Here is a 57,671-nt window from a genome sequence, read left to right as displayed (position 1 = left end):
AACAACAAGGGTAATTAATTATGGCTATTCTACAAATTGGTGCAGGCGGCGTTGGTTGGGTTGTTGCACACAAAGCAGCACAAAATAACGAAGTACTGGGTGATATCACAATCGCTTCTCGCACAATCGCGAAGTGTGAAAAAATCATCGAATCTATCAAGGGCAAAAACAACCTTAAAGATTCAACTAAGAAACTAGAAGCACGTTCAGTAGACGCTGATGATGTTGATGCGCTTGTTGCTTTGATTAAAGAAGTTCAGCCGGATCTAGTGATCAACGCTGGTCCTCCTTGGGTAAACATGGCAATCATGGAAGCATGTTACCAATCTAAAGTTTCTTATTTAGATACATCGGTAGCGGTTGACCTATGTTCTGAAGGCCAACAAGTACCACAAGCTTACGATTGGCAGTGGGGCTACCGTGAGAAGTTCGCTGAAGCAGGCATCACAGGTATTCTTGGTGCTGGTTTCGATCCAGGTGTGGTATCAATCTTTGCTGCATACGCGGTTAAGCACTTGTTCGATGAGATTGACTCAATTGATGTAATGGATGTGAATGCTGGTGACCACGGCAAGAAGTTTGCGACAAACTTTGACCCAGAAACCAACATGCTTGAGATCCAAGGCGATTCTTTCTACTGGGAAAATGAAGAGTGGAAACAAGTACCTTGTCACTCTCGTATGCTTGAGTTTGAATTCCCGAACTGTGGTTCTCACAAAGTTTACTCAATGGCGCACGATGAAGTTCGTTCAATGAAAGAGTTCATCCCAGCTAAGCGTATCGAATTTTGGATGGGCTTTGGTGATGCATACTTGAACTACTTCAAGTGCATGCGTGATATCGGTCTTCTTAGCCCAGATCCGCTAACACTGCACGATGGTACTGTGGTTCAGCCTCTGCATGTTCTTAAAGCACTACTACCGGATCCAACATCTCTAGCTCCGGGTTACACTGGTTTAACGTGTATCGGTACTTGGGTTCAAGGTAAGAAAGATGGTAAAGAGCGTAGCGTATTCATCTACAATAACGCAGACCACGAAGTGGCTTACGAAGACGTAGAGCACCAAGCGATCTCTTACACAACTGGTGTTCCAGCGATTACCGCTGCACTTCAGTTCTTCCGTGGCGAATGGGCTGATAAAGGCGTGTTCAACATGGAACAGCTAAATCCAGATCCGTTCCTAGCAACTATGCCGGAAATTGGTCTAGATTGGCATGTTCAAGAGCTTGAAGCAGGCCAAGGTCTTCCAGTGATTCATGAGCTGAAAAAATAAGAACTGATTTCTTGTTTTGATTGCTAATTAAAGGGGACATGGATTGTTCCCTTTTCGATGATGATAGCCTTGAAGCTTTGGTATCATTTATTTTGATTTTGTAACTCACTGCGCTCGGACAGGACAAAATCAAAATAAATCACACCAAAATTGTTAATTTACCTTTCCATCTATAGATGCTGCTTGAGTGTTTACAAAAATGACGTTTAAGAAAGAAGAACTAAAAACCCCATATTTCATGATCAACGAAGACAAGTTGATTGCGAACTTAGAAAAAGCCAAGCAACTGAAAGAGATTTCAGGTGTGAAATTGGTACTTGCGCTTAAGTGCTTCTCGACTTGGGGCGTGTTTGACATCATCAAACCGTACCTAGACGGTACTACTAGTTCTGGCCCTTATGAAGTGAAATTAGGTCACGAAACTTTTGGCGGTGAAACTCATGCTTACAGTGTAGGCTACAGTGAAGATGACGTGAGAGAGGTTGCTGACATCTGCGACAAGATGATCTTCAACTCTCAAAGCCAACTTGCTGCTTACCGTCATATTGTTGAAGGTAAAGCTTCACTGGGTTTACGTTTAAATCCGGGCGTGAGCTACGCAGGGCAAGACTTGGCGAATCCAGCACGTCAATTCTCGCGTTTGGGCGTGCAAGCTGACCACATCAAACCAGAAATTTTCGATGAGATTAATGGTGTGATGTTCCACATGAACTGTGAGAACAAAGACGTTGATGCCTTTATCGGCCTACTTGATTCAATCTCAAAACAGTTTGGCGAGCACTTAGATAATTTGGATTGGGTGAGCATGGGCGGTGGTGTGTTCTTTACATGGCCTGGCTATGACATCGAAAAGCTTGGTCTTGCGCTGAAAGCCTTCTCTGAGAAACACGGCGTGCAGATGTACCTTGAGCCGGGTGAAGCGATCATCACTAAAACAACCGACCTAGTTGTGACAGTGGTCGATATTGTTGAGAACGTGAAGAAAACAGCGATTGTGGATTCAGCGACTGAGGCGCACCGCCTTGACACGCTTATCTACAATGAGCCCGCATCAGTATTGGAAGCATCAGAAACAGGCAGCCATGACTACGTGATTGGTTCGTGTTCATGTCTTGCGGGCGATCAGTTCTGCGAAGCGAGCTTTGATGAGCCACTTAAGATTGGTCAAAAGCTGCATCTGTTAGACAGCGCGGGTTACACCATGGTGAAATTGAACTGGTTCAATGGCCTTAAAATGCCTTCAATCTACTGTGAACGTAGCAGTGGTGAAGTTCAGAAGCTAAATGAATTCGGCTATGAAGACTTCAAACGCTCATTATCACAATGGTCAGTTAAGTAACTGAATCACAAGTTCAGAGCAATACAAAGAGCAGCTAATGAGCTGCTCTTTTTTGTTCTTTAATTTTGTTTATTTAGCTTTCAATCATCACACGAGTATCTTCACTGAGCGTTTCGAGTTCATTAACTACGTCGTCGATCTGTACTTCGATTGGCAGCTTAACGGCGATTTTTGATGTGAATAGACTTGAGCTAACACCGCCGCCACCAGCGATAAAGACGCGGTGACAATCCATATCGAGAATACTGATTCCTTGTCTATCCAATACATGAGTCACTTCGTTGACGATACCTGCTCGGTCGTTAGAGTCGAGTCTCAAGTGATGGACCGTGTCTTGAACATTGTGTGTATGATCGGAATCGACAAACTGCACGATGAGATCTGGATTGGCGCTGAACGCTTCTTTTACAATCGATTCGTTGATGGCTGGAAGTTGAACCTTTAGTACGCCTGCGACTTGGTCTTCAATAAAGTTCACTTTACTGATGAGCCATTTGCCGTCGTTTTCGTGAGTAACCGCAGCAAGCTGTTTGATTGTTGCTGGTGATGCTTTTCCGATAAAGTTTACGATAAATGTACTGTTCATATCAGCCCCCAAGGTTTCAATTATTCTTTGCTAATTAAATGTTTGATATCACGCGATAAAGTTCTTTAATTTCAGTGTAGAAGGTTACATCGAACAATGTTTGACCTAGGTCAATTTTTGAAACTAAGCTTCGATGCAAAAAAAGAGAATGAAGAGTAGGGCACAAAAAAAGCGGCTAGAGAGCCGCTTTTTAGAAGAGTTGTCACTGTGATTGATGATTCAGCAACTTATATTCAATAACTTATATTGAGTAGTACTAGAGACGAATTAGAACGTTACTTTGAAGTTCATACCAACAAACTGAGAGTCGTATGGTGCGCCAGCATCGTAAGCAAAACGTGCAGCGTCTTGGTTATCCCACCAAGGGTTAGTATTCAGGTTAACTTCTGCATCACCGCCCCATGCGTCACTTACCCAGTAGTGAATGTGTCCAACAGGGTTAAGGAAGAATAGCGACACATCACCCATGGTTTGAGAGCCCATCACTTCGCCACCTGAAGCAATGATATCCTGCTCTGCTTCTAGCATCATTTCACCGACAACCGCACCGAAGAAAGGTGTGATGAAGAGATCTTGCCATGAAGGTACTTCTGCAAACGCTTCTACGCCGTATTCCCAGAAGAACGTCGACATAGTCCAAGAGTATAAGAATGACTCAAACTCGTCGTAACCTGCGTGTCGAGCTGCGGTGTAGTAAACACCACCGAAATATGGGTGCATTACGTAGTTTAGGAAGTGTTCGTCACGGTCCCATGTTGGACCAGCAGAAACGTTATCTTTCCACTTTTTACCTAATGAGCTGATATCACGTTGGTCATCATCCCACTTAGTAATACTTTCAGGGAGCAGAGTCATTAGACCCACTGTCGCGACACTCAAGCCAAGAATGGTGTAGGTTTGACCCATTAGGTAATCCCAATCTTTCTCCTGACTCACCAACATGTGTTTTGGTTGTTGGATTGAGAAGTCGTACTCATCACTCGATTCGCTCAGTGCGTAATTGGTACTAGGCTTGTAGGTGTACAAGTTGTCATTAAAACAGTAATCTTGAGCACATTCATCCGAGTAAGAAAGGTTGATTGGCTGGTCGAAGTCGTATTGGCTTGCAACCGAGTTAACTGACATTAGCATTGAAAATGCGGCAGTAACCTTTGCTAGTAACGGTGATTTGGACACAAGGGTCTCCATGAGAAAGTTTGGAATTGATCAGGGTCACAATTATCTATTAAATGCCTGATTTAGGGAACTAATAATTTATAGCTTTTCCTAAGAAAACCTTAGGTTTAACATTATTAATATTAGTGAAAAGGCGAATTGCTCCAAATTCAACCATAGACCAGTTTGTAAATAATGCAGTGTCTTTTTATGACAACAAGGGATAGAAATATGACGAAAATCGCAATGTTAAGCACAGGTGAAGAAGTTCTTCATGGAGACATTGTAGATACAAACGCAGCTTGGATGTCTGCTGAGTTTTATCAGCATGGTTTTGCGCTTGCTAAGCGCTCAACTGTGGGTGATCAAATGAATGCTCTTGTTGAAGAACTGCTGATGCTGAGCTTTAACTATGATGTGGTTATCGTTAATGGTGGTTTAGGCCCGACAACCGATGATATGAGTGCTGCCGCCGCTGCAGCTGCTTCCGAGCAGAAACTCGTCATGTTCCCTGAATGGCTTGATCGTATGGAAGAGATGTTCTCTGGACGTGGCATGCCAATGCCAGACAGCAACCTTAAACAAGCTTTGTTACCTGCGAGTTCAGAGATTGTCGATAACCCTGTAGGGACGGCTTGTGGCTTCAAACTGAAAATTAACGATGCGACTTTCTATTTCACGCCGGGTGTACCAAGTGAATTCAAGCGCATGGTGACGTTTGAGATTCTTCCTGACTTGTCGTGTACCTACCCTCAAGTGGTTGCCTCTGAATGCAGTCGACTGTTTACGTTTGGTTTGTCTGAGTCCGGTATCTCTGATGTTTTGGATCAACTAAAGCTGCCAGAAGGTTATGAACTTGGTTATCGCTCTTATCTGCCGTTCATTGAGGTCAAACTGTTTGGTCCTAAGGCAGACTTAGAAACTCGCGTTAAGCTTCTGCAGATGGTTTACAAGCTGCTAGAGAGTAATGTCGTTAGTGTTGATGAGCCGATGATTGACCATATTGGACACATCATGGCGGAAAAAAAGAAGACGTTATCTGTGTCTGAAGTGTCGACCAAAGGTTCACTGTCAGCGTGGCTGCAATTGAATGAGCAGATAGAAGATTGCTTCGGACACTCATGGGTGATGGCTGAGCCAAAAGAGAGCGAACTTGAAAAGAGCGATCCATTAGCCGCGACCTTTGCGCTGGCTGGAGCAACAAGAGATAAGTGCGGAACTGAATTGGCTTTGGTGACTGGTAAGCTGGAAGGCAACACATTCAGCGTTGCATTGTCGACTGAAGCAGGCGAGTGGGGGCAGGTACTTGAGTTTTATCGTCAGTACTCGCGTGAAGACCAACGCAACGTGATTAAGACCGTTGCCACCGATATGCTGAGAAGGCATTTAGATAACAAACCGATGTTTGGTACTTATTCTTCGGTTAAGCGATTAAAAGACATGTTTATTCCAGCGGCTATCATTAAGTAGCTATGTAAGCTAACGATGTAAGCGAACTCGCTAAGTCTGTATTAAAAACGCTAGAAAAAACGAAATAAAAAGGCCCAACATCTAAATAGGTGTTGGGCCTTTTGTTTATCTAGCCTTCTAGATAACCAAACAAGCAGCGATGTTTACACGCAACTCATGTCTGTAAGAACTCGATTACAAACCGCTTGTCATATGTAGGCTGTAGAACAAACCACGGCCGATTAACTCTGAAGCCAAGAACAATACTAGTGCTAAGCCAAGGTTAACTGGGTTCACTTTTGCTTTGTTCAGCATAGGTAGAATCCAAATCAACAAGCTTGCCATTAGCAGTGCCACTTGAAGAATCACATAGCTGCCTAAACCATCGACTAACTCAGACGCTTTTGCCGCTGAAGTTTGGATGTCTCCGATTAGGTTCAGTTTTCCTACTGTCACAAGCAAGCTGATAGCAACAGCGATAACAGCCAACATGGTGATGTTACGGTCAACCGTAAAGCGGCTGTCGTTTGCGAATACAATCACGAACTGAGATAACAGCAAGCCACCCACAACCATCGTCATGATGAAGCTCAGTGGTGTGTAGATGTTGTCCCACGTCGGTACTGTGTTGATCATGTATACGTTGATCATCGCGTACATGAAGATAACACCCAGTACCATCGCGCCAACCATCAGTGCTTTCTGGATAGCAACGCCACCTTTCTTGACTACCGACAGTAACCATTGCAGGCCACCGACAGCGAAGAATGCCGCACCGAAGAACACTTCGTTAGACAACCAAGCCGAACCTAGCTGATTAAAAGCGTTAAACGCGCGCAGTGGAGAGCCAAGGTGCGTTGTCGAGAACATGAAGCCAAGACCCATCAGTACCCATAGGATAAACATTGGAACCTTGTAGCTGTTCAGCTTCTCTTCGTCATGACCAAGTACCAGTGCACGTGCGGCAATCAGTAAGTAACCACCAACCGCAGTTTGCGCCAGCACCGTAAAGAAGATTAAAGACCACTCATGAAAAATCATCTTACACCTCCTTCGGGTTTGCTAGGTGACCGCTGGTATCGCCAGTCGGCTTCGCGTTTTTGTTCAGCTTAATCACGATGTTTGGTAGCGTTTCTGTTGAAGATGGCAGTGGAGCCACATCCGCACCAGAGCCGTACTTCTCACGAAGTGTATTGATTTCACCAAACTCCAATGCACGAAGTGGGCAAGACTCAACACAGATAGGCTGTTTGCCTTCAGAAACACGTTGGTAACAACCATCGCATTTCGTCATATGACCTTTCTTAGCATTGTATTGTGGTGCGCCGTAAGGACACGCATTGCTACAGTGCTGACAACCAATACATACGCTCTCATCAACCACAACCAAACCGTCTTCATCACGTTTGTGCATTGCGCCCGAAGGACACACTTTCACACACGCTGGGTTAGTACAGTGGTTACAAGCGATAGATAGGTAGTAAGAAAAGACATCTTTCTGAATCCAGGTATCACCATCTTGAGTGAAGCCACCACCGGCATATTCGTATACGCGACGGTAGTTCGTTTTGATGTCTAGATCGTTATAATCTTTACAAGCAAGCTGACAGGTTTTACAACCCGTGCATTTACTTGAATCAATGTAAAAGCCGTATTGTTTCATTCCAACCTACCTTATGCTTTCTTTAGCGCTTTGATTTGAACTAGGTTTGTATGCTGAGGGTTACCCTTAGCAAGTGGGCTCGGGCGCTGAGTCGTCAGCACGTTGATAGAGCCTGCATGGTCGATCTTCTGACCATCTGGTGCGTACCATGCACCTTCGCCTAGTGCGACAACTCGAGGAAGAATCCTAGGTGTCACTTTCGCTGGAATATGTACTTCGCCACGGTCGTTGAAAATACTCACCATGTCGCCGCTTTCAATACCACGTTCTTTTGCATCGATTGGGTTGATCCACAACTCTTGCGGTGCTGCTGCTTTGATTTCTGCAACGTTGCCGTAAGTCGAGTGAGTACGAGCCTTGTAGTGGAAACCGGTTAGCTGAAGTGGGTACTTCTCTGCTAGTGGGTCGTTATGACCTTCGAAAGAGTCCGCGTAAATCGGAAGTGGGTGAATCACTTCGTCTTCTTTCAGCTTCCAAGTCTTCGCGATATCAGCCAGTTGCTCTGAGTAGATCTCGATCTTGCCACTTGGTGTGGTCAGTGGGTTCGCTTCAGGATCTTTACGGAAATCTTCATAAGCGATGTAGTGGTGGTCGTAGCTACGTTTGTAGATACCCAGCTCTTTCATCTCTTCGAAGGTTGGCAGTGTTGGATCGTTCTTACGAGTTTCTGCGTAAAGGTGCTCAATCCATTGCTCTTGAGTACGGCCTTCGGTGAACTCTTTTTCTACGCCCATTCGTTTCGCAAGCTGAGTACACATCTCGTAGATAGATTTCGCTTCAAACTGAGGCTCAATCGCTTTCTGCGCGTAGATGAAGTAAGGCATGTTCGCCGCTTTACCGTCCATACACCAGTCGTCTTGCTCAGACGTTGTTAAGTCTGGCAGGATGATATCGGCGTACTTCGCTGAAGACGTCATATGGTTATCAACCACGACAATCATTTCACACGCACTTTCATCTTGAAGAATCGCGTGAGTCTTGTTGATGTCTGAGTGTTGGTTAATGATGCAGTTACCTGCGTAGTTCCAGATCATCTTGATTGGGTTCTTAAGGCGCTCTGCACCGCGAACACCATCAGTGATGTCGGTCATTTCATGGTGACGGTAAATCGCGTCTGTCCACATGAACATTGAAATAGACGTTTCAACTGGGTTTGGCACAGTAGGGAAGCGGACAAATGGAATGTTGATGTCGCTTTCACGAGCGCCTGTTGAACCGCCTGATACGCCCACAGAGCCAGTGAGCAGTGACAGCATCGCGATTGCACGACACGCTAGTTCACCGTTCGCAGTGCGTTGTAAGCCCCAACCTTGGTGAATCGCACATGGTTTCGCTGTGCCCATTTCACGGCCAAGCTTAACGATGGTGTCAACTGGAATACCCGTGATCTTAGAAGCCCATTCTGGTGTCTTCTCTACGCCATCTTCACCTAAACCTAGGATGTAAGATTTGTAGTCGCTGTTTTTAGGCGCTGATGCAGGAAGGGTCTTCTCATCGTAACCGACACAGTATTTGTCTAGGAACGGTTGGTCGACAAGGTCTTCAGTGATCATCACGTGTGCAAGACCCGCTACCAATGCCGCATCTGTAGAAGGACGAATTGGGATCCATTGATCTTCACGGCCACCGGCAGTATCGGTGTAGCGAGGGTCGATGATGATCGTTCTTGCGTTTGATTTGTTTTTGCTTTCAACGTAGTGGTGGATCTGGCCGCCACCAGACATACGCGTCTCAGCAGGGTTGTTACCAAACTGAATGTTAAGTTTAGTGTTCTCTAAATCAGAGAAAGAGTTGTTGTTTGCCCAACCGCCGTAGGTGTAGCTCAAGCCTTTCGTGATTTGCGCTGTTGAGTAGTCACCGTAATGGTTTAAGTAACCACCACTTAGGTTCATTAGACGAGCAATCAGCGTTTGAGCTGGTGGCCAAGATTTAGTAACCGTGCCGCCCAGCGTACCTGTACCGTAGTTTAGGTAGATAGTGTCGTTACCGTAGTCTTTGATAAGGCGTTGCATGGTGCCAGCGACTTCATCATAAGCCTCTTCCCAGCTAATACGCTTAAACTTACCTTCACCACGTTTACCCACACGTTTCATTGGGTACTTTAGGCGATCTGGGTTATAAACACGGCGGCGCATCGAGCGACCACGTAGACACGCACGAACTTGGTGATGACCGTATTCGTCAGTGCCTGTGTTGTCTGTTTCTACGTATTTGATTTCACCGTTTTGTACATGCATACGCAGTGGGCAGCGAGAGCCACAGTTTACTGTACATGCACTCCATACGATTTTCTCATCCACATTTTCAGCAACTGCAGCCGCTACTGGTTTGGATTTGAAAGGTAATGCAATACCGCCCGCAAGTGCAGCTGTACTACCTACTGCAGAGGAAGCTTTCATGAAGCCTCTTCGAGTAAGATTCATTACCCCAGATTCTTTCTTATTCGTCATTCTAAGATGCCTTTTGCTATTGATAGCTAGCACTTTATAGGTAGTTTGTTCTTTATGTATTTATTTCGAATTATTGATTGATTGGCATCAAATAAGTGTGGAATTTAAAGTTTATGAATTGAATGTATAAAATAGATCAAAGAATGAAATGAGTTAATTAATATAATTATCTTTAAACCTATAACGGTATAAATAATAATGATTATCGATACGCATAAATTGTTGGGTTCGCTATTTTATCAAGCGACAAGTAAAGAACAGTTAATCACCATTGTCGAAGCTTTGGTTGAGAGCGAAGTACTCTCTGAAGAATGCTTGCAGGCATTAAGAAGCGAAGACGAAGATGCGCTCGCAGCAGAGTTCAGCCGCCTGTTTGAAGGCGTTGGAGACATGCCAGCTCCGCCTTGGGGTTCTGTGTACCTAGATAAAGACCGCGTTGTGTTTGGTGCTTCTACGGTTGAGTATCGCCAGTTTTTAGAATTGAATCAGATTGAATTAGACACTGGGTTAAGAGAGCCGGAAGATCAATTTGGTTTAATGTTATTCGCTCATGCGTATTTGTTAGAAAATAATAATATTAATTCAGCCGGTGAATTACTTGAGGGTCACTTATTAACTTGGTCTTCTGTTTATTTAGAAAAACTAAATAAAGCATCAGAGTTATCTTTTTATAAAAAGCTATCGGTTGATGTAATAGATTGGTTTAAGTACTTAATATCTGAATATAATTTAAACGTTGCTACTAATAAGTTATATATCGACTAATGTCTGAACAAATAAATTCAAATAGACGCGGTTTCTTAACTCGACTTTCTAAACCGGTTAAAGCAGCCGCGAATTATGAAGAGATATCACAGCGCTTGCATGCAAGACCGCCAAGAGCGGTCGATGAGGTGCTGTTTGAGCGTCTTTGCGACGGTTGTGGATTGTGTGAACAATCGTGTCCAAATAGCGTTATTGAGATGCTAGAGGGCAGTGCGCTGCTGAATTTGGATTACAACAGTTGTTCTATGTGTAACAAATGCACTGAAGTGTGTCCGACCGGCGCACTTCATCCAACGGTCACGCCTTATATCGACCTCAAGCCGAGCTTTGCGGATAGCTGCAATAATTACATGCAAATGGACTGTTCAGCATGCCAAACGGCGTGTTCAGCTGGTGCAATACACATCGAAGTAGGAGAGTTGCCTACAGTGGACAAAGATAAGTGTAACGGCTGTGGAGAGTGCCGAAGCGCTTGTTATATTGGCTCTGTGACTCTTAACCTGACTCAGCAATAAACGTTTGGCTTTGTATGACACAAGCCAACAGGAAGATTTGGTTGAGTGATAGACGAGTCGCTTTAGATACCTAAAGACATAAATAGAAAAGGGTCCGCATTCCTAAAGGAAGCGGACCCTTTTTTGATTCTTATTGACGATATTCGAACAAAGTGACCTAAAGCCAGCTGGCTTATGCGCGTTTTTGCTTGTTTCTATGAATAACGTTACTCAGCGATAGCTCAGTCTTTGCTTTACAGATACAAGGCAATATCTCATTACCTTGCGTGTAAGCCATAGCAAAACCAACGTACTCGACCTCACCAGAATCCAACGTGCAGCGGCAAGCGCCACAGTGACCATCTCGGCAGTTGTATTCTGGCTCTAACCCAGCTTGTTCCATTGTTTCCAACAGAGTGTTTGAAGGGTTAGATTCAATTGAAGTCAGTTTGTTGATTTTGATTGTTGGCATTACAGCTCAAATCCTTCAAAGTCGTCAGCTTTTACTTCGTTGTCGATTTGGCCAACTAGGTAAGAACTGATTTCTGCTTCTTGTGGAGCAACTTGAACGTTATCTGAAGACAACCAAGCGTTGATCCATGGAATTGGGTTCGACGTTGCTGCTGGGTAAGCCGTACCTAGGCCAACAGCCTGCATACGGATGTTGGTAATGTACTCAACGTATTGGCAAAGAATGTCTTTGTTCAGACCAATCATAGAGCCATCTTTGAATAGGTATTCTGCCCACTCTTTCTCTTGCTCAGCCGCTTCTTTGAATAGGTCGAAACACTCTTGCTTACACTCTTCAGCGATCTGCATGAATTCAAAATCATCTTGACCATTGCGTAGCAAGTTGATCATGTGCTGTGTACCAGTAAGGTGAAGGGCTTCATCACGAGCGATTAGCTTGATGATCTTCGCGTTACCTTCCATTAGCTCACGCTCAGCGAATGCAAATGAACATGCGAAACTTACGTAGAAACGAATCGCTTCTAGTGCGTTTACAGACATTAGACATAGGTAAAGTTTCTTCTTCAGGTCGTGAAGTGAAATCTTGACGTCTTCGCCGTTGATGCTGTGGTTGCCTTCACCGTAGCGGTGGTAGTCAGCCGTTAGCTTGATTAGGTCGTCGTAGTAGAAAGCGATGTCTTTAGCACGCTTCAGAATCTCTTCATTTTCAACGATGTCGTCGAATACTACGCCTGGATCATTCACGATGTTACGGATGATGTGCGTGTAAGAACGAGAGTGAATCGTTTCAGAGAAAGACCAAGTTTCAATCCAAGTTTCAACTTCTGGTAGAGATACCAATGGAAGTAGGGCAACGTTAGGGCTGCGGCCTTGGATTGAATCTAGAAGCGTTTGGTACTTCAAGTTAGAGATGAAGATGTGCTTTTCATGCTCAGGAAGCTTGTTGTAGTCGATACGGTCGCTAGACACGTCTACTTCTTCTGGACGCCAGAAGAAAGAAAGCTGCTTCTCGATAAGCTTTTCGAAGATTTCGAATTTTTGTTGGTCGTAACGTGCAACGTTTACCGACTGACCCAAGAACATTGGTTCTTTTAGTTGGTCATTTTTTTGCTGAGAAAAAGTACTGTAAGCCATAAATGCCTCAAATCCTTTAAAGACCCGTAATAAAACGGACCCTGTTAATGCTTTAAACCCAGAGAAGATAACTCTTCTCTGGGGTCTTAATGTTTATTGCGGTTTAGATCTTACAACCGCCGCCTTCACAATCTTCTTCCGGCACTTGAACTGCATCTCCTTGGTCGTCTTTAGCACCATCACGAGTGTTATGGTAGTAAAGCGTCTTAACACCGTACTTGTACGCTGTTAGTAGGTCTTGAAGCAGCTTCTTCATTGGTACTTTACCGCTGTCGTAAACACTTGGGTCATAGTTAGTGTTTGCAGAGATAGCTTGGTCAACGAATTTTTGCATGATACCCACTAGGTGTAGGTAACCGTCGTTAGAACCAATGTTCCAAAGTAGCTCGTAGTTCTCTTTAAGATTTAGGAAATCTGGAACCACTTGCTTAAGGATGCCGTCTTTCGATGCTTTCACTGATACGTAACCACGTGGTGGCTCGATACCGTTAGTCGCGTTCGAGATTTGAGACGATGTCTCAGAAGGCATAAGCGCTGTTAGCGTAGAGTTACGCAGACCGTGCTCCATGATCTCTTCACGTAGAGAATCCCAATCGTAGTGCAGTGGCTCTTCACATACTAAGTCGATATCTTTTTTGTAAGTATCGATTGGCAGTAGGCCTTTCGCGTAGTTGGTCTCGTGGAAAGATGGGCAACGGCCTTTCTCTTTCGCTAGTTCAACAGATGCTTTTAGCAAGTGGTATTGAATTGCTTCAAAAGTACGGTGAGTCAGGCCATTCGCGCTGCCATCAGAGTACTTAACACCATTCTTCGCTAGGTAGTATGCGTAGTTGATTACACCTACACCTAAAGTACGACGGTTCATTGTCGACTTGTATGCAGCTGGAAGCGGGTAGTCTTGGTAATCAAGCAGTGCATCTAGAGCACGAACAACCAGCTCAGAAAGCTCTGCTAGGTCGTCCAGTTCATTGATTGCGCCAAGGTTGAATGCTGAAAGCGTACATAGTGCAATTTCGCCTTCGTCATCTTCTACGTTAGAAAGTGGCTTAGTAGGAAGCGCGATTTCTAGACATAGGTTCGATTGACGAACAGGTGCTACTTCAGAATCAAACGGGCTGTGTGTATTACAGTGGTCAACGTTCTGAATGTAGATACGACCAGTAGAAGCACGCTCTTGCATTAGCAGAGAGAAAAGCTCAACGGCTTTAACCGTTTCACGCTTCACTGAAGGATCGTTTTCGTACTTAACGTATAGCTCTTCAAAACGGTCTTGGTTTTCGAAGAACGCATCGTAAAGGCCAGGTACGTCTGAAGGTGAGAACAGGCTGATGTTGCCACCCTGAACTAGGCGAGAGTACATAAGCTTGTTCAGCTGTACGCCGTAATCCATGTGACGAACTCGGTTCTCTTCAACGCCGCGGTTGTTTTTCAGTACTAATAGAGACTGAACTTCACCGTGCCATAGTGGGTAGAATACAGTTGCTGCACCGCCACGAACACCACCTTGAGAACAACATTTTACTGCTGTTTGGAAGTATTTGTAGAAAGGGATACAGCCCGTGTGGAACGCTTCACCATTACGGATTTCAGAACCAAGCGCACGGATACGACCTGCGTTGATACCAATACCAGCACGTTGAGATACGTAACGAACAATTGAGCTTGCTGTCGCGTTGATAGAATCAAGGCTGTCACCACACTCGATCAGTACACAAGAACTGAATTGACGAGTAGGCGTACGTACACCAGACATGATCGGTGTAGGTAGAGAAATCTTAAACGTAGACGATGCGTCGTAAAAACGTTTGATGTAGTCAAGACGAGTCGATTTCGGGTATTTAGCGAATAGACACGCAGCAACTAAAATGTAAAGGAACTGAGCACTCTCGTAGATTTCTTTCGTTACACGGTTTTGCACGAAGTATTTACCTTCGAGCTGCTTAACCGCTGCGTAAGAGAAGTCTAAGTCACGTTTGTGGTCGATGTACTCGTCAAGCTCTTCGAATTCAGCTTTCGTGTAATCTTCCATAAGGTGGCTATCGTATTTACCCATATCAACCAGTTTTGCAACGTGGTCATACAGTGCAGGCGGCTCGTATTCGCCGTACGCTTTTTTACGTAGGTGGAATACAGACAGACGTGCTGCTAGATATTGGTAATCAGGAGTCTCTTCAGAGATTAAATCCGCTGCTGACTTGATGATAGTTTCATGAATGTCAGTAGTGGTGATGCCATCGTAAAACTGAATGTGAGCTTTCAATTCTACTTGTGATACAGAAACATTGTGCAAGCCTTCAGCTGCCCATGTAATCACGCGATGGATCTTCTCTAGATCGATCGTTTCTTTGCGCCCGTTACGCTTGGTAACAGTAAGTTGTTGGTTCATTCTGCTTAATTTCCCTAACAAAACTGAACAAGGCCGTGTTTTTGTGTATTTCTGTGTAATTTTTGTAAATTACGTTTCGGCTTTGTGATCTTGGTCTACCCATACATTGTAGTTCAAACACAACATATAGGGGTCATTTGTTTGTTGGGTTACAAGATAGTGCTACAACTGATATTTTTCAAGGTAAAGAAATGGGGTTGCTTGTGGATAAGTGGTGGATTGAAAAAAAACTGTAAGTGACCACTAACTGATGAGGTTATATGTGACTTGATTGTATAAAAGTCGGCTTTTAATGATGCTTTATTTTTGCACACCCATAAAAAAAAATTCCTTGATCTTTGGCCAAAATGGGCGATTGATTTTAGGCGATTAAATTTAAATCGAGGTGGTCAAAATGGAAGCTAGCGCACGAAATTTAGACTGAAAAAAGTCGCAAAGTTATGGTAATTGCAACTCTTTTCATTCGTCTTTTTTACAAAAGGTTTTACGGTAGGGCTACCGATATTTTTTAGCCAAAGTTTTGCGTGTGGACGATGTAGTTTACGTCTACATTTGTGCCTAAACGATAAGTGTCCGTAAGAGGATTGTAGTGCAGCCCTGTAATCCCTAGTTCTTGCAGCGGAGTGTTATCGACCATCTTGATAAGTTCAGCAGGGCGAATGAACTTCTCGTGTTCATGAGTGCCCTCAGGAACAATCTTAAGTAGCTTTTCTGCACCAACAATAGCGAACAGGTAAGATTTGAAGTTACGGTTCAAGGTAGAGAAGAACACGTGACCACCCGGTTTCACTAATTTTGAACATGCACTAATCACAGATTGTGGATCAGGAACGTGCTCTAGCATTTCCATGCACGTTACCACATCGTACGTCTGTGGGTTCTGTTCTGCGTGGTCTTCGATAGTGCTCTGGATGTAATCGAGCTTGGTGCCAGTTTCCAATGCGTGAAGACGTGCCACTTCTAGCGGTTCTTTACCCATATCTAGGCCAGTGACTACTGCACCCTCAACAGCCATGCTTTCAGCCAAAATGCCGCCACCGCAGCCAACATCGAGGACTTTCTTACCAAATAAACCTTCGGTCTTTTCTAGCACGTAATTTAGGCGCAGTGGGTTGATTTGATGTAGAGGCTTAAACTCGCCTTCCAGATCCCACCAGCGCGACGCCATGTCTTCGAATTTTTTGATTTCTGCTGGGTCTACGTTCTGTGATTTAGTCATAATCGGCATTTCCAAGTTAAATAATGCATCCATGAAATTGCAGGCATTATAACTTGCCTTTTCGCTCTGACCAGAAGATCTACAATTTTGCTAGTTTATTGGATGTAAAGTGACCATGTTTCAGCAAGATATGATGCGGAGGTGCAATTTCTCATCAATTGATTGGCTACAAGGGTCACAAGATGGTAAAAGGAGAGGGAAAGTGATGCCTCCGTAGGTAAATTTGTGTTATATTTTTCGGTCTTATACGTATTCAAAAATACGATCTGACTATAGAGGGAAAATGGCTCTATGAGCGATCTAGCGAAAGAGATCACGCCCGTAAATATTGAAGATGAGCTTAGAGGTTCATACCTAGACTACGCGATGTCCGTCATCGTTGGTCGTGCCCTTCCAGATGTGCGTGATGGCCTAAAACCTGTACACCGCCGCGTTTTGTTCGCGATGAATGTACTAGGTAATGATTGGAACAAACCATATAAAAAGTCTGCTCGTGTAGTAGGTGATGTAATCGGTAAATACCACCCACATGGTGATAGTGCTGTATACGATACTATTGTTCGTATGGCGCAACCGTTCTCACTGCGTTACATGCTAGTTGATGGCCAAGGTAACTTTGGTTCTATCGATGGCGACTCCGCGGCTGCAATGCGTTATACCGAAGTTCGTATGGCGAAAATTGCTCACGAGCTCCTGGCTGACCTTGATAAGGAAACTGTGGATTACGTACCGAACTACGATGGTACAGAACAAATTCCAGCAGTACTTCCTACAAAAATTCCTAACCTATTGGTAAACGGTGCTTCTGGTATCGCAGTAGGTATGGCTACCAACATCCCACCACATAACCTTGGTGAAGTTGTTGATGGCTGTTTAGCATTTATCAATAATGAAGATATCACTATTGATGAGCTAATGGACTATATCCCTGGTCCTGACTTCCCAACAGCAGCACTTATCAGTGGTCGTAAAGGCATCGTAGATGCTTACAAGACTGGCCGCGGTAAGGTTTACATGCGTTCAAAAGCGGATATCGAAGTAGAGAAGAATGGTAAAGAAACCATTATCGTTACTGAGATCCCTTACCAAGTAAACAAAGCTCGTTTGATCGAGAAGATTGCTGAACTGGTTAAAGATAAGAAAGTAGAAGGCATCAGTGCACTGCGTGACGAGTCTGATAAAGACGGTATGCGTATTGTTATTGAATGTAAGCGTGATGCAGTAGGCGAAGTGGTTCTTAACAACCTATACGCTCAAACTCAACTGCAAACGACTTTCGGTATCAACATGGTTGCGTTGAATAACGGTCAACCACAGTTGTTCAACATCAAAGACATGCTTAAGTGCTTCGTAGACCACCGTCGCGAAGTTGTGACTCGTCGTACTATCTTCGAATTGAAGAAAGCACGCGACCGTGCACACATCCTTGAAGCATTGTCTCTAGCACTTGCTAACATTGATGAAATCATTGAACTGATCAAGAGCGCGCCAACACCAGCAGAAGCTAAAGTTGGTTTAGTGTCTCGTGGTTGGGATCTTGGTAACGTTGCTTCAATGCTTGAGCGTGCAGGTACTGACGCAGCTCGTCCTGATTGGTTAGAAGACCAATACGGCATCCGCGATGGTCAATACTTCCTAACGGAAACACAAGCACAAGCAATTCTAGAACTTCGTCTTCACCGCCTAACAGGCCTTGAGCACGAGAAGATTCTAGACGAGTACAAAGCCCTTCTAGAAGAAATCGCTGAGCTAATGCACATTCTTGCAAGCACTGAGCGTTTGATGGAAGTTATCCGTGAAGAACTTGAAGCAGTACGTGAAATCTATGGCGACGAGCGTCGTACAGAAATCACAGCGGCAGTTCATGACATCGACATGGAAGAGCTGATTGCTCAAGAAGACGTTGTAGTAACGCTTTCTAACGCAGGTTACGTTAAGTACCAAATCCTAAGCGACTACGAAGCTCAGCGTCGTGGTGGTAAAGGTAAGAGTGCAACTAAGATGAAAGATGAGGATTACATTGAGCGTCTGCTTGTTGCTAATACTCACGATAACATCCTATGTTTCTCTACTCGTGGTAAGACATACCGTCTGAAAGTTTACCAACTGCCATTAGCAAGTCGTACTGCTCGTGGTAAGCCTATCGTTAACATTCTTCCTCTAGAAGAAGGTGAGCGTATCACGGCTATCCTGCCTGTTTCTGAGTTCTCTAACGAGAAATTCATCTTCATGGCAACGGGTGACGGTACTGTTAAGAAGACATCACTGGATCAGTTCGCAAACGTACGTGCTAACGGCCTAATTGCAGTTAACCTACGTGACGATGATTCACTGATTGGCGTTGACATCACTAACGGTGATAGCGACATCATGCTGTTCTCTAAATCGGGCAAAGTTGTTCGCTTTAACGAGGACAAAGTACGTGCAATGGGCCGTACTGCCTCTGGTGTTCGTGGTATGAAGCTTCCAGAAGACGATCAAGTAGTATCGTTGATTGTTCCTTCTAACGAAGGCGATATCCTAACTGTGACTCAAAACGGTTACGGTAAGCGTACTGAACTAGCTGAATACCCAACGAAAGGCCGTGCAACGCAAGGTGTGGTTTCTATCAAAGTCTCTGAACGTAATGGCCCAGTTGTTGGCGCTGTTCAAGTTGAAGAAGGCGACGAAATGATGATGATCACCGACGCAGGTACGCTAGTACGTACTCGCGTTGCGGAAGTGAGCCAAGTTGGTCGTAACACTCAAGGTGTAACACTGATTCGTACTTCTGACGACGAGAACGTTGTAGGTCTACAACGTATCGACGAAGTAGAAGAAGCTGAGGTTGTTGAAGGCGAAGCTGAAGTAGCAAACGCTGAAGCAGCAGTCGTTTCTGAATCAAGTGAAGAGCAAGCATCAGACGCTTCTGATAGCGAGCAAGACACTGAGTAATCTTTCACTTCTATAAATAGAAGTTGAGACAAAAAGCCGAGCCATTGTGCTCGGTTTTTTATTACCTAGAATTTGGCTGTGACTTGTTTAAAAGCCAATAGCTAAACCTCGATCAATATTGTTTTAGTGAGAAAAAGGTACAGTAAAGCGTCAATGAAAGGAGAATGGAATGGATATCTGGTTACTGATTGCTTTGCTGCTAATGAGCCTATTTCTAGTGGCAATCGTGATCGCATCAAACAGAAAAACCAGTCATCTTAAAGGCAACCTCCTTATTTCATGTGTGGCGATATTAGCCAGCATTCTGGTTTGGTCTCAGATGAAACAAGAAGCCCCTCAACTTACTTCAAGTGACGACAGCAGCTATACAGCAACAGATTTCCAAAATGAACTTCAGCAGAGCTTGGAGCAAGACCCTAATCAATCAGATCTTTGGTTTAAGCTTGGTGGTGTTTATATGCAGAAAGGGGAGTTTGATGCGGCGTTTACCTGTTACGACTATGCGATTCGTTTAGACCCACAGGCGCCTTCAGGGCTTTATGCAGCTAAAGCGAGCGCCTTGTATTACCTAAGTTCACAGGCGATGAGTGATGATGTGAAAGTGCTCTTAAATCAATCCATGGAGCTTGATCCCAACGATCGTACGGCATTGATGTTGATAGCGACCGATCACTTCATCAGTATGCGCTACCAACAAGCGATCGATGCTTGGACTCAAATTCTCGATTCTAACCAGAAAGGCATTGATCGTGTCTCTATCATCCATTCGATCAACCAAGCTAAGCAAATGATCCGTTAAACGGGCACTATCTGTAATTTCGAGATTATTTGCTTTCTTGCATCTCAATTAAACCGCCAGCGTTGTGGATCTGTGTAAACCCTTGAGCTTTCAAATATTGGTAAGCTTGTCCTGAGCGGTTACCACTGCGGCAATATAAAACGATAGGTTGAGCTTTGTCTATTCTGGCAAAGTGCGTAGCGACTTCAGAAAGAGGGTAGTTAAGCGCATTGTCCAGATGACCTTGCTTGAACTCTCCTGGTGTCCTGACATCAACCACAAGCGCACCTTCCTCAATCATTTCCCACCCTGTTTCTGCTCGTTCAGAGGCGTGAAGTCCTGAACTTGTTAATGCGATGCATAATGCCGAAAGCGAAAGTAAGTGCTTCATTCTTTGTTCCTTGAATTAGCTAAAAGGTAATGTGAAATTGGGACGGTTGAGTGCGCCCAAATCTAAAAAACCAGCCACACCTTTACAGTGTGACTGGTTTTATCTTATTGGTCTATTTGAAGGAACTAGTATTCGTAGTTAGCTTCACGCTTTTCAGCTTGCTCTTCCCACTTAGGAACCACGGTGTCTAAGAAGTGTTGCTTCTCAGCATTCATCTTATCCATGTCCATTCCTAGCGCTTTCTGAGCGGCTTCTTTGGTTGAGATATCTGGAATCTCGATTGGATCGGTAATGCCTTTCTTCGCAAGTAGACGAACAATCTTAGTTCGCGCGTCTGCTGCGCGGTCAACCGCCGTTCCAAGAACCTCTAGGGCTACTTCAGGCGCGTGCATGTGAACACCATGAGATGCGATAGCGTAGTCCCAACGCCATTGCGCATGACGAATATCTTGTAAGATAGGTGCCATCTCTTGTTCTGTTGCGCCTGCTTCCCATGCTGCGCCTGCTTCAAAGTGAGCGGCTACGATTTGTTTCTCAGCGGTCAGCTTCATGTTTAGTACTTGAGCTTTGCGGCTTGAAACGATGTTACGCATGGTCTCTTTAGATTGAGTATGGCAGTTAGTACAAGTGTCTTCGAAGCGGTCAAACGGGTTACCTACTTTATGGTCGGTGTAAACGGTACCGTCTTCTTTCGTCACTTTAGGCATGTGGCAGTCAACACAAGCGACGTTGTTCTTACCGTGAATACCTTCACGCCAAGTTTCGTAACCTGGGTGCTGAGCCTTTAGCATTGGTGCTTTAGAGACTTTATGTGTCCAATCTTTAAAACCAATCTGATCGTAGTACTCTTCCATCTGTTCAACACGCGTCCCTTTATCCCAAGGGAATTTCACACCTTTTGTTGGACCCGTGAAGTAGTATTCCACGTGACACTGAGCACACACAGAGGCTTGCTGATCAAAGCGACCTTGCTCTTCGAAGTTCTTCCCAATCGCATCGAACGCACGTTCAACATAAGGACGAGTGATCTTTAGTGCAGGTTCGCCATTTTTAAAGCCTTCACTTTGAGTATCGTGACAGTCGGCACAACCAATTGGATTGACTATCTCGCTGCCAAGACGAGCCCATTTACCTTCAAAGTAGCCGTCTTCACCACGCTCTTCAATAACGCGTGCTACGTCTGGGCTTTTACAGCTCCAGCACGCCATTGGCATTGGGCCTGAATTTTCGTCGGTTGGTCCGCCAGTACGCAGGGTTTGTCTTACATCATCAACCGCATAAAAGTGGCCGCGGGCTTTGTTGTAGTCTTTCGCGAAACCGTAGCCCGCCCATAGAATAACCATGTTTGGATCTTCTTTTAGTGCGTCTTCAATGGCTTCGCTCTCTGACGTTTGTCTCCATGAATGGTATTGATCTGGGTGGTTTTGCTCGAACTGGTCGTTACGAGGATCACCAATTTCTTTTTGTTCAGACGCAGCAAAACTGGTCGCGCTTACTAGTGATGCGCTAACCATTAATAATGCTGTGACGGAATTACGTATCCAATGCTTTTTCACAGTGATATCTCCAATATACTGATTTTTATACCAAGCGTTGTGAGTTTGCTATTCAAATTAAGAACTGGAGAATTGCTGTTTATATTAATTCATAAATAAACACATTTTGTTACGTGTCGGATGTTTGCTTGTTTTAGATCAATTAATGACAGTGACTTCAATCACGTTGAAGTTTATATAGCCCTAAAGGGGTATGTGGACGTCAAGTTAGACTGGTCTTATTGAGAATTATTATCATATATAACAAATAATTACCCGACATGCCCTCACTATAAATAGGGTGATTGTGTTCACATATTACCCTTTGTATATTTCGCTTTACCTAATTAGGGGTATATTCTAAATATAGAAAGCGTTGTGGCTTATCCAAAATAAGAATTGATATCATTTAAGCGGTAATAATATCGTTTAAGGGTACTTTTGTTTAACCGGAATATTATTTAGTTGAGAGTTAAATAATGCCGGTATAAGGAAAGGATAAAATGGGCAATATTAAATTGGCCATAGTCATAATGCTTAAATCCCTTCTAGCATTCTGCCTCTATGGTTATTCCATTCATGCTGTTGCAGAGCCTGCTGTTACGCCAGTAGGAGAGTCAACAAGACATGAAGTCGAATTAATACGTGACAAAGATTACAAGTGTGTCCAATGCCATAAAGATTCTAAAGAAACGGTATTTGGTTCACATGGTGAGAGTGCGCACGCTTTGCTTGGCCGTGAAGTGAATTGCACAGATTGTCATAGTTCTATTGGCCCCGATCACCGTGATGGTGCACCTGAGGTGGTGAAGTATCGCGCGGCTCAATCACAACCCGGAACCGAAAAGGTTTTCCTCGATCCTAGCTTAATCCTAGATGCCAACAGCCAATGTATAGATTGTCATAAGCCTGATGATCTGCGCGAAGCGAGTTGGACTCATGACGTACACGCACAAAACTTAACGTGTTCAAACTGTCACGATGTGCATGCGAGTGAAGCGAAGGTGCTTGGCTTAGATAAAAAGCAAACCATCAAGCTGTGTGTGGATTGCCATTCAGACTTCAACCAGAAGAAAGAAGGGGAGTAATCTATGAGCTGCTCAAGAAGAAACTTTTTAGCTGGCGCGGGTGCCGTTATTTTCACAACTGGTGTTGCAGGTACTGCAGCGGTTACAAGCCGCAAAACGCTGGCTAATGTTCAGGAAGATGGCACCAAGCGTTACGGAATGGTTCATGACGAAACCGCTTGTATTGGCTGTACTGCTTGTACTGAGGCGTGTCGTGAAGTAAACAAAGTGCCTGAAGGCGTATCGCGCTTAGAAATCATAAAGAGCGAACCTCAAGGTGAATATCCAAATGTTGATTACCGTTTCACTCGTAACTCTTGTCAACATTGTGATAATGCACCTTGTGTGATGGTTTGCCCAACAGGCGCCGCCTATAAAGATGAGAAGACAGGAATTGTTGATGTACATAAAGAGAAGTGTGTCGGCTGTGGTTATTGCCTGCTAGCTTGTCCATATCAAGTGCGCTTCTTCCATCCTAAGAATAAGTCGGCCGACAAATGTAACTTCTGCCGCGATACCAATCTTGCGCAAGGTAAATTACCTGCTTGTGTTGAATCTTGCCCTACCAATGCGCTGATATTTGGCGACTTAAATGACCCTAAGAGCGAGATAAACCAGGTACTTAAATCTGAAGTGGTTTACAGAGATAAGGCTTATCTAGGTACTCAGCCAAAACTCTATAAAGTGCCACACCAAAAAGGGGAGATTTGATTATGAGTGCATGGGATACAGCGTTTCAATCAGGTACCGTGGTTTGGGACTGGATCATTGCTATCTATCTGTTTTTGGCGGGTATGTCAGCGGGTGCAGTGATGATCTCGATTTACCTTAAGAGAAAGGTGATTGAGGACGATCCAGCGAATAATGGTGTATTAAAGGCAACGGCTTTTCTAGCACCATTCGGGATCATCTCAGGTTTATTGATCTTGGTTTTCCACCTGACGAAACCACTATCATTTTGGAAGATCATGATCTTTTATAATCCGACGTCAGTGATGTCGATGGGTGTGATCTTATTCCAAGTGTATATGGTGATCCTATTTGTTTGGATCGGCATTATATTCCGAAATCAGATTGCCGTATTCTTGAGTGATCAAGCATGGTTAAAAGGGCGACTCGATTTTGTCAGTAACTGGATTGGCAAATTAGAATCTTTTGAGAATGTTTTTGAAATATTCTTAGCTGTGCTTGCGCTATTACTTGCGGCTTACACTGGCTTCTTACTCTCTGCGCTAAATACCTTCCCAATGCTGAATAACCCAGTGTTGCCGATATTGTTCTTATTCTCGAGTTTATCCTCGGGAGCGGCGGCATGTATTTTATTTGGTGTGTTGGTCTTTAAGGAGTCTCCGCATAGTGCGAGTATTTCTTGGATCCACGGCTTCGAACGTCCTGTTGTTATGTTTGAACTGTTTGTCCTTGTTACTTTCTTCACTGGGTTGATATTTGCTGGTGGTCAAAGTGAGCAGGCAGTATGGAACGCGATTGGCGGTGGTTTCTGGGCAAGTTGGTTCTGGTATGGCGTAATTGGTGTGGGTATGGTTTTACCCTTGTTGCTTAACGCCGTGACACCAGCATCGGTTCGCCATAGTACTGTGTATATTTTCTCTGTTACTTCATTGAGTCTGATGGGCGTATTAATGCTAAGAACGTTTGTCCTTTATGCAGGACAATTAACGTTAGCTTAATTTCGCTCAAGGTTATAAGTGAGTGGATGTTGGATACTAAACATCTGCTCACTAAATTTCTTTTCGCTGAGTAGCAATAGCTAGTTGAGTTACATCAGCTAGTTGAGCAATCAATGCCAATAATGGTTTAACTTGGTTCTGCTTAGGTAGAGCCTGATTGAGGTGATATGGTCGGTTCTTTGGGGCTGTTTAGTTTAATTTTGGTCGCTGTTCTCAGCAGCATTATCGCTGTGTATTCGATGTATCAAATGCTAACTAAACAAGCACAAAATGTGGCTTTAATTCGCAGTTTCTCCCTCTCTAGCGCTTTGTTTTCCATTGGCGCTATCGTTTTACTTGGCTATGCCTTTGTAGGTGACGACTTTTCCATCCTCTATGTTGCAGAACACTCCAATACTCAATTACCCACCTTCTTCAAAATGGCCGCTGTGTGGGCTGGACATGAAGGCTCATTGCTATTTTGGGTCTTAACCATTAGCTGTTGGTCGGGTGTGATTGCCCTACAAAAGCAATATTCTTCTGAGTATCAGAGCCGCGTATTGTGGGTGATGAATGTGTTACTCGCGATATTTGCATGGTTTACCTTATTTGCTTCGAACCCATTTGAACTGAATTCGACCTTGCCACTTGAAGGGCGTGACCTTAACCCAATGCTGCAAGACGTTGGTTTGATATTCCATCCGCCTCTGTTGTATTTGGGTTATGTTGGTTTCTCTGTGGTCTTGGCATTTGCTGTGGCCGCTTTGCTGGTGGATCCGATTGAGTTCGATTGGGTCGCTCATTGTCGCAGTTGTTGTTTGGTCGCTTGGATCTTTTTAACCGCAGGGATCATTCTTGGTTCTTGGTGGGCATACTACGAGTTAGGGTGGGGTGGTTGGTGGTTCTGGGACCCGGTTGAAAATGCCAGCTTGTTGCCGTGGCTAACTTCGACCGCTTTGCTCCACAGCCTAGGCGTTGCAAAGGGAAAACAACAGCTACTGAAATGGTCTCTCAGTCTCGCTTTCATTACGTTTTGTTTGAGTATCTTAGGCACCTTTATTGTTCGTTCTGGTGTACTCACATCGGTACACGCTTTTGCTGTTGACCCAACCAAAGGTATCGCGCTGTTGCTGATACTGGTTTTGGTGTTAGTGAGTTCGTTTTCTCTTCTTATTGTTCGTGGTGAATCTTTCGAGTCGAATCCAATCACTAGCTTTGCGAGTAAAAGTTTTTTGAGTTTAGTGGCGGTACTTATATTTGTACTGGGTACGGCGGTGGTGGTGTTTGGTACCTTCTACCCAATGGTTTTTGAATTACTTGGCCTTGGAAATATCTCTGTGGGCGCACCTTACTTTAATCTTCTTATTGCGCCATTGGCTCTGCTTGCGATGGGAGTGATAGGGTTAGCGCCATTGCTCAGTATCAAACCTCAAGCGTCGAAAGGTGTGATTGGAATTATTGCCTTATTGTCTCTCTGTCTTGGCTTTGTAACTTATGTTTTGCAAGTTGAAGCGATCCAAGTGATGGTGCTAATGACATGGTCACTTGCGTTTTGGGTAGCCCTGACTCATGTTTACGGCTTAGCGGTAACGCGCAACTCTAAGTTTCAACGCAAAGTATGGGTGATGACGTTGGCGCATGTGGGTGTCGCAGTATTAGCGATAGGTGCCGCGATGAATAGCTACCACTCGTTTGAGCGAAGTTACAAATTGAGCCCAGGTGAAGAGGTTGAGTTTATGGGCTGGACGCTCTCTCATCGTGATACCGAGCTCTATGTCGCCTCCAACTTTACTGCAGAAAAAGCGATACTCGAATTAGATGCTAGCGAGCAAAGCTTTTCCATCGCGCCAGAAAGAAGACACTACCAAGTTCGTGTTATGAACATGAGTGAGCCTGCAATGAAGTGGTTCTGGCATGGCGATGTTTATATCACCATGGGCGAGAAAGTCGATTCCACCGCTTACGCATTTCGTGTTCAGTATAAGGCGTATGCGCGCTGGATCTGGTTTGGTGGGCTGTTCTCCATTATCGGCGCTTTGCTCTCATTGACTCATCGTAAAAAGAAAACCGTTAAGGCGTCACAGTATGCATAACAGCGTTCGTAACAAGCTAATTACTCTAATTGCCTTAGCATTGATTGTGGTGCTGGGATTTGTCTTTGCGCTTGATAATAAGCAGCAATCGACCATGGTGTCTGAACAACAAAGGGCATTTCCAGAATTTACATCGAGTGCGTTAGTGAATAGTGAAGGCGTCAGTGGTCAGCAGAAAGTTACGCTTACTGATGTCACGCAGCACCCTTATCAACTGGTTAATGTATGGGCATCTTGGTGCGGGATATGTAAAACCGAACATTCATTTTTGCTTCAACTTCACGATAAAGGCATTCCCATCGTTGGGCTCAATTATCGAGATAACTCTGGGGCTGCGATTAACGTGTTATCGAACGATGGCAACCCGTACTTAACCGTGATCAGTGACCCTCAAGGCAAGTTAGCGTTAGAGTTGGGCGTAATCGGCACACCTGAAACGTATTTGGTTGATGCCAATGGCCAGATCATTAAGAAGCTATTGGGCGTTATTAATGAAACGGTATGGAAAGATGAGCTTGCGATGTATTTTGATGGTGTGAATGGATGATGAAGTCTCTAATACAAACCTTGTTTATGCTGTCAGCGCTTTTAGTGATTAGCCTTCCGACTATGGCTGAAGATCTTTTTACTGCCAATAATAAAGAGACGAGTATTCAAGTTGAACTGTTTGAGTTTGATAATCCAGAACAACAGCAACGTGCTATCAGCTTGGCGAAAACGTTACGCTGCCCACAATGTCAAAACCAAAATCTGATTGAATCCAACTCACCAATAGCAAAAGACTTACGTCTTGTTGTGTTCAATATGGTGAAAGCAGGGAAGAGTAATAGTGAAATTACTCAATATATGACGGAAAGATTTGGTGAGTTTGTACTTTATAAACCGGCAATGACGGCTTCAAATCTATTACTTTGGTTGCTACCGAGCCTATTACTTCTCTTATTTATATATTTATCAGTAAAAAGTGTTAGGAAGAGCTCATAAAAATTGTGTATTACTGTTTACCAACTGACCTGTATTTTGTAACATTAACCGATTATAAAGGCTAAGCACTGCTATATAAGGATGTATCTGTGGATAACGTAATCTCAAATTTAAAGAAAGAGTTCCATACTCATGTCCAGTCAGATAAATGGGCAGAGAGATACAGTGCTAAGTCGAGCATTTCTACGCTTACGCAAGAAGAGCTAACCGAATTAGAGAATGCTTGGGTGCAACTTGTCATCTGGAAGCAAACTCAAGTAAGTTGAGCGTTCTGTAAAAAAGTGTAGTTTTAGCCGCAACTGTTTAATTTATAACCCCATGTAGGTCATCCCAATGTGGGGTTTTTTCTTAATTGAAAAATAATTGTTATATTATAACAATTTGTACAAGGTCGACCTTGAAAAAAATTGTTAACAGCCTCATAGTGTCTATCATTAGATAGTTAGCTACAAAATATTGCCTAGACATATAATGTAGCGTCGTTAAATACATCGAATTTTCAAGTGAGTATAGCTATGGCGGAAGTGCGTGCCAGAATAGATTTCAAAGTAGGGGTAACAAGCAGTATAGATGCTGAACTTCTGTCTTTTCATGGATTGAAAACAGATAAAGAGCATGTTGCTGTGATATTTAAATCAGCAGACAAGACACAAGACATACCTCTTGTTCGTATGCACTCTGAGTGCCTGACTGGTGATGTTTTCCATTCTTCTCGCTGTGACTGTGGCGAGCAGTTAGACGAAACCATTAGAATTATGGGTGAGACGGGTGGGGTGATCCTTTATCTTCGCCAAGAAGGTCGTGGTATTGGCTTGTACAACAAAATCGATGCGTACCGTCTGCAAAGCGAAGGCATGAACACCTATGAAGCCAACAACCACCTAGGTTTTGGCGATGACCTACGCGATTTTACTGAAGCTGCTGAAATGCTACGCGCCTTAGGTACTACAAAAATCCGCTTAGTCACCAACAACCCTAAGAAGATCAATGAGCTAAAATCTTTTGGTATTGAGATTGAAGAAGTGGTGAATACCTCTGCTCATATCAAATCGGGTAATGAAAGCTACCTGAAGGCAAAAGTCTCACACGGTAAGCATAATCTGGATATCTGATTAGCCTCTTTGTTACGCTTAACATAAAAATGTTTAAAGACCTCACATATGTGAGGTTTTTTTGTATTTATCTTGCAATAAAATTGTAAGTTTGTATTATTTCAATCCGTAGTGCAAATGATAATGGTTTGCACTATTACTACGAATAATAATTTAAAGCTCAACAAGGATGCTTCATGACCATTAAATCTTTAGTGACAAAAGCCGTAACTTCGTCACTCATTTTTGCCTCTGCTTCTTCTTTCGCAGCAGTAACTCAAGATCAAGTTGTAGAACATTACGCAGATATTGCGCATGCAGTGTTTGCAGATTCAGTAATTACAGCAAAAGCGTTGAACTCTTCTATTGATACCTTCTTAGCTTCTCCTTCTGCTGGCAACTTCGAACAAGTAAAACAAGCTTGGCTTGAGTCTCGCGTACCATACCAACAGTCAGAAGTTTTCCGCTTCGGCAACGCTGTTGTTGATGATTGGGAAGGCCAACTGAACGCATGGCCACTTGATGAAGGCCTGATTGATTATGTTTCGACTGATTACCAATATGAACTTGGTAACGAAGGCGCTAGCGCAAACATCGTGGCTAACAAGACTTTCCAAATTGGTCAGACTACCGTTGATGCAACCAACATCACCCCTGAGCTAATCGCAGACTTGAACGAGATCGGTGGTTCTGAAGCGAACGTAGCGTCTGGCTACCACGCAATTGAATTCCTACTTTGGGGCCAAGATTTAAACGGTACAAACAGCGGTGCAGGTGAGCGTGCTTACACTGATTTCGTTGTTGGCGCTGAGTGTACTAACGGCAACTGTGACCGTCGTGGCGCATACCTAAAAGCATCTGCTGAGCTACTTATCCAAGACCTAGAATGGATGGAAAAGCAGTGGGCTGAAGGCGAGAAAGGTAACTACCGTCAAGAACTGCTTTCTGAATCTAGCGAAAACGGCCTACGTAAAATGTTATTCGGCATGGGTTCACTGTCTCTTGGTGAACTTGCTGGTGAGCGTATGAAGGTGGCTTTAGAAGCTAACTCTACTGAAGATGAGCACGACTGCTTCTCTGATAACACGCACAACTCTCACTACTACAACGAGCAAGGTATCTACAACGTTTATACGGGTCTATACAAGCGTGAAGACGGTACTCTGCTTTCAGGTCCTAGCCTGTTTGACCTAGTAGAGCAAAAAGATGAGCAAGCTGCGAAAGAGATCCAAAAGCAGTTTGACTTAGCACGTGCACAAGTTGGCCAGCTTGTTGTTTCTGCAGAGAAAAACAACCAGCATTTCGATCAGCTAATTGCTGCTGACAACGCTTCGGGTAATGCACTAGTAAACAAAACAATTGTTGCGCTAGTGTCTCAAACGGCTGCGATTGAGCGTGCTGCTGGTGTGATTGGCATTGATAGCCTTAACCCAGACACGGCTGATCACGAGTTCTAAGAACCCGAGACGAAAATCATAAAGGGCTCTCATTGAGCCCTTAATTGTTTGTTACTCATGAAAGTTACTCCCACATAAAAACTAAAATCAAAAACACAGCAAGGCAATGTATGAAGTCGTATCTCTCAGCCTCACTATTAACCGCACTGTTTTTCTTAGCTCCATTACATGCCCATGAAACCTACTCAGGTGGCAAAACAACCGTGAAGAAAGAGGGAGCAAACGCTTTTTCTCTTCCTGCTGCCAACCTACCAATGAGCAAACGCTTAGATTTCAGTGTAGGTAACAGCTTCTTTAGAAACCCTTGGGTTCCTGCACCATCATCAACCGATGCACGTGATGGATTGGGCCCATTGTTCAACACCAACGGTTGTCAAAACTGTCACATCAAAGATGGTCGTGGCCACACGCCAGAAAAAGGCGATGAGAACGCGGTATCCATGCTGGTTCGCTTGAGTATTCCTGCTGAAACACCAGAGCAGAGACAAGCCTTTATTCGCGATGGTGGCATTCCAGAACCGACTTACGGTGGACAGCTACAAGATTTCGCGCTTCAAGGTGTGAAACCAGAGGGTAAAGTGAACATCAGTTACACCGATGTTCCTGTTGAATTCAAAGACGGCACGGTTGTTACTCTACGTAAACCAACATTAAAAATCACTGAACTCGCGTTTGGTAAAATGCACCCTAAAACAGAATTTTCGGCTCGTGTTGCGCCACCAATGATCGGCCTAGGTCTGCTTGAGAGCATCCCACAAGAAACGATTCTTGGCTTCGCGAAGCAACAAGCTGCGGACAGCCAAGGCGTAACAGGCAAAGCCAATTATGTTCTTGATGTTCAAACTAACGAAATGGCGTTGGGTCGATTTGGTTGGAAAGCCGGACAGCCAAACCTAATGCAACAAAATGCTGCAGCATTTAACGGCGATTTGGGCTTAACAAGCAGTTTGTTCCCGAACGAAAACTGCACATCAGCTCAATCAACCTGTGATGATTTTCCAAATGGTGGTGAACCTGAAGTCAGCGATAATATCCTAGATTTTGTTGGGTTCTATTCGCAGCATTTGGCGGTTCCAATTCGTCGCAACGTTGATAAGCCTGCGGTTGTTCAAGGTAAAAAACTGTTTAAAGCTATTGGTTGCCAAAGTTGCCACCAAGCTGAAATTCGCACAGCAGAACGTGAAGGCTTACCTGCGTTGTCTAAACAGCTAATCAGCCCATATACCGATATGTTACTGCACGATATGGGAGAAGGCTTAGCCGACAATCGCCCAGAGTATCTAGCAAACGGTCAAGAGTGGCGCACCACGCCATTGTGGGGATTAGGCTATACCAAAGAAGTGAATGGTCACACCTTCTTACTTCATGACGGTCGTGCGAGAAATGTTATGGAAGCTGTGCTTTGGCATGGCGGTGAAGCAGAAATGGCGAAACAAAACGTTTTAGATCTTAGTAGCAGCGAGCGTGAAGCACTATTGGCGTTTTTAAACTCGTTATAAGCTGAGTTGAATTCAGTTTAGTTAACGGCTAATGACTTAAGAAAGCCGCTATTAAACCACTTAGCACCGCTGAACTTGTAGCAATACGAGGCCAGCGGTCGTTTCGCATTTAATGAACTCATATAATTAAAAGAAAAATTAGGAAGTAAGGTAACAGCATGACACATAAATTTTTGTTAATGCCTTTGTCGGCATTAATTATGGCAGGCTGCCAATCATCGGGTGAGCAAGCCGCTTCATCTGAGGTTAACGGTGTGTCTTATCAAGCAGACACGACCGACCACATCAGTCGCAGTGTCTATCAACAAGAGTTTGATTCAGCGGTGCTATTCGCGAAGCAATCGAGCGAATTAGAAGCTCTGATGCAAGGTTACTGTGAAACGGATAACGTTGAGTTAGACGCTTTGAAAGATCAATGGCAGATCACAATGAACAGCTGGATGGCACTACAAGGCCAAGAAAGAGGTCCAACAGCAGCGCTTGAAGAGAGCTGGAATGTTCAATTCTGGCCAGACAAAAAGAACACGACGGGTCTTAAGATGCGTCAGCTAACTCAGCAGAACAAAGCTTGGACTCAAGACGAAATCGCACAGCAGAGTGTGACTGTTCAAGGGCTTGGCGCCTTGGAGTGGTCTCTGTACGACGAGCAATCTCCATTGCTTCAAGACAAAGCTTCAGGTTGTCTATCTTCACAAGCTATCGCACAAAACCTGGCGATGAAATCGGCCTCTATTGCTGAAGCTTGGCAGGTTAACCCGTGGTTAGCACTGGACGAGATGCGTTGGGAATCGGAGTACATCGCTTTGTTGACCAATCAACTTGATTACAGCATGAAAAAACTGAGTCGTCCGATGGCTAAAATTGGTCATCCACGCCCTTACTTCTCGGAATCATGGCGCGCTCAAACCTCAATGACTCAGCTGAAATCGAACGTAGCGGCGCTAGAGAAATTGTACTTAGCAGATGGTAATGGTCTTGATGGTTTATTGAGAGAAAAGGGCTTAAATGACCTTGCCGATCGTGTAGCTGCCCAGTTCACGCTAACCTTAGATACTTGGCCTACAGACTCTAGCTTGTTTACTCTATTACAGAGCAAAGAGGGCTATAGAGATGTGCTGACTCAATACAACAAACTAGAACGTTTGAAGTACCTCATTCATGAAGAAGTGGCGATAGAGCTTGGCGTGGTAATAGGATTTAATGCTACCGATGGTGACTGATATTACGCGAAGAACGCTACTCAAGGCTGCACTGGGTTGTGCAGCTGTTCCATTGCTTCCGTTTGGCTGCGCTAGCCGCTCTGGTGCTGTGAGCTCATCTAGTGAGCCTCAATTAATCGGTTGTGCGCTGAATGGGCGAGGTCAATATTCAGCGGTTGTGGCTGACGAATATGGAATGCCATTGAGTCAACTGCCGATCCCAGATCGTGGTCATGGCGTCGCGATTTGCCCAACCTCATCACATGCGGTGGTGTTTGCTCGTCGTCCTGGTGACTATTTTATGGTGTTTGACTATAAAAACGGTCAGCAGATCAAAATGGTCGTGAAAGGTAACAACCGTCACTTCTATGGTCATGGCGTTTACTCATTAGATGGCAAGTTACTGTATGCCACTGAAGGGAAAACGGACAGCAGCCAAGGTGTGATTGGCGTTTACGATGTCGCGCAAGGCTATCGTAAGGTCGAAGAGTTCAGCGGTTTTGGTATTGGGCCTCATGAAGTGATCATCATGCCGGATGGTAATCTCGCGATCGGCGTTGGTGGCGTTCATACTGATGGTAGAACACCGAAAAACCTCGATTCGATGCAGCCGAGCTTGAGTTATGTTTCTCCTGAAGGTGTGTTACTTGATCAGGTTGAATTGTTGGATAAGAAGCTGAGCATTCGACACTTAGCCCATGATGGTGCTGAATCCGTGCTTTGTGGCCAGCAATATCGTGGTGAACCAGATGAGTATCCTTCGCTATTGGCGATGCATACTAAAGGCGGAAAGTTTGAATCACTGAACGCAGAGCCAGAGCAATGGGCAAGGTTCAATCACTATATCGCCAGTATTGCGGCGTCAGATGATTGGATTATTGCGACTTCGCCAAGAGGCAACTGCTACGGTATTTGGTCTAAAGAGACCAAAGAGTTAGTAGAACTCTCTGCATTATCTGATGCTTCTGGCGCTGTGCTGCTTGATGGTGAGTTTCGATTAAGCTCTGGGTCGGGCAGTGTGGTAAGCCAGAGCATGCCTTATGAGAAATCAACTCAACAATCATCGGTCCAGTGGGATAACCATTGGAGTTCAATCTGATTTATAAAGCCTCTTAAAAATAACATGCTTACTCCGATTTCTTTGCCATACTTATGAGATGGTTGGTGATGGAGTTAAGCATGTTCGCAAAATACTTCTGTGGATTATTAGTTCTAGTTTCTGTGCACGCATGGAGCTATGCGAGTTCTGACGAGAGCCGTTTCATTCCGGCGGAATCAGAACTCTCTTTCATGCTTATATATCCAGAGCTCACACAGAGTATCTATCAAGACACTTCTCTGCCTATCCTTTGGGATTCTCCTGAGCTGGTTAAAGCGTTTGAGTTCCAATTGTCGCTTCTTGAACAAGCGCAAATGGCACCACTCTTCGAGCGACAACTCAAGCAAATCCGTCACTATCAATCCCATGCTCAATGGCAAGAGTTGGACATATTACTTACCGATACTTTTATCTACTACCTGAGCTACGTTGAAAATGCGCCGCTTGCCGGTAAAGATTGGTACTTCTCGGGCAAGTTGCATTCCAAATTACCTGCGCCTTCTCCGCATATTCTGATGAGCTTAAAAAGCAGCGTTGCCAATGATTACTTATTGGAGATGGTGTTGTCTTACGCGCCGCCTGTTGGGGATTTTGACCAATTCAAAGCAACCTATTCGGTGTTAGAAACCGCCTCTGAACTCAATATTGAACGATATAGACAGAAAGGTTTGAAGCGCTTGGGTGACGAGCTTTCAGACAAGACGGTTCTTGTTGAGCGCATTGCTTTGGTTGGTGTTGATACCTCGATGATCGCGGTCGATTTTCCCAAGTTCGATCGAGATCTGCAAAAGGCGATTAAATCTTTCCAACGCATGCACGGTCTTACGGATGATGGGATCGTCGGGCCAGATACGATCAAATGGATCAATATGGGCTTTGATGATCGACTTACTTCCCTAGCATTGAACGCCGAGCGTGCCCGCTTATGGCCAAGAAATAGAGACTCACTGATTGTGGTGAATGTACCTAGTTTTGATATGAAGTATTGGGAAGATGGGGAAGAGGTTTTTGAATCTAAAGTTGTGGTTGGGAGAAAATCGAGAAAAACACCACTCTTAGAGATAAAGCTTGATTCGGTTATCTTAAATCCGACTTGGAACGTGCCATGGAAAATCATGGTTAAAGATATCTTACCTAAAGTAAAAGCCGACGAGAGTTATCTTGAAACACACAATTTTCAAGTGATCGATGGTTGGCGTTCGATGGAAACTGTCGATACTACCGAGATAGATTGGCAAACGATTAACTTTAACTCTTTTCCTTATCGAATGCGCCAGCAAGCAGGCTCTAGTAACGCATTGGGTTTGTATAAGTTCAATACGCCCAACAAGCGAGCCATCTATCTCCATGACACCCCAAGTAAAAGCTTGTTTAACGATGACTTCCGCGCCTATAGCTCTGGTTGTATTCGTGTTGAGCATGCCGAGGAACTCGCGGAGTTGTTATTTGCGACTAAGGTAAAGAAAGTGCCGAATCAGGATGATGAACTTGCGCCCAATACTAAGGTTCGTCTCAAGAAGCGAATTCCAGTGCATATCATTTATCAAACCGTGTTGTTTGAAGAAGGAGGCATACAATACCGCGGTGATATCTACCAATATGATAAAGAGGGCGGTTGATTGAAATATGGTCAAGAAAGGTGATCTTGACTGAAAAATGACAACCAAGCTTCTATTGATAAAATTATAATGAGTATCAATAACTAACCGTGCAAAGGTTACAAATACTAACGTTTTGCACGGTTTTTGTACGTTGACGCAGCAAATTCCATTATGTATCGTGCATTTTTCGTTCGATCTAATTGGTTTTTTTGCTGTATGTCTCAAAGTTTATTTTCACGCCGTCAGTTTCTGACTTACGCTGGTGGTACTGCTGTAGTCGCCTCTCTTACTCCTTCTATCGCTTTCGCTTCATACCCGGATCAACCAAGAACGATTAGCATGAACAATCTTCACACTGGTGAACGATTAGAGACTTGTTATTTCGATGGCACTAACTATGTTGGTGACGAGATGGCACGCCTTAGCAAACTGTGCCGTGACTTCCGCCGCAATGAGATTCATCCAATGGATAAGAACCTGTTTGATCAGATCACTCAGATTCAAAATGTACTGGGTATTCAAAAAGAAGTTCAAATCATCTCTGGCTACCGCTCTCCAGCAACCAACGAAGCGTTGCGCTCTAAGTCGAGTGGTGTCGCTAAAAAGAGCTATCACATGCTTGGTAAAGCGATCGATTTTCGTATCGATGGTGTTGATTTAAAGGAACTGAGAGACGTAGCTAAAAGTCTGCAAGCAGGTGGTGTTGGTTATTACGCTCGTAGTAACTTCATCCACATTGATACTGGTCCAGTTCGCAGCTGGTAGAGCTAAGCTGAGTTATTGAGTGATACGGTAGGCACTTGTCAAAGTAGACATCCAATGTCATAGTTTGCCCAAATTTCAGTTTGTTCTAATAATTCGGTTTATTGCTGCTCAGTTTGTTGCTGTTTAGTTTGTTATTGTTGGGTTTGTTGCCAATAACATAGCGATATTCGAGTTGTTCACCAGATTCGCTCTTTAAGGTTTGTATATGTCTCTTAAGTATCAAGTTGTACCTGTTACCTCTTTTTCTCAGAACTGCTCGATTGTGTGGTGTGATGAAACCATGGAAGGCATCGTTGTCGATCCGGGCGGTGATGTTCAACAACTCGCGGCTATCATTGAAGAACTCGGTGTTAAGGTTGTGAACTTGGTACTGACGCACGGTCACTTAGATCATGTTGGCGGTACGGTACCACTTGCTGAGATCTTGAAGGTTGAAATTGTGGGCCCGCATAAGGCAGACAACTTCTGGCTACAAGGTCTAGAGAATCAAAGTCAGATGTTTGGTTTCCCACTGTGTAAAGCTTTTGAACCAAACACTTGGTTAGAAGAGGGCGACAAAGTCACTTTTGGTAATCAAGTGATTGATGTGATTCACACGCCGGGCCACACGCCAGGTCACGTTGTACTGTTCAGTGAGCAAGCTCGTTTAGCGTTTGTGGGTGATGTGTTGTTTAACGGCGCAATTGGCCGTACTGACTTCCCACAAGGTGACTTCAATACGCTTATCGCTTCAATCAAGACTAAGCTTTGGCCACTAGGCAGTGACGTAACATTCGTTCCGGGCCATGGTCCTGAATCGACATTCGGTCGCGAGCGTGCATCAAACCCGTTCGTCGCAGATGAAATGCCTCTGTACTAATTAAATCTTTGATTTTCCAAACGATTATTTGTGTCGATTGATTGAAAATGAAGCTTAGCTTTTGTCCTGAAAGCTAAGCTTTTTTATTGTGTGTGAACTTACTGGTAAACCTTAATCAGAAAGACGTTCAGCGGCAGCCAAGTAGCGTCGAGCCAGCCCCACAAACTCTTCTCCACTCATATTCAAATCATGGGTTGATATGAAAATGTCATAACCGTGGAAGCCCCTTTGATATTTCATTCTGTTGGCAAGCATCGCCTGCAATCCAGAATAGTTTTTAATCACCGCGTTTGGACTGTTTGTCTCATTCGGTGAATCAAGGTTGTCCTGTGATTGGTTATCGTTGAAATTTACGTTGTCGGTATTCTGCGACTCTTTGTATTGGCTTAGTTCGACACAGCCACTTTCAGTACAACGCGCATGGTAATGCGATGAGTCGAGAACCATATCCTCAAAGTTGGACTCTTTGCCTGCTTGTTTGGCTCCTAAGTACAAAAGTGCTCGTTGGCTGAGCAATAATTCACAAGTTATTTTAGGGCAAATCGAATCGAGGTAGAGCGAGTAATCTTTTACTTTAATTCCGACCCAGGGCAGAGGTTGATGCCAACCATCTTGTTCATAAGTGCAAAGACCAATTTTTTGGATGTTACTCCATTTTAAAACCCAACCCCCTTTGTAAAAGTGCTGCTGAAAATGAGTCGGGGTAAGTGTGAACATCACTCGGCTGCGCAGCATCAAATAGTAGCCAGTTCCCAGAAGCGCAATACTGCAAAAAGCACCCACGATCAGTAACTTTGGATTGTCACTGTAGAGCGAAACGATCAAGCAAATGAAGCCTAAAATAATGGCGAGGATACGGTACGAGCGAGTGAATGAAGGCAAAGAGAAATTACTAAGGTGACGAGTGTCCATAGGTAACACCAAGTTTTCATATTTTTGTCTGGATGGATAACCAGTGTATATGACCCTGAATTGATAAGTCGATGTTTAAATAATAGACGCTAGTAGACAATATCGGTATTTTTCGTCGACTTTCGACGCTTCACTCTACAAATAGCTCCTGTTTTTTGGTATAAATCGCGCTTCAAATTTTCACCACTGCGAAAAGAGCAGTGAACTGGAGAAATATTCAATGAGACTTGCTCATAAGCGTAAGGTGCAGGCTAAACTGCAGAAACGCACTAAAGCGGCTGTAGTTAAAGCAGTGGCAACGCCGAAAAAAGCGAAGCCTGTCGCAGAGAAAGTTGTAGCAGAAAAAACTGTAGCAGCAAAACCAGCGGTAGAGAAAGCAGTAGCAGCAACTAAAGAAGTTGCAGTAGCACTGACTCCTAAGCAACAACAAGTTCTAGACATCGTTGTTAGCAATGCTGAAGGCATTAACCCTAAAGGTATCGGCCTAGAAGCTGGTCAAGAAGACGCGAAAGCAGCTTCATGGGCAACAGGCGCATTGAAAAAACTTCTTGAAGAAAACCTAGTAGCGAAAGAGCAGCTAGCAGGTAACAAGGTTATCTACAAAGCTATCTAATCCTGTGGGATTACATTCGCTTCGTTAAGTTTTTAAGCCTCGATTTTCGAGGCTTTTTTGTATCTGACACATTATGCCAAGTCCGAGCCCAAATCCAAGCCTAAACCTAGGCTCTATAATCTCAATTCCAATTCGATATACGGCTTAACTGATTAGTGTTGTCTCGTGTCAGAGCTTCGAATCAGCAAGCACTAAATTAGGGCGTTAGCTAGGTAGATCAAGAGAGCAAAGCCTTGATTTTTTCCCCTAAAATACAGCAATGAATAGAGCTTCATCACGAAATGGCAATCAATTGTTAAGAGTATTTAATTATTAATACTTAGGTATTTATCAATACGCATTGCCTTGGTGAATATCCAAACTCCTTTGAAATCGACACTATTCAATCATCTCCTACGTAGTTCTACTTAATCCTTTGGTCTAATACGTAACTTTGTTAACGCCATGCGTGCGTGCTCTCCCTGATATCTTGTTGCCTCATCACGGTGCACTCTTATGTTGAATCATAAAAAATGCTCATAGAAAGAGTGTTAACCCAACAAAGGACGTGAACATGAGTCTCATTTCTAACTCCCTCACACGAGTTTTTAAAAACGTTGCAGTAACTGCTGCGGCTTGTTTAGCTTTGGTCGCTACTGGTGCTACAGCCGCTGATAAGGTTTACCGTTTAAAACTTGCGGAAACTTGGGGACCAAACTTCCCAGTTTTCGGTGATGCAACCAAAAACATGGCGGCGATGGCTGAGAAGATGTCGAATGGTCGACTGCAAATCAGAATCGATTCAGCAAACAAACACAAAGCACCTCTTGGCGTTTTTGACATGGTTAAGTCTGGTCAATACGACATGGGTCACTCAGGCTCTTACTACTGGAAAGGTAAAGTTCCAAACACTCTTTACTTCACTTCTATGCCTTTCGGTATGACGCCAGCAGAACAATACGCGTGGTTCTATCACGGTGGTGGTATGGAGTTAATGGAGCAGGTTTACTCTCCACATAACTTGATGTCTTTCCCTGGTGGTAACACGGATATCCAGATGGGGGGTTGGTTTCAAAAAGAGATCAACAGCGTTGAAGATCTACAAGGTCTGAAAATGCGAATCCCGGGCTTTGCAGGCGAGATTCTTGCTGAGCTAGGTGCTAAACCGACGAACATTGCCCCAGGTGAACTTTACACGTCTCTAGAGCGTCGCACGATTGATGCACTAGAGTGGGTAGGTCCATCGCTGGATTTACGAATGGGCTTCCACAAAATCGCGCCTTACTACTACACAGGTTGGCACGAGCCGGGTTCAGAGCTTCAATTCCTAGTGAACAAGCGTACATGGAACAAGCTGCCTGAAGACCTACAAGAAATCTTACGTGTTGCAATGCGCACTGCGGCTTACGACATGTACACACAAGCAACGCACGAAAGTGGTAAGAACTGGGTTTCAATGAAGACAGAATACCCTGATGTACAAGTGAAAGATTTCCCACCAGAGGTTATGTCTGCTCTGAAAGAAGCGAACGATCGCCTACTGGCTGCACATGCTGAGAAAGATGAGCTAGCAAAAGAGATTCAAGCTTCACAAGCAAGCTACCTAGAGCAAGTACGTTCATGGACGGATATTTCCCACAGAGCTTACCTAAATAGCCAAGCGAAATAATCGACAGTTGTTGAACTGAATCTAAATGAACCCGAAGCTTTTCTTATTGAGTATTTAAGAGTGAATAAGCCGAGGGTTCATTTAAAACATAATAACTAAGCAGGATAAATCCTGTATTACGCTCAAGAACCTTTTCTACGTCCTACAGCTCGTTACCTCAGCTGCGCGATGTCTTTTCAAATTCCATGGAGTCGGGAATGCGAAGTCTAATTTATATTGAACGCCTGTTTAATCGTATCGGTGACGCACTGGGATGGCTTTCCAGTATGTTGTTTATTTTACTTATCGCCAACGTCGTGTATGACGTTGTCATGAGATATGCCTTCAACGATGTCTCTATCGCCTTCCAAGAGATGGAATGGCACCTTTTCTCCGCCGTTTTCCTACTCGGTGTTCCTTATGCCATCAAGGCTGGTGGCCATGTTCGAGTTGACGTGTTCTATGAGCAACTGAGCTTTAAAGCACAAGCGATTATTGACCTGCTTGGCACGCTTATCTTTCTACTTCCGTTTTGCCTGCTGGTGGCTTGGTTTGGTATCGATGTTGCCAAAGAGAGTTATGAACTGGGTGAAACCTCAGGCGATCCCGGTGGCCTGCCGTATCGCTGGATCATCAAAGCTATGATCCCGCTGTCATTCTTTTTGATGGCACTCAGTGGCGTAGGTTTGATCCTGCATTCACTGAATAAGATTTTTAATCCGCATCTTATCCATGCAAACAATATTCATACAAAAAACAAGTAGAGGCTGAACATGATTGGAATAGTAATGTTTTTCGTAGCCTTGTTTGCGCTTTTACTTGGCTTCCCAGTGGCGTTTACCTTTGGTGGTATCGCGTTAATCTTTGGTGTTTGGGCTGAGGGCATTGAAATGTTTGCCTTCATGCCATATCGAATTCAATCCATTATGGAAAACACGGTTCTGATGGCCGTTCCATTGTTTGTTTTTATGGGGCTCGTTCTACAAAAGACCAAGCTTGCTGAGCAGTTGCTTGAGTCTATGGGGCGACTGTTTGGCGGCGTTCGTGGTGGTATCGCGATTTCAACCGTATTAGTAGGTTCACTACTTGCGGCTTCTACTGGCGTGGTTGGTGCTTCTGTTGTTGCTATGGGACTTATCTCCCTACCTGTAATGCTCAAGTACAATTACGACAAAGGCTTAGCCTGCGGCACTATTTGTGCGTCTGGTACGCTAGGGCAGATCATTCCACCCTCCATCGTATTGATTCTATTGGGTGATGTTCTAGGTGTTCCTGTAGGCGACTTGTTCCAAGCGGCGATTTGGCCGGGCGTGATGCTGGTCGGCGCGTACATCGTTTATATCTTGATATACGCAAAGCTACACCCTGAAGCGGCTCAACCTATTGAACGTGATGACTCCATCAGCCGTAAGCAGGAAGTGTTTAATGCACTGAAAGCGATTCTTCCGCCTCTAGCGTTAATCATTGTTGTACTGGGCTCTATCTTCGCAGGTGTTGCTACGCCAACAGAGTCAGCCGCATTAGGTGGCGCGGGTGCGATGATACTTGCACTGCTTTACGGTCAATTTAGTTGGTCGATGGTGTACGAGGCGTCGAAAGAGACGGTGAAAGTAACGGCGATGGTATTTGCTATCTTGTTGGGTGCAACGGCATTCTCAATGGCGTTTACCTACACTGGTGGCGACTATCTGGTTGAAGAGTGGATGCTACAACTGCCAGGTGAAAAATGGGGCTTCCTGATCATTACCATGCTGGTGATTCTGATTCTGGGTTTCTTCATCGACTTCGTAGAGATCTGTTTCATCATCGTGCCGATCATTGCGCCAGTTGCTGAACTGATGGGCATCAACATGACATGGTTCGCTATCCTTATTGCGATGAACCTACAAACTTCCTTCTTAACGCCGCCATTTGGTTTTAGTTTGTTCTATTTAAAAGGCGTAGCACCGAAAGGCGTGACGACTAAGGACATCTACCGAGGTGTGATGCCGTTCATTCTGATTCAAATCCTCGTACTTGGATCACTTCTCGCTTTCCCATCTTTCTATGGAATGTGAGTGAAGCCAAGAATGTGAATGATATGTTTCGACGGCTATCTATAAATTGCTAAAGTAAAACGGCTTATTGATGTTCAGTAAGCCGTTTTTTGTGAGGGAAAGGAATGCCTCTAAAAGCCAAGCTGATTTTGCTGACGTTGCTCCCGTTGCTGCTGGTAACGGCGAGTATTAGTTGGATCTCGCTGCACCAGACTAAGACGTTAGGCGCTAAAGAAGTCGAGATCTTTAGAGACAGCCTAATCAAGTCGCGTGAAAACGCCCTCAAAGACACGGTTGATCTCGCGTTCGACGCCATAGAACACGTCTATAACGATCCAAATATCCAAGAAGCCCAAGCCAAAAAAAAAGTTCGAACCATATTGTCTAAACTTAGATATGGCTCTGATGGGTACTTCTTCGCATACGATCGCCTCGGGACCAACTTGGTTCATCCAATTCAGCCAGAATTGATAGGCCAAAACCTACTCCAACTGCAAGATGAAGATGGCGATTTTCTGATAGAGGCTCTGTTAAGAGAAGCGCAAACCGGAGGCGGGTTTCACCAGTATTTGTGGCAAAAACCGTCGACGGGTGAGGTGGTGTCTAAGCTGAGCTACGCCGCTTGGTTAGAGCGTTGGGACTGGATGATTGGCACCGGCTTGTATATTGAAGACGTACACCAAGAAGTGGCTTCGATGCAGGCTGCGATAAATAAGAATATTGAAACCACGTTCTTTTCGATTGTGGTGATTTTGAGCGTAACGGTCGCGGTCATCATCGTGCTGACCTTGGCTATTAACATGCATGAACATCGGATTGCTGATAACAACTTAAAGGAGCTGGCGCATAAGACGGTGATGTTCCAAGAAGACGAGAAGAAGCATCTAGCGCGTGAGTTGCATGATGGTATTAACCAATTATTAGTGTCGAGTCGTTGCCATTTGGAACTGCTCGGTAATAAGCTACAAAATGAAGACCTTAAAGCACATTTGAATAAGTCGCAGCATTCACTGATGCGAGCGATCGAAGAAGTGAGGCACATCTCGCATCAACTTCGTCCAAGTTCATTGGATGACATAGGCTTAGAAGCGGCATTGTCTTCATTACTGTTAGATTTTCAGGCGCACTCGGGCATAGAAGTCGAGACCATGTTTGCTACTCAACCTGGTAAGTTAAAATCAGAGGCGGCGACGACCCTATATCGAGTCGTGCAAGAGTCGCTGAATAATATAGAAAAACATGCACAAGCGACCAAAGTAACGGTTATCGCTCAGCAAATTGGTAATGTGTTGCAACTACTGATTCAAGATAACGGTGTCGGTTTCAACACCTATAAAGCGATGGAAAAACGAGGGATCGGGCTGCGTAACATGAGAGAGCGAGTGGAGTTCATCGGTGGTGACTTTGAATTGATGAGTGAGATTGGCCTCGGAACGGAAATTACAGTGTTACTGACACTAGAGGGATTAATGAATGAGTGAAGTTATTCGAGTTGTGATTGCTGATGATCACCAAGTGGTACTGGATGGCTTTATGGCGAGATTGGAACTCGAGCCAGATATTAGCGTGATAGGTACGGCCAGCAATGGACTAGAAGCGGTAGAGGTCGTTAAGTCTCTGCGCCCTGATGTGGTGTTGATGGATATCAGCATGCCTATCATGAATGGCATTGATGCCACCCATCTGATTAAAGAAGAAGACCCAGAAGCCAAGGTCCTGATGCTGACCATGCATAACAACCGTGAATACATCATGAAGGTGATGCAGTCGGGTGCTGTCGGTTACATGTTGAAAGAGATTTCGGCTGAAAAAATGGTACAGGCAATCAAAACGGTCAATCAAGGATCGACCTATTTCTGTGAAAAAGTCACGCAGAATTTGTTTACTCAGCCGATTACTCCCACGCCATCTGTCAAGAATCCATTGAGCAGACGTGAAGAGGCTGTGCTGAAATTAGTCGCAAAAGGGGAGAGCAGTAAAGAGGTCGCAAAGGCGCTGAATATCAGCTATCGAACGGTAGAAACCCATAGGCAAAATATTAAGCATAAGCTCGATATTCACTCTACGGCAGAGCTTGCTAAATATGCGGTCAGCTCCGGGCTTGTGGACTGATCTTACGCTAAATAACGTTAAATGTGTAATTTAATTACTAAATGTGTAATTTACGCCTCCTTTATGGAGGTTTTTTTAGTATTTTTGCGACAGGTTGATATTCTTCTTTTCGAAATTTAAGCGCCGAATGCAATGTTGCAAACTGTGCGCTGCAAATTAGAGAGGAAGCATGGAGCCTGTAAAAGATAGGTATAGTATTGAAAATACCGATTATACAGTAGGACAAGATAACGTTCAGAAATGGGGTTTTGATGTTCATAACCCAGTATTTGGAATCAGTGCAGGGGCGATCATTATCTTCCTGTTGGCACTTCTAGTCGCAGACCCTGAAACCGCAAAAGCGGCGCTTGATGGAATCAAATGGAAAGTCATTGGTAACTTCGATGGTTTCTTCATGTGGGCAGCAAACATCTTCGTAATTTTCTGTTTTGCCCTCATTGTCTCCCCGTATGGCAAGATACGTATTGGTGGCAATGATGCCAAAGCAGAGCACTCAAACCTATCTTGGATGTCGATGTTATTCGCCGCAGGAATGGGTATTGGCTTAATGTTCTGGGGTGTTGCTGAGCCAGTAGCTTATTTCACTGGCTGGTATGAAACACCACTAGGTGTTGAAGCTTACTCTCCTGAAGCGGCGAAGTTGGCTCTTGGTGCAACCATCTACAACTGGGGTCTGCACGGTTGGGCGATTTACGCGGTTGTTGCTCTAGCGATTGCCTTCTTCACCTTCAATAAAGGTTTACCTCTATCAATCCGCTCTATTTTCTACCCTATCTTGGGTGATAGAACTTGGGGTTGGTTTGGTCATATTGTTGATATCGTCGCTGTGCTTGCAACGCTATTTGGCCTTGCAACTTCATTGGGCTTAGGTGCTCAACAAGCGACCAGTGGTATTAACCATGTATTTGGTACCGATGGCGGTATTGGCATGCAGCTGATTGTTATCGCAGTGGTTACTTTCTTAGCGACAATGTCCGTGGTTCGTGGCATCAACGGTGGTGTAAAGCTTCTGAGTAATGTGAACATGCTGGTTGCTTTGGGCTTACTTATCTTCGTTACCATCGCTGGTGGCATGGCGGGTATTAAAGCAATCCCAACCGCGCTAATGGGCTACATTGAAAACTTCATTCCCTTAAGCAATCCTCACGGTCGTGATGACGAAACGTGGATGCAAGGTTGGACGGTATTCTACTGGGCGTGGTGGATGTCTTGGTCACCATTCGTAGGCATGTTCATCGCTCGTATCTCTAAAGGTCGAACGATTCGTGAATTCATCGTTGCTGTATTGTTCATCCCAACGACAGTAATCATCATCTGGATGGCTATTTTCGGTGGCATCGCGATTGATCAAGTGGCGAACAAGGTGGGCGAGATTGGTGTGAATGGTCTGCAAGATATTACACTTTCTCTTTTCCATACTTACGATGCTCTGCCAATGAGCTCTGTGCTTTCAGTGGTATCGATTGGTTTGATTATGGTGTTCTTTATCACCTCTTCTGATTCAGGCTCATTGGTTATCGATAGCATTACCTCTGGCGGTAAAGTGGATGCACCGGTTCCACAACGTGTATTTTGGGCGTTGATGGGCGGCGCGATTGCAGCGGTTCTACTATGGGTTGGTGGTACGGAATCTATTCAAGCACTGCAAGCTGGAACGGTATCGATGGCGCTACCATTTGCCTTCATATTATTGCTTATGTGCCTAAGCTTATTGCTAGGTTTACGAACTGAAAATCAATTGGTTAAGCACCAAAATGCTTTGAGTTAAAAGTATTTTTGATAAAAAGGTCGACAGGGTCGACCTTTTTTTCGTCATAAACTTGAGTAATTACGTGAATATTGTTTGAAATTCCATCGAACCGATTCTAGTTTACTGAAAACAACAAGTTAACCTGCTAAACTTCAGACATCCAAGTATTTGAATTATTGTGACAACAGCTTGTACTACTTGGATCGTAGGTTCGAGTTTGTAATTAAGTCGCAGGTAAGTAAGGAATACGAGGTCAATAGACCCTAATAGAATTCCGTAGAGAGGGATGATGACTAAAGGTATAGATAAATACAGTATCGACAGTACGGATTACACTGTCGGTCAAGATAACGTCCAAAAATGGGGTTTTGATGTTCATAACCCAGTATTTGGTATTAGTGCGGGACTTATCGCTTTGTTCCTGATCGGTGTTCTTATTACAGATACCGCTTCAGCAAAGGCTGCGCTAGATGGCGTTAAAGGCCAGATTATCAATTCGTTTGATTGGCTTTTCATCTGGTCGGGTAATATTTTCGTAATTTTCTGCTTAGGTTTGATTGTTTCTCCGTACGGCAAAATCCGCCTTGGTGGTGTTGATGCGACGGCAGATTACTCATTCTTCTCTTGGCTATCGATGCTGTTTGCCGCAGGTATGGGTATCGGCTTGATGTTCTGGAGTGTGGCAGAGCCAGCGGCTTACTTCACGGGTTGGTTTGAAACTCCGTTAGGTGTTGAACCAAACACACCAGAAGCTGCAAAACTGGCATTGGGCGCAACCATGTATCACTGGGGTCTACACCCTTGGGCGATTTATGGCGTAGTAGCACTGTCACTTGCGTTTTTCTCTTACAACAAGGGATTGCCTCTTTCTATCCGTTCTATCTTTTACCCAATTTTAGGTGATAGAGCTTGGGGCTGGGCAGGTCACATTGTTGATATTCTTGCTGTACTTGCAACGCTATTTGGTCTGGCGACATCGTTAGGTCTTGGTGCACAACAAGCGGCAAGTGGTATTCAGCATGTATTCGGCATTGAAGCGGGCTTAGGTCTGCAAGTTATTGTGATTACAGCGGTGACTTTATTGGCGGTAGTATCAGTACTTCGTGGTATTGATGGTGGCGTTAAAGTTATCAGTAACATCAACATGTTGGTGGCTTTCCTACTGCTTATCTTAGTGGCTCTAATCGGCTACGCGGTGACTTTAGGTTCTATCCCAACGACATTGATGGCATACATTGAAAACATCATTCCGTTGAGTAACCCTCACGGTCGTGAAGATGAAACGTGGATGCACGGTTGGACTGTATTCTACTGGGCTTGGTGGATCTCATGGTCTCCATTCGTAGGTATGTTTATCGCACGTGTTTCTAAAGGTCGTACCGTTCGTGAGTTCATCACAGCAGTACTGATTGTACCGACTACAGTGACTATCATTTGGATGTCAGTATTCGGTGGCATGGCGATTGACCAAATCGTGAATAACGTTGGTATTCTTGGTCAAGACGGCCTAACAGATGTATCACTAGCAATGTTCCAAATGTTTGATGCACTGCCGTTCGGGACTCTGCTTTCAATCATTGCGGTTGTATTGGTTCTAGTATTCTTCATTACATCGTCTGACTCAGGCTCTCTAGTAATCGACAGCATCACCGCGGGTGGTAAAGTTGATACGCCTGTGCCTCAACGTGTGTTCTGGGCGTTCCTTGAAGGTGCGATTGCTGTGGCTCTATTGTGGGTTGGTGGTACTGAAGCAGTACAAGCTCTACAAGCGGGTGCAATCTCGACGGCATTACCATTTACCATCATTCTATTACTGATGTGTGTGAGCTTGCTAATGGGTATGCGTACAGAAAAGCGCTAGGCTTTTAAGCTGAAATCTACTGCAATTTATACGCAGTAGAGTGGTAAATAATATGAAGGCAGAAGAGGAAACTCTTCTGCCTTTTTTGTTTCTTCTTTACCGTGTTTTCTTGTCTCTTTTTAACATGTGAAGTGCGATAAAAATACTAATAACCGTAGAGATAATGACGCCTTAAATTTGGCGACAAGCCAAGGAATTGACATTAGGTAAGCTTATGGTTTGCTTAAAATTATATTCCGATATTAAATTATAAAATTGCTCGAATTTAATACTGATATTGGGTAGTATGCGCGGGATTTCCCACCACTCGTGAAACTTTGACATGAAACTAACACTAAAGCAGAAGTTGATAGGTGCTAGCCTATCTGCTGTTGTCGTTATGGCTACAGCGTTGACTTGGTTATCAGCAAACCAATTATTTGAACAGACTCGTAATGGCGTATACCTACGAGCTGAAAGCGTATCTGAAGCAGCATCTGAAGGTATTAAAAACTGGATTGATATCCGTACTGATATCGCATCAGCATTTAATGACTTTTCACGAGAGGATGATGTTGTTCCTTTCCTTAGACAAGCTCGTGTAGCGGGTGGCTTTGACGATATCTTTTTAGGTACTCCAGAAGGTGGAATGTACCGTTCACATCCTGAACGTAATCGTGCAGATTACGATCCTCGTCAACGTCCTTGGTACCAAGAAGCAAACGCTGCAGGTAAGCAAATCATTACTACGGCTTACCAAGATGCAATCACCAAAGCACTTCTAGTAACGATCGCAGAACCTGTTCGCCACAACGGCCAACTTGTTGGTGTTGTTGGTGCAGACGTACTGATCGACCAGTTGGTTAACGATGTAATCAGCCTTGATGTTGGTGACAACGCTTACGCAATGCTAATTGATGCCTCTGACGGCACATTCCTAGCACACCCAGATTCAGCACTAAGCTTGAAGCCGGTAAGCCAGCTTTCAAACGATATCTCTATGCCTATCATCGAAAACGCAGTGCGTACGGGTAGCATCGAGATCATCAAAGAGCGCGGCGCAGACAAGCTGCTTTACTTCACGAAGGTGCCTAACACTAACTGGATCTTCGCGGTTCAGATGGACAAAGCAACAGAAGAAGCGAACCACTCAACGCTACTTACTCAGCTGATCATCACTGCTGTCGTTATTACGCTCATCGTAATCGTACTCGTGTCTTGGTTAGTAAGCTTCCTATTCCGCGACCTAAACCGCGTTTCAGCAGCACTTGAAGAAATTGCTTCAGGTGAGGGCGATCTTACTCAACGCCTTGAGCCTAAGAGCGACGACGAAATTGGTCAGCTTGCAGCAAACTTCAACCGCTTTGTGGGTAACATGCACACCATGGTGATCAAGCTAAGCGAAGTATCTGCTGCGCTAGGCAACCAAGCACGTCAAACGGCTTCTCAAGCTGAAGAACGTAGTGCTCGTATCCAAATGCAACAAGACGAGATCAACATGGTAGCAACAGCCGTTAACGAAATGGCTGCAGCAACACAAGAGATCGCAGGTAACGCAGACCACACTGCACAGAACTCATCTGAAGCGGTTGGCGCGTGTGAGCACGGTACTGGTCAAGTGACACAGACTCAAAGCTCTATCCAAAACCTTGCTCAAGAAGTTCAAATCGCAACTAACGTGATTCTCGAGCTTGAAGAGCACGGCAACAGCATCAACGCTATCTTGTCTAACATTCAAGGTATTGCAGAACAAACGAACCTACTTGCACTTAACGCCGCTATTGAAGCAGCACGTGCCGGTGAGCAAGGTCGTGGTTTCGCAGTAGTAGCGGATGAAGTTCGAGTTCTGAGCCAACGTACACACGGTTCAACGCAAGAAATTCAACAAACGATTGAGTTGCTGCAAGGTACAACAGGCAAAGCGGTTAACATCATGAACGATAGCCGTACACTTGCTGAAACCAGTGTTGATGACGCGAACTCAGCGGCTGCAAGCCTAACGCAAATCCATGCTGCTGTTGAACGCATCAGTGACATGGCAACACAGATTGCTTCTGCTGCAGAAGAGCAAGCGTCAGTAACGTCTGAGATTACTCGCAACACTGAAGGAATCCGTGACGTATCTAACGAGCTAGCAGACGAAGCACACCAAGCTGCAGAGCAAGCTGCGCAGCTTTCTGAACTGTCTCACGAGCTAGAAAGCGAAATCAGCCGCTTCAAGCTGTAATCGAAGCCAATATAACAAAGCCCCGACTTAGGTTGGGGCTTTGATGTATCTGTACAATCTAGACTAACGAGTTATTTAAACTCAAACTTGCCATTCATGATTGCCCAGTGGCCCGGGAATGAACATAGGAAAGAGTAATCGCCACCGGCTGTCATTTTCTCTGTGCTGAAAGTGATTGAGGTTGACTCGCCACCACCGATAACACGAGTGAAGGCGTAAACGCGGCTGTCGTCAGGTTTTACGTAGTTATTGTCGATACCTGCCGACATACCATCGATACCTACTGCTTGTAGCGACGCAGTGTCTGTTATAACGATGTTGTGACCCATTGATTGGGCTGGCATAGAACCAGTATGGTTTAGCGTCAGCTTCACTTCTTTACAGCTCGCTGGAACGCTTAATGTGTCAGTTGAAAATTTCATTTGATCACTAGCATCAATCGATACTTCACATTCCGAGCTCGCTTGAGCGGTAAAGCTAGCACCTACAAGCGCTATCGTTGTTGCGATTAATCGTAAAGACATACACTGTTCTCCATTATTTTAGGGGGAGGTTATTCCATGAGATTGATCAATACGTATTATCCTAGAAAGATGATCATAGTAATGTGCTACGACTTGAATTGTGTGCAACTCGTTGCTTTGTAAATGGTAAGTTTTTGTAGGAAAGGGCAAAACTAATCAGCGCATGAACAACCGTTTAGGGGGGAATGGTTGCTCGAGACTAGAATCGCAGACAACAAAAAGCCCGAGCATAAACTCGGGCCTTGAATAGTTTTCTTTATAGCTTAAGGGGAAGCTAGATTGCCTGACGAAGTTGGAAATAACGTCCTTCTTCGTTTAACAGCTTCTCGTGAGAGCCGTTTTCAACAATCTCGCCTTGTTCAATCAGAACGATAGAATCCATCGATTCCAGACCAATCAAACGGTGTGTAATGAAGATAACCGTCTTGCCTTCGAAGTGCTTCTCGAACAGCGTCATGATGCTTTGCTCTGTTTGCTTATCTAAGCCTTCTGTTGGCTCATCAAGAAGCAGGATAGGGGCATCATGAAGGATTGCACGTGCAATACCAATACGGCGCTTCTCACCACCAGAAAGTTGACGACCACCATCACCTAACCAGCTATCAAGCGCGTTATTCTCAAGCAGCTTTTCTAGGCCAACGTCTTTTAAGATATTCGCTAAGTGATCATCGGTTGCTTCTGGTCTTGCAATCAACAAGTTGTCACGCAAAGTACCATTTAGAATGTCGACACGTTGGCTTACCACACTGATTGATTCACGAAGCTGTGATTCATTCCACTGAGTCAGTTCAATGCCCGCAATTGAGATGTAACCCTTCTTAGGATCCCAGTAGCGAGTCAGAAGCTGAATCAGAGTCGATTTACCAGAACCTGTTTGACCCACAATCGCTACTTTGTTCGTTGCCGGAATCGTTAGGTCGACAGCGTTCAGAACACTGCGCTCAGAGTCAGGGTAGTTGAACGTCACGTTTGAGAACGTAATATCAAGCGGCTTGTTGATGTCGAGTTTCTCTTCAGCGAACTGAACTTCAGGTTCTGACAGAATCACTTCATTCAAGCGACGTGCAGAAGACAGAGTCTGACCTAAATGCTGGAACGCGCCTGCGATTGGCATCAATAGCTCAAAACTTGCCATGGTTGCGAACGCCATTAGCGCGATGAACGGGTCTGGAGCATTACCGCCCACGCCATCTGCCGCAAGCCAAAGCATAAGAACCAGCGTCAAACCGTTGAACAGCATTAGCGCAGCTGAAGCCATACCGGTTAGGTTAGCATTCACAAACTGATTCGCCATCAGCTTTCGTTGCGTTTCTAGAATCGCATTACGGTAACGCTCTTCAGCACCGAACAGAGTTAGCTCGCTGTAGCCTTCAATCCAATCTAGCGTTGTCACACGAAGATCCGCTTTGTTCTGTGTCAGCTCACCACCGTTACGTTTACCCAATTTGTAGAACAAGATTGGCCAAACCAACAGCATGATCAGAAGGATAGAACCTAAGATTAAACCTAGTGAGCTATCGAACCACATTAAGAACAGAGTCAGGAAGAAAATCCCGAACACACCCACCGTCACAGGGCTTACTAAGCGCAAGTACACGTGATCCATCGCGTCGACATCAGCAACCAAGCGGTTCAGAAGATCAGCATCACGAAGGTTTGAAATACGACCTGGGATCAGCGGAGCCAGCTTCTTGAAGAAGAAGATACGCAGATCAGTTAACAATTTGAATGTTGCATTGTGGCTGACAACACGTTCACCCCAACGACCCGCAGTACGGCTCATTGCCAAACCACGTACACCACCACCCGGTAGCATGTAGTTGAAGGTTTCACGTGCAATCGTAAGGCCTGCAACCGCAGAAGCTGAAATGAACCAGCCTGATAGCGTTAACAAGCCAATAGAAGCCGACAGAGTAGCAAAAGCCAATAGCATGCCTAGCGATAGGCCAAACCAATGCTTTTTATAGAGTTTCAGGTAAGGCAGTAAATCACGCATCTAAATTACCCTTATTATCTTGTTGAGCTAAGTTCGCGTTAAGCATCTCTTCGAATAAACCACCCGCAGTCGAAAGCTGAGAGTAATGACCTTGTTCAACAAGACCACCATCGCGCATAACCAGAATGTTATCGACCGATTGAAGCGGGGCAAGTTGGTGCGTCACAAGTAAGGCAGTGCGGCTTTCGATGTTGCTATTGATGCCTTTCATTACCAACTGTTCGCTACGAGTATCTAGGCTGGCAGTGGGTTCATCGAGCAACCAGAACTGACCGTCTTGAATCATTGCGCGAGCTAGAGCCAAACGCTGAGATTGACCAACAGATAAGCCGCCAGAACGATCAGAAATCATGTAATCCAAGCCGTGCTCATTTACGAATTCGTTAGCAAAAGACTGCTCAAGTGCATTCTCGACAACTTGGTCAGTGATATCGTGCTTACCTAGAGTGACGTTGTCATGAATTGTGCCGTGCAGTAGTAACGGGTTTTGACCAACCCAGCTAATGGTTTTACGCCAAGAGGCCAAGTCTAGGTCACGCAGTTCAATGCCATTGATTTTCAAGCTTCCTTCATAAGGCATGAAACCAAGAATAGCGTTGATCAAACTTGTTTTACCTGCACCACTTGGGCCAACTAACGCAGTCGATTGGCGAGTGTTAAGCGCGAACGAGATAGGACCAACCAGTTGAACACCTTCAGGGCTCAATACTTTCAGATCTTGAGCTTCAATATTGATGCCTTGAGCCGGGTCTAACTGAGTGTCGCCTGATTTAACTTTAGTGATGTCTGTTTCTAGGAACTCGACAATACTTTCCGCTGCGCCAACCGCTTGTTGTTTCGCATGGTAGAAAGTACCTAAATCACGCAGAGGTTGGTAAAACTCTGGCGCCAAGATAAGGATAAACAAACCTGCGAATAGCGTAATGCCAACGCCGTAGTGGCCGAAGTTAAGCTCGCCGATGTAAGTGAAACCAAAGTAAACCGCCGTCATCGCAATCGAGATAGACGTGAAGAACTCAAGTACTGCAGACGACAAGAAAGCGATCTTCAACACATCCATGGTGCGCGTTCTGAACACCTCAGATGCACCTTTCAATACTTCTGTTTCAGCGTTTGTGCGGTCAAATAGACGGATGGTTGTCATTGACTGCAAACGGTCGTAAAAGTGACCAGAAAGACGTTGCAGTGCTTTGAAGTTTTTACGGTTTGCATCGGCTGCTTTCATACCCACAAGTGCCATGAACATCGGCACCAGTGGAGCAGTAATCAAGAAGATCAGTCCTGCTGCCCAGTTTACTGGGAACACCACAACCAAAATAATGAATGGAATCATTACCGACAAAGACATCTGAGGTAAGTAACGAGAGAAGAAGTCTTGCATGTCTTCGACTTGTTCTAGCAACAGGGTTGCCCACGTACCCGCAGGTTTGCCTTTGATATAAGCAGGGCCCAACTCACGTAACTTATCAAGGATCAGTTGCCTGATGTAGACACGGATCTGTTCACCACAGCGATAACCTGCGATCTCACGTCCCCATGTACAGCCAGCACGGCCAACGACCGATAATGCCAAGCCTGCGAAATGACCAACCAGTTCAGATTTATCGACATTTTCGATGATCAGCTGGTGAAGAATAGAGGCGAGAAGAGCTGCTTGAGCAATTAAGAACACGCTTGAAAGTACGCCAAGGCTAATCGCAATCATAAGCCAGCGTTTCGCTAACTTACTCTGTTGCTTAAGCCACTTGTTCAAGCTGCGTTGTTTTTTCTTATCCATTATGAAGGCTTAATGATAATTATTATTTGTTGAGGGCGGGTAGTATACAAAAGAAAGCCCAGTGGATATACCGCTGGGCTCTAGGGATTTACAACAAATTGTGATGATGCCCTGCATCTACTGAGGTGAGAGCTCAGATAACCAAATCTGCAATCTCAGATTTACTTATCGTTAAGACCATCTAGGAAGCGTTCAGCATCCAATGCAGCCATACAACCTGTGCCTGCAGAAGTAATTGCTTGGCGGTAGTTGTGGTCCATTACATCACCTGCAGCGAACACGCCTGGGATGCTGGTTTGTGTCGCGTTACCTTCAAGACCTGACTGAACGATGATGTAGTCATCTTTCATATCCACTTGGCCCTTGAAGATTTCAGTGTTTGGTTGGTGACCGATAGCAATGAATGCGCCCATTACTTCGATGTCTTCTGTCTTATCAGACTGAGTATCTTTAATACGAACGCCCGTTACGCCCATGTCGTCGCCCAGAACTTCGTCTAGCGTGCGATCAGTGTGAAGAACAATGTTGCCGTTCTCTACTTTGTCCATTAAGCGCTTCACTAGAATCTTTTCAGCGCGGAACGTGTCACGACGGTGAACTAGATGAACTTCAGACGCGATGTTAGACAGGTAAAGTGCTTCTTCAACAGCCGTGTTACCACCACCAACTACCGCCACTTTCTGGTTGCGGTAGAAGAAACCATCACACGTTGCACAAGCAGAAACGCCACGGCCTTTAAATGCTTCTTCAGAATCTAAACCTAAGTACTTAGCCGATGCACCCGTAGAGATGATCAATGCATCGCACGTGTACTCGCCTGAATCGCCTTTAAGACGGAAAGGGCGGTTAGATAGGTCGACTTCGTTAATGTGGTCGAACAGGATCTCTGTTTCAAAGCGCTCTGCGTGCTCTTTCATGCGATCCATTAGAGCTGGGCCCGTTAAACCTTCAGGATCACCCGGCCAGTTTTCCACTTCTGTCGTGGTTGTAAGCTGACCACCTTGCTGCATACCCGTAACAAGTACTGGGTTTAGGTTTGCACGAGCAGCGTAAACTGCAGCTGTATAGCCAGCAGGGCCAGAACCAAGAATCAATAAATTACAGTGCTTTACGTCGCTCATGAGGACTCCGAAATTGAATTTGTTTTAATTTATAATCGCTTAGGATTGTATGGAAAATATGGAGGCAATAAAAGGTTAAACAAGGGTTGAAGTGTAATTAATCGTTATAGTTTAGAACTTAATGGAGACAAACGTTTTCGTGGCTGGAAGATCGCCTAAACCACCGTCTTCCTCGAGGATTCTTATTGCCGCCTTTTTGATTTCTAACGGCCATGTCAAAATACGCCAAAATAACTGTATATAAAAACAGTATTTAATTATAAGATTGCACGCACGTTTGATAGGCAACGTTAGAAAGATGAGGAACGAGCAATGAACTTACTCCCAACAGGCACACAGCTAGGTAAATTGGAATTACTGGAAGTGTATCAAGACGTCTTAGGGCCGAAATGCTTCACGGTTAAGAATGAAAACACCCAAAGGTTTATGGTGTATTGGAGTGGGGATTACGACAACGGCCAGTGCATTAAGTGGGCTTTCATGATGCGTTCCACCGTTCAGACAAGCTTTACTTAGCGACTATCTATACAAACGAAGTAGGGAAGCCCGCAAAAGTCGAACTGCTGACAGCTATGAACAAGCACTTGGTAAACCTACCGCCCGTTGATTTTGAAATCGACCTTGAAGAAGCTTGTATGTTTTAGTTTGTACAAGGGGAGTTAAGGTCTCTTCAATTCACATAATTGTTTTAATCAGCTTTCGATTCTGGGGTTCTTTTGATCATGTTGTGGCCTGCTTTTAACACATGGGCGAGAACCACACCCATAAGGATGTTAAAGAGTAGTTTTGGTATCGATTCTGTACCAACGCTTAATAGGCAGGTAACTGCTGTTGAACCTAACAAGAGCCCGATTAGCTCACTATTACTGAATAGTCTCATTCTTTTCCCTGCCTCATTTTCATTAGTGGTAAGCCTAAACTATCTCGTCAGTGCTATGTTTCTGATAGCACAACCTTAACGGTAGCTTCCTAAGTGTTCTAAAGAAAATCGTCATCCATAGAAGTGCTTGAAAAAGAATCGTCAAAATCTATAGAAGAGCTTGAGAAAGGATCATCAAAACCCGTAGAGCTGGTTGAGCTACCTAAACTTGAAAAACTATCTTGTAATGTATCGGTCAAATCGGTACCAAATGGGTTACCAGCTGAATCAATCCCTCCCATCATAGTTAAGCCCGTAGCAGGGTTAATGATTGGAGAATCCTGATCTGAGAATGAATTAGAACTGTCATATAGCGAGTCATCATCCGCCAGTAGGTCTAAGGTAGCGGCTGTAGCTATGGCCGTGGCTGCTGTGCTATTGGCTGTTTTCGTACCTGCGCTGTTAATTCCCGAAGTATTTTTTTGCCGTGTATTTTCTTTTGTTGAGGACTGGATCCCTAATATAAACAGCCCTACAAAGAAAACAGGACTTACTACTGGGAGAATGTAAGCAGGCCCCAATAAAATACCTGAGGTAAACCCCAAAAGTACGCTCACCGCAATGACCTTCTCCATCGAATATTTCCTTATTTAGTTTTACTATTAATTAATAACTATAGCTAGGGCAAAGTGCCCCCACTTCTCGTTACAAAGAAAACGGGGTATATGTAACTTAAATAATAAGTGGTTACTCATTGTTAATGATATGCAACATTAAAACTCGGAGCAACCGCCTTTCATTTACACATAGCTCATTTTTGTCGAGTAGACGACACTTGTTACCAAGTGCCGCCCCTCTAAGAACTGTACGTGC

The 57,671-nt window shown here is 44.5% G+C and carries 50 protein-coding genes and 1 pseudogene (1 of these 51 running past the window's edge); 33 read left to right on the top strand and 18 right to left on the bottom strand.

The window, feature by feature from the left end; translation table 11 throughout:
• From AB6E78_RS12680 to nspC, 3 genes are all read left to right on the top strand, one after another.
• Positions 1-14, top strand: partial view of a pyridoxal phosphate-dependent class III aminotransferase gene (locus AB6E78_RS12680; RefSeq protein ID WP_372133722.1) — the 3' portion only. Its footprint begins 2,926 nt before the window's first position; the window shows 14 of its 2,940 coding nt (coding positions 2,927-2,940); its start codon lies off the left edge, out of view; its stop codon occupies positions 12-14.
• Between the two features lie 6 nt (positions 15-20).
• The gene (locus AB6E78_RS12675) at positions 21-1,274 is read left to right on the top strand and encodes a carboxynorspermidine synthase (protein ID WP_372133724.1); all 1,254 of its coding nucleotides are present in this window, start codon (positions 21-23) and stop codon (positions 1,272-1,274) included.
• A 199-nt stretch (positions 1,275-1,473) separates the two neighbouring features.
• Positions 1,474-2,613, top strand: a complete 1,140-nt coding sequence (gene nspC / locus AB6E78_RS12670) for a carboxynorspermidine decarboxylase (protein WP_371721090.1) — start codon at positions 1,474-1,476, stop codon at positions 2,611-2,613.
• A gap of 73 nt (positions 2,614-2,686) precedes the next feature.
• Here the strand turns inward: nspC and AB6E78_RS12665 are convergent, their stop codons facing one another.
• Both AB6E78_RS12665 and AB6E78_RS12660 read right to left on the bottom strand, forming a co-directional pair.
• Positions 2,687-3,199 carry a glycine cleavage system protein R gene (locus AB6E78_RS12665; protein WP_017061000.1) on the bottom strand — a complete coding sequence of 171 codons (513 nt, stop codon included), beginning with the start codon at positions 3,197-3,199 and terminating at the stop codon, positions 2,687-2,689.
• A gap of 267 nt (positions 3,200-3,466) precedes the next feature.
• Positions 3,467-4,375 carry a DUF3943 domain-containing protein gene (locus tag AB6E78_RS12660; RefSeq protein ID WP_017065591.1) on the bottom strand — a complete coding sequence of 303 codons (909 nt, stop codon included), beginning with the start codon at positions 4,373-4,375 and terminating at the stop codon, positions 3,467-3,469.
• Between the two features lie 210 nt (positions 4,376-4,585).
• On the opposite strand from AB6E78_RS12660, the gene AB6E78_RS12655 reads away from it, so the two are divergent.
• Entirely contained in the window at positions 4,586-5,824 is a 1,239-nt protein-coding gene (locus AB6E78_RS12655; protein WP_372073706.1) for a CinA family nicotinamide mononucleotide deamidase-related protein, read from the top strand.
• Between the two features lie 174 nt (positions 5,825-5,998).
• Here AB6E78_RS12655 and AB6E78_RS12650 read toward each other — a convergent pair whose 3' ends face one another.
• The 3 genes from AB6E78_RS12650 to AB6E78_RS12640 are packed head-to-tail and all read right to left on the bottom strand — an operon-like array spanning position 5,999 to position 9,916.
• Positions 5,999-6,844 carry a dimethyl sulfoxide reductase anchor subunit family protein gene (locus AB6E78_RS12650; protein ID WP_372133726.1) on the bottom strand — a complete coding sequence of 282 codons (846 nt, stop codon included), beginning with the start codon at positions 6,842-6,844 and terminating at the stop codon, positions 5,999-6,001.
• Position 6,845: 1 nt separating this feature from the next.
• Complete coding sequence (locus AB6E78_RS12645) at positions 6,846-7,466, bottom strand: DMSO/selenate family reductase complex B subunit (RefSeq protein ID WP_372073710.1); 621 nt, start codon at positions 7,464-7,466, stop codon at positions 6,846-6,848.
• Positions 7,467-7,477: 11 nt separating this feature from the next.
• Positions 7,478-9,916: a DmsA/YnfE/YnfF family dimethyl sulfoxide reductase gene (locus tag AB6E78_RS12640; protein WP_372133728.1), complete on the bottom strand. Its 2,439-nt coding sequence runs from the start codon at positions 9,914-9,916 to the stop codon at positions 7,478-7,480.
• A gap of 198 nt (positions 9,917-10,114) precedes the next feature.
• On the opposite strand from AB6E78_RS12640, the gene AB6E78_RS12635 reads away from it, so the two are divergent.
• Together AB6E78_RS12635 and napF are read left to right on the top strand one after the other, a co-directional pair.
• On the top strand, positions 10,115-10,681 hold the full coding sequence (locus tag AB6E78_RS12635) for a molecular chaperone TorD family protein (RefSeq protein ID WP_372133730.1): 567 nt from the start codon (positions 10,115-10,117) through the stop codon (positions 10,679-10,681).
• Entirely contained in the window at positions 10,681-11,196 is a 516-nt protein-coding gene (gene napF / locus AB6E78_RS12630; protein WP_017060994.1) for a ferredoxin-type protein NapF, read from the top strand. Before AB6E78_RS12635 ends, napF begins: the two co-directional genes overlap by 1 nt.
• Positions 11,197-11,368: 172 nt before the next feature.
• Here the strand turns inward: napF and yfaE are convergent, their stop codons facing one another.
• The 4 genes from yfaE to ubiG all read right to left on the bottom strand — a co-directional run bounded on the left by yfaE (position 11,369) and on the right by ubiG (position 16,418).
• Complete coding sequence (yfaE, locus tag AB6E78_RS12625; RefSeq protein WP_010438115.1) at positions 11,369-11,647, bottom strand: class I ribonucleotide reductase maintenance protein YfaE; 279 nt, start codon at positions 11,645-11,647, stop codon at positions 11,369-11,371.
• Entirely contained in the window at positions 11,647-12,780 is a 1,134-nt protein-coding gene (nrdB, locus tag AB6E78_RS12620) for a class Ia ribonucleoside-diphosphate reductase subunit beta (RefSeq protein WP_017063554.1), read from the bottom strand. Before nrdB ends, yfaE begins: the two co-directional genes overlap by 1 nt.
• 103 nt (positions 12,781-12,883) lie before the next feature.
• Positions 12,884-15,166, bottom strand: coding sequence for a class 1a ribonucleoside-diphosphate reductase subunit alpha (nrdA, locus tag AB6E78_RS12615; RefSeq protein WP_372133732.1), 2,283 nt, complete (start codon positions 15,164-15,166; stop codon positions 12,884-12,886).
• A gap of 508 nt (positions 15,167-15,674) precedes the next feature.
• Positions 15,675-16,418 carry a bifunctional 2-polyprenyl-6-hydroxyphenol methylase/3-demethylubiquinol 3-O-methyltransferase UbiG gene (gene ubiG, locus AB6E78_RS12610; RefSeq protein WP_017063556.1) on the bottom strand — a complete coding sequence of 248 codons (744 nt, stop codon included), beginning with the start codon at positions 16,416-16,418 and terminating at the stop codon, positions 15,675-15,677.
• A 258-nt stretch (positions 16,419-16,676) separates the two neighbouring features.
• Between ubiG and gyrA the strand changes: the two genes are divergently transcribed.
• Positions 16,677-19,319, top strand: a complete 2,643-nt coding sequence (gyrA, locus tag AB6E78_RS12605) for a DNA topoisomerase (ATP-hydrolyzing) subunit A (RefSeq protein WP_017072500.1) — start codon at positions 16,677-16,679, stop codon at positions 19,317-19,319.
• Between the two features lie 169 nt (positions 19,320-19,488).
• Positions 19,489-20,118 carry a tetratricopeptide repeat protein gene (locus AB6E78_RS12600; protein WP_017066842.1) on the top strand — a complete coding sequence of 210 codons (630 nt, stop codon included), beginning with the start codon at positions 19,489-19,491 and terminating at the stop codon, positions 20,116-20,118.
• 25 nt (positions 20,119-20,143) lie between these two features.
• Here AB6E78_RS12600 and AB6E78_RS12595 read toward each other — a convergent pair whose 3' ends face one another.
• Both AB6E78_RS12595 and nrfA read right to left on the bottom strand, forming a co-directional pair.
• Positions 20,144-20,488 carry a rhodanese-like domain-containing protein gene (locus AB6E78_RS12595; RefSeq protein ID WP_372133734.1) on the bottom strand — a complete coding sequence of 115 codons (345 nt, stop codon included), beginning with the start codon at positions 20,486-20,488 and terminating at the stop codon, positions 20,144-20,146.
• Positions 20,489-20,613: 125 nt separating this feature from the next.
• Entirely contained in the window at positions 20,614-22,044 is a 1,431-nt protein-coding gene (gene nrfA, locus AB6E78_RS12590) for an ammonia-forming nitrite reductase cytochrome c552 subunit (protein WP_372133736.1), read from the bottom strand.
• A 482-nt stretch (positions 22,045-22,526) separates the two neighbouring features.
• Between nrfA and nrfB the strand changes: the two genes are divergently transcribed.
• The 15 genes from nrfB (at position 22,527) to AB6E78_RS12515 (ending at position 37,404) form a co-directional block, all read left to right on the top strand.
• Positions 22,527-23,111, top strand: a complete 585-nt coding sequence (nrfB, locus tag AB6E78_RS12585) for a cytochrome c nitrite reductase pentaheme subunit (protein ID WP_008222036.1) — start codon at positions 22,527-22,529, stop codon at positions 23,109-23,111.
• A 3-nt stretch (positions 23,112-23,114) separates the two neighbouring features.
• Positions 23,115-23,801, top strand: a complete 687-nt coding sequence (nrfC, locus tag AB6E78_RS12580) for a cytochrome c nitrite reductase Fe-S protein (RefSeq protein WP_017060985.1) — start codon at positions 23,115-23,117, stop codon at positions 23,799-23,801.
• Between the two features lie 2 nt (positions 23,802-23,803).
• The gene (gene nrfD / locus AB6E78_RS12575) at positions 23,804-24,778 is read left to right on the top strand and encodes a cytochrome c nitrite reductase subunit NrfD (RefSeq protein WP_017063561.1); all 975 of its coding nucleotides are present in this window, start codon (positions 23,804-23,806) and stop codon (positions 24,776-24,778) included.
• Between the two features lie 167 nt (positions 24,779-24,945).
• Entirely contained in the window at positions 24,946-26,850 is a 1,905-nt protein-coding gene (locus AB6E78_RS12570; protein WP_372055513.1) for a heme lyase CcmF/NrfE family subunit, read from the top strand.
• Complete coding sequence (locus AB6E78_RS12565) at positions 26,843-27,397, top strand: DsbE family thiol:disulfide interchange protein (protein WP_017060982.1); 555 nt, start codon at positions 26,843-26,845, stop codon at positions 27,395-27,397. The genes AB6E78_RS12570 and AB6E78_RS12565 overlap by 8 nt, the downstream gene beginning before the upstream one ends.
• A complete protein-coding gene (nrfF, locus tag AB6E78_RS12560; RefSeq protein WP_372128065.1) occupies positions 27,394-27,834 on the top strand; it encodes a heme lyase NrfEFG subunit NrfF in 441 nt (146 codons plus the stop codon). Before AB6E78_RS12565 ends, nrfF begins: the two co-directional genes overlap by 4 nt.
• 89 nt (positions 27,835-27,923) lie before the next feature.
• Complete coding sequence (locus tag AB6E78_RS12555) at positions 27,924-28,100, top strand: hypothetical protein (protein ID WP_017060980.1); 177 nt, start codon at positions 27,924-27,926, stop codon at positions 28,098-28,100.
• Positions 28,101-28,349: 249 nt separating this feature from the next.
• Positions 28,350-28,946: a GTP cyclohydrolase II gene (gene ribA, locus AB6E78_RS12550; RefSeq protein ID WP_009848836.1), complete on the top strand. Its 597-nt coding sequence runs from the start codon at positions 28,350-28,352 to the stop codon at positions 28,944-28,946.
• Between the two features lie 176 nt (positions 28,947-29,122).
• Complete coding sequence (locus AB6E78_RS12545) at positions 29,123-30,382, top strand: imelysin family protein (protein ID WP_017072495.1); 1,260 nt, start codon at positions 29,123-29,125, stop codon at positions 30,380-30,382.
• Positions 30,383-30,492: 110 nt separating this feature from the next.
• A complete protein-coding gene (locus tag AB6E78_RS12540) occupies positions 30,493-31,881 on the top strand; it encodes a di-heme oxidoredictase family protein (RefSeq protein WP_372133738.1) in 1,389 nt (462 codons plus the stop codon).
• Positions 31,882-32,039: 158 nt separating this feature from the next.
• Positions 32,040-33,101: an imelysin family protein gene (locus tag AB6E78_RS12535; protein ID WP_372110784.1), complete on the top strand. Its 1,062-nt coding sequence runs from the start codon at positions 32,040-32,042 to the stop codon at positions 33,099-33,101.
• Positions 33,091-34,179: a DUF1513 domain-containing protein gene (locus AB6E78_RS12530; protein ID WP_372110786.1), complete on the top strand. Its 1,089-nt coding sequence runs from the start codon at positions 33,091-33,093 to the stop codon at positions 34,177-34,179. Before AB6E78_RS12535 ends, AB6E78_RS12530 begins: the two co-directional genes overlap by 11 nt.
• A gap of 80 nt (positions 34,180-34,259) precedes the next feature.
• Positions 34,260-35,798 carry a murein L,D-transpeptidase gene (locus AB6E78_RS12525; protein WP_372110789.1) on the top strand — a complete coding sequence of 513 codons (1,539 nt, stop codon included), beginning with the start codon at positions 34,260-34,262 and terminating at the stop codon, positions 35,796-35,798.
• A 198-nt stretch (positions 35,799-35,996) separates the two neighbouring features.
• Positions 35,997-36,545, top strand: a complete 549-nt coding sequence (locus AB6E78_RS12520; RefSeq protein ID WP_017060953.1) for a YcbK family protein — start codon at positions 35,997-35,999, stop codon at positions 36,543-36,545.
• Between the two features lie 205 nt (positions 36,546-36,750).
• The gene (locus AB6E78_RS12515; RefSeq protein WP_017060954.1) at positions 36,751-37,404 is read left to right on the top strand and encodes an MBL fold metallo-hydrolase; all 654 of its coding nucleotides are present in this window, start codon (positions 36,751-36,753) and stop codon (positions 37,402-37,404) included.
• 111 nt (positions 37,405-37,515) lie between these two features.
• On the opposite strand, the gene AB6E78_RS12510 is transcribed toward AB6E78_RS12515, so the two are convergent.
• A complete protein-coding gene (locus AB6E78_RS12510) occupies positions 37,516-38,316 on the bottom strand; it encodes a DUF2982 domain-containing protein (protein ID WP_372110792.1) in 801 nt (266 codons plus the stop codon).
• Positions 38,317-38,536: 220 nt separating this feature from the next.
• Here AB6E78_RS12510 and AB6E78_RS12505 point away from each other — a divergent pair, with 220 nt between their 5' ends.
• The 9 genes from AB6E78_RS12505 to AB6E78_RS12465 all read left to right on the top strand — a co-directional run bounded on the left by AB6E78_RS12505 (position 38,537) and on the right by AB6E78_RS12465 (position 50,521).
• Positions 38,537-38,929: a hypothetical protein gene (locus AB6E78_RS12505; RefSeq protein WP_017060956.1), complete on the top strand. Its 393-nt coding sequence runs from the start codon at positions 38,537-38,539 to the stop codon at positions 38,927-38,929.
• A gap of 553 nt (positions 38,930-39,482) precedes the next feature.
• The gene (locus tag AB6E78_RS12500) at positions 39,483-40,577 is read left to right on the top strand and encodes a TRAP transporter substrate-binding protein (RefSeq protein ID WP_017060957.1); all 1,095 of its coding nucleotides are present in this window, start codon (positions 39,483-39,485) and stop codon (positions 40,575-40,577) included.
• Positions 40,578-40,774: 197 nt separating this feature from the next.
• Positions 40,775-41,320: a TRAP transporter small permease subunit gene (locus tag AB6E78_RS12495; protein WP_017060958.1), complete on the top strand. Its 546-nt coding sequence runs from the start codon at positions 40,775-40,777 to the stop codon at positions 41,318-41,320.
• A gap of 9 nt (positions 41,321-41,329) precedes the next feature.
• A complete protein-coding gene (locus AB6E78_RS12490) occupies positions 41,330-42,613 on the top strand; it encodes a TRAP transporter large permease subunit (RefSeq protein WP_029235146.1) in 1,284 nt (427 codons plus the stop codon).
• Between the two features lie 104 nt (positions 42,614-42,717).
• Positions 42,718-44,073 (top strand): cache domain-containing protein, encoded by a 1,356-nt coding sequence (locus tag AB6E78_RS12485; RefSeq protein ID WP_017063573.1) that lies wholly within the window; start codon positions 42,718-42,720, stop codon positions 44,071-44,073.
• Entirely contained in the window at positions 44,066-44,704 is a 639-nt protein-coding gene (locus AB6E78_RS12480; RefSeq protein ID WP_017060961.1) for a response regulator transcription factor, read from the top strand. Before AB6E78_RS12485 ends, AB6E78_RS12480 begins: the two co-directional genes overlap by 8 nt.
• Before the next feature lie 169 nt (positions 44,705-44,873).
• Positions 44,874-46,472, top strand: a complete 1,599-nt coding sequence (locus AB6E78_RS12475) for a BCCT family transporter (RefSeq protein WP_372133741.1) — start codon at positions 44,874-44,876, stop codon at positions 46,470-46,472.
• A 271-nt stretch (positions 46,473-46,743) separates the two neighbouring features.
• Positions 46,744-48,315, top strand: coding sequence for a BCCT family transporter (locus AB6E78_RS12470; RefSeq protein ID WP_017060963.1), 1,572 nt, complete (start codon positions 46,744-46,746; stop codon positions 48,313-48,315).
• Between the two features lie 322 nt (positions 48,316-48,637).
• Complete coding sequence (locus AB6E78_RS12465) at positions 48,638-50,521, top strand: methyl-accepting chemotaxis protein (protein ID WP_017070254.1); 1,884 nt, start codon at positions 48,638-48,640, stop codon at positions 50,519-50,521.
• A 71-nt stretch (positions 50,522-50,592) separates the two neighbouring features.
• On the opposite strand, the gene azu is transcribed toward AB6E78_RS12465, so the two are convergent.
• The 4 genes from azu to trxB form a co-directional block, all read right to left on the bottom strand.
• Positions 50,593-51,045, bottom strand: coding sequence for an azurin (azu, locus tag AB6E78_RS12460; protein ID WP_372133743.1), 453 nt, complete (start codon positions 51,043-51,045; stop codon positions 50,593-50,595).
• 274 nt (positions 51,046-51,319) lie between these two features.
• A complete protein-coding gene (cydC, locus tag AB6E78_RS12455; protein ID WP_372051927.1) occupies positions 51,320-53,041 on the bottom strand; it encodes a heme ABC transporter ATP-binding protein/permease CydC in 1,722 nt (573 codons plus the stop codon).
• Positions 53,034-54,818, bottom strand: a complete 1,785-nt coding sequence (cydD, locus tag AB6E78_RS12450; protein ID WP_372133745.1) for a heme ABC transporter permease/ATP-binding protein CydD — start codon at positions 54,816-54,818, stop codon at positions 53,034-53,036. The genes cydC and cydD overlap by 8 nt, the downstream gene beginning before the upstream one ends.
• Positions 54,819-54,979: 161 nt before the next feature.
• The gene (trxB, locus tag AB6E78_RS12445; protein WP_012603688.1) at positions 54,980-55,939 is read right to left on the bottom strand and encodes a thioredoxin-disulfide reductase; all 960 of its coding nucleotides are present in this window, start codon (positions 55,937-55,939) and stop codon (positions 54,980-54,982) included.
• 312 nt (positions 55,940-56,251) lie between these two features.
• Between trxB and AB6E78_RS12440 the strand changes: the two are divergent.
• Positions 56,252-56,583: pseudogene (locus AB6E78_RS12440) on the top strand (DUF6575 domain-containing protein).
• Positions 56,584-56,627: 44 nt separating this feature from the next.
• On the opposite strand, the gene AB6E78_RS12435 reads toward AB6E78_RS12440, so the two are convergent.
• Positions 56,628-56,819: a hypothetical protein gene (locus tag AB6E78_RS12435; protein ID WP_372110798.1), complete on the bottom strand. Its 192-nt coding sequence runs from the start codon at positions 56,817-56,819 to the stop codon at positions 56,628-56,630.
• Positions 56,820-56,917: 98 nt separating this feature from the next.
• Positions 56,918-57,433: a hypothetical protein gene (locus AB6E78_RS12430; RefSeq protein ID WP_372133746.1), complete on the bottom strand. Its 516-nt coding sequence runs from the start codon at positions 57,431-57,433 to the stop codon at positions 56,918-56,920.
• Positions 57,434-57,671 lie beyond the last annotated feature (238 nt).

This window comes from Vibrio sp. 10N.247.310.98, assembly GCF_041467395.1.
In the GTDB taxonomy this organism is placed as follows: Bacteria; Pseudomonadota; Gammaproteobacteria; order Enterobacterales; family Vibrionaceae; genus Vibrio; species Vibrio crassostreae_C.
The sequence above is the reverse complement of the archived record's forward strand: the minus strand, read 5'-3'. Positions and strand labels throughout refer to the sequence as shown.

Bases quoted from the DNA above. Each gene is read 5' to 3' on its own strand.
- AB6E78_RS12675 (WP_372133724.1), top strand. From the start codon at position 21: ATGGCTATTCTACAAATTGGTGCAGGCGGCGTTGGTTGGGTTGTTGCA.
- nspC (WP_371721090.1), top strand. From the start codon at position 1,474: ATGACGTTTAAGAAAGAAGAACTAAAAACCCCATATTTCATGATCAAC.
- AB6E78_RS12665 (WP_017061000.1), bottom strand. From the start codon at position 3,199: ATGAACAGTACATTTATCGTAAACTTTATCGGAAAAGCATCACCAGCA.
- AB6E78_RS12655 (WP_372073706.1), top strand. From the start codon at position 4,586: ATGACGAAAATCGCAATGTTAAGCACAGGTGAAGAAGTTCTTCATGGA.
- AB6E78_RS12650 (WP_372133726.1), bottom strand. From the start codon at position 6,844: ATGATTTTTCATGAGTGGTCTTTAATCTTCTTTACGGTGCTGGCGCAA.
- AB6E78_RS12645 (WP_372073710.1), bottom strand. From the start codon at position 7,466: ATGAAACAATACGGCTTTTACATTGATTCAAGTAAATGCACGGGTTGT.
- AB6E78_RS12640 (WP_372133728.1), bottom strand. From the start codon at position 9,916: ATGACGAATAAGAAAGAATCTGGGGTAATGAATCTTACTCGAAGAGGC.
- AB6E78_RS12635 (WP_372133730.1), top strand. From the start codon at position 10,115: ATGATTATCGATACGCATAAATTGTTGGGTTCGCTATTTTATCAAGCG.
- napF (WP_017060994.1), top strand. From the start codon at position 10,681: ATGTCTGAACAAATAAATTCAAATAGACGCGGTTTCTTAACTCGACTT.
- yfaE (WP_010438115.1), bottom strand. From the start codon at position 11,647: ATGCCAACAATCAAAATCAACAAACTGACTTCAATTGAATCTAACCCT.
- nrdB (WP_017063554.1), bottom strand. From the start codon at position 12,780: ATGGCTTACAGTACTTTTTCTCAGCAAAAAAATGACCAACTAAAAGAA.
- nrdA (WP_372133732.1), bottom strand. From the start codon at position 15,166: ATGAACCAACAACTTACTGTTACCAAGCGTAACGGGCGCAAAGAAACG.
- ubiG (WP_017063556.1), bottom strand. From the start codon at position 16,418: ATGGATGCATTATTTAACTTGGAAATGCCGATTATGACTAAATCACAG.
- gyrA (WP_017072500.1), top strand. From the start codon at position 16,677: ATGAGCGATCTAGCGAAAGAGATCACGCCCGTAAATATTGAAGATGAG.
- AB6E78_RS12600 (WP_017066842.1), top strand. From the start codon at position 19,489: ATGGATATCTGGTTACTGATTGCTTTGCTGCTAATGAGCCTATTTCTA.
- AB6E78_RS12595 (WP_372133734.1), bottom strand. From the start codon at position 20,488: ATGAAGCACTTACTTTCGCTTTCGGCATTATGCATCGCATTAACAAGT.
- nrfB (WP_008222036.1), top strand. From the start codon at position 22,527: ATGGGCAATATTAAATTGGCCATAGTCATAATGCTTAAATCCCTTCTA.
- nrfC (WP_017060985.1), top strand. From the start codon at position 23,115: ATGAGCTGCTCAAGAAGAAACTTTTTAGCTGGCGCGGGTGCCGTTATT.
- nrfD (WP_017063561.1), top strand. From the start codon at position 23,804: ATGAGTGCATGGGATACAGCGTTTCAATCAGGTACCGTGGTTTGGGAC.
- AB6E78_RS12570 (WP_372055513.1), top strand. From the start codon at position 24,946: ATGGTCGGTTCTTTGGGGCTGTTTAGTTTAATTTTGGTCGCTGTTCTC.
- AB6E78_RS12565 (WP_017060982.1), top strand. From the start codon at position 26,843: ATGCATAACAGCGTTCGTAACAAGCTAATTACTCTAATTGCCTTAGCA.
- nrfF (WP_372128065.1), top strand. From the start codon at position 27,394: ATGATGAAGTCTCTAATACAAACCTTGTTTATGCTGTCAGCGCTTTTA.
- ribA (WP_009848836.1), top strand. From the start codon at position 28,350: ATGGCGGAAGTGCGTGCCAGAATAGATTTCAAAGTAGGGGTAACAAGC.
- AB6E78_RS12545 (WP_017072495.1), top strand. From the start codon at position 29,123: ATGACCATTAAATCTTTAGTGACAAAAGCCGTAACTTCGTCACTCATT.
- AB6E78_RS12540 (WP_372133738.1), top strand. From the start codon at position 30,493: ATGAAGTCGTATCTCTCAGCCTCACTATTAACCGCACTGTTTTTCTTA.
- AB6E78_RS12535 (WP_372110784.1), top strand. From the start codon at position 32,040: ATGACACATAAATTTTTGTTAATGCCTTTGTCGGCATTAATTATGGCA.
- AB6E78_RS12530 (WP_372110786.1), top strand. From the start codon at position 33,091: ATGGTGACTGATATTACGCGAAGAACGCTACTCAAGGCTGCACTGGGT.
- AB6E78_RS12525 (WP_372110789.1), top strand. From the start codon at position 34,260: ATGTTCGCAAAATACTTCTGTGGATTATTAGTTCTAGTTTCTGTGCAC.
- AB6E78_RS12520 (WP_017060953.1), top strand. From the start codon at position 35,997: ATGTCTCAAAGTTTATTTTCACGCCGTCAGTTTCTGACTTACGCTGGT.
- AB6E78_RS12515 (WP_017060954.1), top strand. From the start codon at position 36,751: ATGTCTCTTAAGTATCAAGTTGTACCTGTTACCTCTTTTTCTCAGAAC.
- AB6E78_RS12510 (WP_372110792.1), bottom strand. From the start codon at position 38,316: ATGGACACTCGTCACCTTAGTAATTTCTCTTTGCCTTCATTCACTCGC.
- AB6E78_RS12505 (WP_017060956.1), top strand. From the start codon at position 38,537: ATGAGACTTGCTCATAAGCGTAAGGTGCAGGCTAAACTGCAGAAACGC.
- AB6E78_RS12500 (WP_017060957.1), top strand. From the start codon at position 39,483: ATGAGTCTCATTTCTAACTCCCTCACACGAGTTTTTAAAAACGTTGCA.
- AB6E78_RS12495 (WP_017060958.1), top strand. From the start codon at position 40,775: ATGCGAAGTCTAATTTATATTGAACGCCTGTTTAATCGTATCGGTGAC.
- AB6E78_RS12490 (WP_029235146.1), top strand. From the start codon at position 41,330: ATGATTGGAATAGTAATGTTTTTCGTAGCCTTGTTTGCGCTTTTACTT.
- AB6E78_RS12485 (WP_017063573.1), top strand. From the start codon at position 42,718: ATGCCTCTAAAAGCCAAGCTGATTTTGCTGACGTTGCTCCCGTTGCTG.
- AB6E78_RS12480 (WP_017060961.1), top strand. From the start codon at position 44,066: ATGAGTGAAGTTATTCGAGTTGTGATTGCTGATGATCACCAAGTGGTA.
- AB6E78_RS12475 (WP_372133741.1), top strand. From the start codon at position 44,874: ATGGAGCCTGTAAAAGATAGGTATAGTATTGAAAATACCGATTATACA.
- AB6E78_RS12470 (WP_017060963.1), top strand. From the start codon at position 46,744: ATGACTAAAGGTATAGATAAATACAGTATCGACAGTACGGATTACACT.
- AB6E78_RS12465 (WP_017070254.1), top strand. From the start codon at position 48,638: ATGAAACTAACACTAAAGCAGAAGTTGATAGGTGCTAGCCTATCTGCT.
- azu (WP_372133743.1), bottom strand. From the start codon at position 51,045: ATGTCTTTACGATTAATCGCAACAACGATAGCGCTTGTAGGTGCTAGC.
- cydC (WP_372051927.1), bottom strand. From the start codon at position 53,041: ATGCGTGATTTACTGCCTTACCTGAAACTCTATAAAAAGCATTGGTTT.
- cydD (WP_372133745.1), bottom strand. From the start codon at position 54,818: ATGGATAAGAAAAAACAACGCAGCTTGAACAAGTGGCTTAAGCAACAG.
- trxB (WP_012603688.1), bottom strand. From the start codon at position 55,939: ATGAGCGACGTAAAGCACTGTAATTTATTGATTCTTGGTTCTGGCCCT.
- AB6E78_RS12435 (WP_372110798.1), bottom strand. From the start codon at position 56,819: ATGAGACTATTCAGTAATAGTGAGCTAATCGGGCTCTTGTTAGGTTCA.
- AB6E78_RS12430 (WP_372133746.1), bottom strand. From the start codon at position 57,433: ATGGAGAAGGTCATTGCGGTGAGCGTACTTTTGGGGTTTACCTCAGGT.